Origin of the sequence: Actinoplanes oryzae, assembly GCF_030757795.1 — a bacterium.
GTDB lineage: Bacteria > Actinomycetota > Actinomycetes > Mycobacteriales > Micromonosporaceae > Actinoplanes.
Map to the genome: position 1 here is coordinate 1 of NZ_JAUQWH010000033.1, position 56,827 is coordinate 56,827.

The following is a 56,827-nucleotide window of genomic DNA, read 5'->3' on the forward strand; positions in this document are numbered from 1 at the left end:
GTCGAGGCCGCCAGCGCCCCGATGGGCAGCATCGACAAGCTGACCGTCATCTCGACCGACGGCGCCTCAAACCTCACCAAGTCGGTCGCCAACAACGTGACCCAGGGCCTGCAGCTGGGCACCGACCTGACCGGCATCGACCTGCCCGCCCTGCTGGCCCGGCTGACGGCGGGCAGCAGCGTGGTCAACGGCCACGAAGCCTAGGGTTTGACGCAGCCCGGGGGAGGGATATCGAGGTCATGGAATATCGCAGACTCGGTGGTACGGGCACGATCGTGTCGTCGATGTGCCTGGGCACGATGACGTTCGGCAACGAGAGCAGCGAGGAGGTGTCGCATGCCCAGCTCGACCGGTTCGTCGAGGCGGGCGGCAACTTCGTCGACACCGCCAACGTCTACTCGCAGGGCGCGTCGGAGGAGGTCATCGGGCGGTGGCTCGCGGCGCGGCCGGGCGTACGGGACCGGCTCGTCATCGCCACCAAGGGCCGCTTCCCCATGGGCGACGACCCGAACGCCGCCGGCCTGACCCGCGTCAACCTCTCCCGGGCGCTCGACGCCAGCCTGCGCCGGCTGGGCGTGGAGACGATCGATCTCTACCAGGCGCACGCGTGGGACCCGCTGACCCCGCTCGAGGAGACGCTCGGCTTCTTCGACGACGCCGTGCGCGCCGGCAAGATCCGCTACGTGGGCGTCAGCAACTTCCTCGGCTGGCAGCTGCAGAAGGCGGCGCTGCTCACCCAGTTCCGCGGGCTCGCGCCGATCGTCACCCTGCAGCCGCAGTACAACCTGCTCGTCCGCGAGATCGAGTTCGAGCTCGTCGACGTGTGCCGCAACGAGAACATCGGCATCCTGCCCTGGTCCCCGCTCGGCGGCGGCTGGCTCACCGGCAAGTACCAGCGCGACAACGCTCCCACCGGCGCCACCCGCCTCGGCGAGGACCCGGGCCGCGGCATGGAGGCGTACGGCCCGCGCAACTCCGACACCCGTACCTGGCGCATCCTCGACGCCGTCCGCGGCGTGGCCGAGGAGCGCGGCGTGTCGATGTCCCAGGTGTCCCTCGCCTGGCTCGCCGCCCGCCCCGCGGTCACCTCGGTCATCCTCGGCGCGCGCACCGTCGAGCAGCTCGACGACAACCTCGGCGCCGCGGACCTGCGCCTGTCCGAGAAGGAGACCGAGCTGCTCACCGAGGCGAGCACGCCGGTCGTCGGCGAGTACCCGTACGGGCCGCAGGGAGTGGCGCAGCGCGACCGCAAGATCAAAATCTAGAAGCAGATGTCGTAGCGGGGTGGGGCGTACAGACCGTCGCTCACGCCGAGGGCTCGCACGGCCGGGGCCAGGGGCGCTGGGCGCCCCTGAGCGGCCCCGGCCGCGCGGCTACGTCCGTGCGTGGTTGCGCCCGGAAACCCCTCAGCTGCACGCGGTGCCGTTGAGCTTGAAGCCGGTCGGGGCGGCCGCGTTGCCGGTGTGGCTCGCCTGGTAGCCGATGGTGGCCGAGCCGCCCGGCGCCAGGGTGGCGTTGTAGCCGGCGTCGGCCGCGGTCACGGTCGCGCCGGCCGGGGTGAAGGCGGCGCTCCAGCCGGAGACGAAGGTCTGCCCGGCGGCCAGGGTGAAGACCAGGGTCCAGCCGGTGACGGCGGCGGTGCCGGTGTTGGTGATCGTGACGCTGTTGGTCAGGCCGGTGTTCCAGGCGCTGACCGCGCTGGTGACCCGGCAGGTGCCGGCCGGGGCCGGGGTGCTGGGCGGCGGGGTGGTGGGCTGGGCGCCGCCGGCCGCGCTCATGATCGCGTCGATGATGCCCTGCTGCGTCACCGTCGCCGAGCTCCGGTCGAACAGGCCGAACCCGTGCTGCCCGTTCCAGCCGTTGTCCCAGTAGGCGGTCGCCGCGCCGTACTTCCTGGCCGCGGCCACCACGGCCCGCGCGTAGTCCGCACGGTAGCGGTTGCTCGCGGAGTCGTACGTCGTCTTGTCGATCGAGCCGTACTCGCCGACGAAGACCGGGTAGCCGCGCGTGACGAACCGGTCGTACATCTTCTTCAGCTGGCCGTCCAGGTAGTCCTCCTGGCCCCAGACCGACTTCTTCGCCGGGTTCGTCGCGCCGGCGCCCCACTGCGTGATGGTGGCGTCCTCCTGGCCCGTGAAGTCCCACGGGTCGTAGTAGTGCACCGAGATCATGATGCGCTGCTCGCCGGCCGGGACGGACGGTGACCGGTTCTGATCGGTGGGCAGCACGAAGCCGCTGCCCACGGTGTGGTCGATGTTGGTGTTCCAGCCGGGCACGAGCAGCCAGCGGGAGGCGTTGTTGCCGCCGGTGCGGCGCACGGTGTCGACGAAGATCTGGTTGTACGCGTTGATGTTCGAGTAGCACGGCTCGGTCGGGTTGCCGTACTGGCCGTCGAAGTTCTCGTTCATCGACTCGAGGATCAGGCGGTCGTCGTAGCCGGCGAACCGGGTGGCGATCTGCTGCCACACCTTCTGGTACTTGTCCCTGATCGTCGCCTGGTCGGCCGCGTCGCAGATCAGCCAGGACCCGGTGACGGTCTTGTAGCCGTCGCCGTGCATGTTGATCAGCACGTACAGGCCGCGGCGGTGGGCGTAGTCGACGACCTCCTGGATCCGGTTCAGCCACGCCGCGCTGACCGGGTAGTTCGGCCCGGCGCCGATGGTGCCCAGGTAGGAGACCGGGATCCGGATCGTCTTGAAACCGGCGGCCTGCACCCGGTCGATGAGCGCCTGCGTCACGACCGGGTTGCCCCAGGCCGTCTCGCCCGGGATGCCGTTGGTGCTGGCCTCGAGGCTGTTCCCGAGGTTCCAGCCGGCGCCCATGGCGGCGACCAGCTGGGTGGCGTTCAGCTGGGCCGTGACGTCGGCCGCGGCGGCCCTGGTGACGCCGTGCACCGCCCCGGCGAAGGCCAGGGCTGCCGCGAGGGAGGCGAGCCCGGCCTTTCTGATCCTCGACCTCATGTAAGTCCCCTTTCCCGACGTGGTGGGAGCGCTCCCGGCATCGTAAACCATCGATGTCTTGCCGGTGTCCGGGGTGTTTCCGCGACCGGTGCCGGCCGGTGCGGACGATGGACGGGGATCACAGAACCCTTGCGGTAATCCTATTTCGGCTATAGGAAATAGATATGCCAGCTCCGGTGCTCCTCGTCCGGCGGCTCAGCATCGACCTGTGCCGCCGTGCCGGTGCGTCCTGTCGCCGCTGACAGCACGCCTTCCCCGTCGCCGGCGGCCCCGATGCCGCCGGCGGCACGCCCTGCCCGTCGCCGGGGCCTCGATGCCGAGGTCGCCGACCACACGCCCCCGCCGCCGGGGCGTCGATGCGTCGCCGGCGACCGCACGCTCCCCGCCGCCGGGGCCTCGATGCCGAGGTCGCCGCCGGCGACCTCCCGCGACGGGACACCTCGCCTTCCCTGCATGGACAGCGACAGGAGTTTCCTCCGTGCGCCGACTCGCCGTAGCCGTCACCGCCCTCGCGCTCGCCCTCACCGCCTGCTCCGCCTCCCCGCAGACCACCGCCGACGCCGGGCAACCGGTCAGCGGCGGCTCGCTGACCTGGGGCATCGAGACCGAGCCGATCACCTTCAACCCGCACCTGTACGCGCAGGCCAAGGCGCGCCTCCTGGTCTGGAACACGTTCGAGGCGCTGCTCACGCACGACGAGCGGGGCGGCTACCGGCCCTGGCTGGCCACCGGCTACGAGGCGGCCGCGGACGGCAAGGCGTACACGGTCAAGCTGCGCACCGGCATCACCTTCAGCGACGGGACGCCCTTCGACGCGGCGGCGGTCAAGGCCAACATCGATCAACTGCGCAGCCCCGGGTACGCCCCGCAGGTCGCCGCCGTGCAGCTGCGCAACCTCGGCGCGGTCACCACGCCCGCCCCGGACACGGTCGTGTTCCGGCTGACCCGGCCCGACGTGCTGTTCCTCGACTTCCTCTCCTCGCCGCAGGGCGCCGTGGTCAGCCCGAAGTCGCTCAAGGAGGCCAAGGACCTCAAGGCCGGCGGCCCCGAGCTCAAGGGCACCGGCCCGTTCGTCCTCGACCGGTACGTCCCCGGGCAGGAGGTCCACTTCGCCCGCAACCCGGCGTACGGGGGCTCGCGGCCGGCCTATCTGGACGAGGTCACGTACCGGTTCCTCAAGGAGCCGTCGGTCCGCGTCGGGGCGCTGAGCTCCGGCCAGGTGCAGGTCATCGAGGGCGTGCCGGCCACCGACCAGGCGCTGATCACCTCGAACCCGGACCTCGCGTTCAGCAAGGGTCTCAACTCCGGATCGGCGTACTCGTACTACTTCAACATCGCGCACGCGCCGTTCGACGACGTCCGGGTGCGGCAGGCGTTCCGGGAGGCGGTGGATGTGCCGACCGTGCTCGACGCGGTCTATCGGGGGACCGCCACCCGGGCGTGGAGCGTGGTGAGCCCGACCAGCCCGCTGTACGACAAGAGCCTCGAGAACACGTACTCCGGCGACCCGGCCGAGGCGAACCGCTTGCTCGACGAGGCCGGCTGGGCCACCCGCGACGCGGAGGGGTTCCGGACGAGGAACGGCAGGCGCCTGACCGTACGTCTGGTGCAGTCGGCGCCCTTCGTCCGGGACCGCCGCGAGATCCTCGCCCAGACCGTGCAGGCCGCCGTCAAGCAGAGCGCCGGGATCGACCTGCAGGTGTCCGTGGTGGACCAGGGCACCGCGACCAAGGCCCTCGCGGACGGCGAGTACGAGGTCTTCGACAACTCCCGGGCCGACACCGACGCCGGCGCGGCCCTGGACCTGCTGCTCCACTCGGGCGGGGCGATCAACCGCACCGGCTTCGAGGACCCCGGCCTGGACGCGCTCCTGGCCGAGGGCGTCGCCACCGCGGACCCGGACAAGCGCCGCGCCACCTACGCGAAGATCCAGCAGAAGGTGATCACCGAGCAGGCGCTGATCCTGCCGCTCTACGCCCCGGCCGACCAGCTCGCCGCCAGCCGCTCCGTCGGAGGCCTGGGCTTCGAACCAACCGCCGGCGTCCCCGCCGGCGCCGCCGCCATCTGGCTCGCCAAATGACCCCCACCCGCCACCCTGTCGCATGGCTGGCTGGGGTGGGCCGCCATGGATCCGCCGCTGGATTGCCCCGCGCTGTGGGGCTGGGTGGTGTGCAGTGAGCGCTGTCGTCCGGCGGGTGGTGTCGGGTCTGGTGGTTCTGTGGGTTGCCGCGACGGCGGCCTATCTGGCGCTGCTGGCGGCGCCCGGGAGCACCGTGGACACCATCGTCGGTGATGGGGCCGATACTCCGGAGATCCGGGCCCGGATCATCGAGGAGTGGGGGCTGGACCGGCCGGAGATCGTGCAGTACGTCAGCTATCTCGGGCGGGTCGCCCATGGGGATCTCGGGCGGTCGTATCTGTTGCAGCGTTCGGTGAGCGATGTCATCGGAGCGCAGCTGGGGCCGACGGTACGGCTGGCGACCGCCGCGGCCGTGCTCGGGGTTGGCTGTGCGCTGGTGCTGGCGCTGACCACCCGGCGGCCGTGGGCGCGGCGGGTCAGCTCGTCGGCGGAGCTCGTGCTGGTGTCCACCCCGCCGTTCCTGATCGGGATCGTGGTGCTGAGCGTGTTCTCGTTCCGGCTCGGGTGGTTCCCGGTCTCGGGTGACAAGGGCATCTCGGCGCTCGTCCTGCCGGCGCTCACGCTGGCGCTGCCGGTGGCCGGGGTGCTCACGCAGGTTCTGCGCGACGGGTTGGACCGGGCGCTCGACGAGCCGTTCGCGGTCACCGCCCGGTCGCGCGGGCTGAGGGAGAGCGCGGTGCTCGTCCGGCATGCGCTGCGGCACGCTCTGCTGCCGGCGATCGCGCTGGTGGGATGGCTGTTCGGGGTGCTGCTGGGCGGCGCGGTGATCATCGAGTCGGTGTTCGGGCGGCCCGGGCTCGGCTCGGTCACCCTGCTCGCCGTGACCAGCAAGGACATGCCCGTGGTGCTGGCCGTCGTGGTGCTGTCGGCCGCCGTGTACGTGGTGCTGAACACCGTGGCCGACCTCGCCTACCTGATCGTCGACCCACGCCTGCGGAGGAGTTGACATGGTCATCCGGCGACAAGCTGACACCGTCACCCAGCGACAAGCTGACACCGTCACCCAGCGGCGTGCTGACGATGTCGCCTCATCGCGGGCTGACGGGGTCATCCAGCTGGGGGATGACGGCGTCACCCGGGCGCAAGCCGAGGGCGTGTCCCGGGGAGGCCGGGGAGACGCGGGCAGCGCAGTCGGGCGGCGACGTCGTGGGGGCGGACGGGCCGGTGTCATCTGCGCCGCGGCGTTTCTTGTTGTCGCGGCGGTGGCTGTGGTGTGGCCGTCACTGCTCGGGGGTGATCCGCTGCGCGCCGACCCGCTGCACGTGTTGCAGGCGCCCAGCGCAACGCACTGGTTCGGGACCGACCAGCTGGGGCGCGACGTGTTCGATCGGGTCGTGCACGGCGCCCGGCATTCGCTGGCGATCGGAGCGGCCGCGACCCTGCTCGCGGTCGCTGCCGGAGTGGTGGTGGGGGTCGTGGCCGGGCTTTCGCACCGGTACGCGGACGAGGCGCTCAGCCGGGGAATCGACGCGCTGTCGGCGTTCCCGCTGATTCTGCTGGCGCTGCTGTTCATCGCGATCGCCGGCCCGGGGACCACGAGCCTGATCGTCGCCATCGGGGTCGCCACGCTGCCGCATTACGCGCGGGTGGTGCGGGCGCAGACGTTCGTGGTGCGGCGGGCGGGCTATGTGACGCAGGCGGTGGCGTTCGGGGACAGCCGGCTCCGGCTCGTGATGCGGCATGTGCTGCCGAATGTGCTCGGTCCCGTCCCGGTGCTGGCGACGATCGGGCTGGGGGAGGCGGTGCTGGTCGCCGCCGGGCTCAGCTTTCTCGGCATGGGGCCGCAGCCGCCCTCGCCGGAGTGGGGGGCGATGCTCTCCGACGGCCGGGGCTACCTGCGGATCGCCTGGTGGGCCTCGGTCCTGCCCGGGCTGGTCGTCACCCTCACCGTCGTCTCGCTCACCGTCGCCGGCCGGCACTGGCAGCGTCGCTTCGAGGGGCGGGAGGCGCGATGACGACGCTGGTGGCGGTCCGGGACCTGCATGTCACCTTCGGCGAGGTACGGGCCGTGCGCGGGGTGTCCTTCTCGATCGAGGCCGGCGAGTGCGTGGCGATCGTCGGGGAGTCCGGGTCGGGCAAGAGTGTCACCGCGCGGGCCCTCGTCGGGCTGGCCGGCCCCGGTGCGACGGTGACCGCGGCCGAGCTGACGATCGACGGCCGGGACGCGCGGGTGTACGGGGAAAGGGACTGGCGGCGCGTGCGCGGCGGCTTCGCCGGTCTGGTTCTGCAGGACGCGCTCGTGTCGCTCGATCCGTTGCGGACCGTCGGGGCGGAGATCGGCGAGGTGCTGCGCGTCCACCGGCGCCAAACACGCCCCGCCTTCCGGCAGGAGCCCGGCCAGATACGCCCCGCCGCCCGGCAGGAGCCCGGCCGGGACGATGCCCGGGTGCGCCGGGCCGGCGGGGACACTCCGGAGACCTTGCTGGCCGAGGTGCACGTGCCCGAGCCGGAACGGCGGGCGCGGCAGTACCCGCATCAGCTGTCGGGCGGGCTGCGGCAGCGGGCGCTCATCGCCTCCGCCATCGCCGCGCGGCCGCCGCTGCTGATCGCCGACGAGCCGACGACCGCGCTCGACGTGACCGTGCAGGCGCAGATTCTCGGGCTGCTGGCCGAGCGGCGGGCGGCCGGCGAGACGCTGCTGCTCATCAGCCACGACCTCGCCGTCGTGGCGCGGCTCGCCGACCGGGTGCTCGTGCTGAAGGACGGCGTGGTCGTGGAGGAGGGGCCGACGGCGTCGCTGCTGGCGGGCGCCCGGCACCCGTACACCAGGAAGCTGGTCGCGGCAGCGGCACTCAGCCCGCGCCGGGCGGCGGCACCCCGGGCGGGGGTGGTGCTGCGGGCGGCGGGACTGCGGAAGACGTACGGGAAACAGACCGTGGTGGACGACGTCAGCGTGACCGTCGGCCGGGGTGAGGTCGTAGGCGTGGTCGGCGAGTCCGGCTCGGGCAAGACGACCGTCGCGCAGATCCTCTTCGGGCTCGTCGCGCCGGACGGCGGCGAGGTCACCTTCGGGGACGCGCCGTGGTCGGGCGTCCCCGAGCGCCGCCGCCGGCCGTCGCGCCGCCGGATGCAGTTCATCTCACAGGATCCGCTGTCGTCCTTCGATCCGCGCTGGACCGTCGGCCGGATCGTCGCCGAGGCCGCGCCCCGGGGTGAGGTCCTGCCGCTGCTGGAGCGCGTGGGGCTCGGCGAGAGCCACCTGGGCCGTTATCCGCGGCAGCTGTCCGGCGGGCAGCGGCAGCGGGTGGCGATCGCCCGGGCCCTCGCGCCGCGGCCGAGTCTGATCATCTGCGACGAGCCGGTCTCCGCCCTCGACGTGTCCGTGCAGAAGCAGGTGCTCGACCTGCTCGCGGACGTGCGCGAGCGGGACGGGACCGCGCTGCTCCTCATCTCGCACGACCTCGGCGTCGTGCACCACCTGGCCGATCGCGTGCTGGTCATGCGCGGCGGGCGGGTGGTCGAGCACGGCACCGCCGCCGAGGTCTTCACCACGCCCGCCCATGAGTACACCCGCGCGCTGCTGGCGGCCGTACCGACCCTGGAGGTCTCGTCATGACGTCCCCGTTCCCGCTCGCCGTCGCCCTCGACGGGCTCGGCTGGCACCCCGCCGCGTGGCGGACCTCACCGCTGGACCCGGCGGCCGTCTTCACCCCCGGGCACTGGGTGCGCCTGGTGCGGGAGGCCGAGGCCGGACTGCTCGACTTCGTGACGTTCGAGGACACGTTCGGGCCGCCGTCCGCCGCGGCGACCGAGATCAACGGGCGCCTGGAGGCCGTGCTCGTCGCGTCGCGGGTGGCGCCGGTGACGCGGCACATCGGGCTGGTGCCGGTGGCCACGACCACGCACACCGAGCCGTTCCACCTGGCGTCGGCGCTGGCCACGCTCGACTACGTGAGCGGGGGCCGGGGCGGCTGGCAGGCCCGGGTGTCGGCGCGGCCCGGCGAGGACAGGCTGCTCGGGCGGCGGGAGGTGGACCTGTCCGGGGAGGGCGTCTGGGACCTGTTCGACGAGGCGTCCGACGCGGTGGAGGTGGTGCGGCGGCTCTGGGACAGCTGGGAGGACGACGCGATCATCCGCGACGCCACCACGGGACGGTTCGTCGACCGGGACAAGCTGCACTACATCGACTTCGCGGGGAAGTGGTTCTCGGTCAAGGGGCCGGCCATCGTGCCCCGGCCGCCGCAGGGCCAGCCGGTCGTGACCGCGCTCGCGCACGCCACCGTCCCGTACGAGTTCGCCGCGCGCAGCGCCGATGTGGTCTTCGTGACGCCGTCGTCCGCCGAGGAGGCCGCCGGCATCGTCCGGGCCCTGGACCCGTCGCTGAAGGTCCTGGCCGACCTGGTGGTCTTCCTGGACGACCACGCGGCGGGGGCGGTGGCGCGGCGCGCGCGGCTGGACGAGCTGACGCCGTGGCAGTCGGACGCGCTCATCTTCGCCGGCTCGCCCGAGCAGCTGGCCGACCTGCTGATCAGCTGGCGCGCCGCGGGTGTCGACGGCTTCCGGCTGCGGCCCGGCGCCCTGCCCTTCGACCTCGAGGCGATCACCCGCCTGCTGGTGCCGGTGCTGCAGGACCGCGGCGTCTTCCGTACCTCCTACGAGCCCGGGGACCTGCGCACCCGCCTCGGGCTCCCGGTCGCCGTCAACCGCTACTCGCCGGAGGGGATCTCCGTTGCCTAAGCAGATCATTCTCGCCGCCCACTTCCCCGGCGTGAACAACACGACCGTCTGGAGCGACCCCGCCGCGGGCAGCCAGATCGCGTTCGACTCGTTCGTGCACCTCGCGCGGACGGCCGAGCGGGGCAAGTTCGACTTCTTCTTCCTCGCCGAGGGCCTGCGGCTGCGCGAGCAGCGGGGACTCATCCACGACCTGGACGTGGTCGGCCGCCCGGACACGCTGACCGTGCTGTCGGCGCTCGCCGCGGTGACCACGCATCTGGGGCTGGCGGGGACGCTCAACGCGACGTTCCACGAGCCGTACGAGCTGGCCCGGCAACTGGCCACCCTCGACCACCTCTCCGGCGGGCGGGCGGCGTGGAACGTCGTCACCTCCTCGGGCGCGTTCTTCGGGGAGAACTTCCGGCGCGGCGGCTTCCTCGACTACGCCGACAGGTACACGCGGGCCGGCGAGTTCATCGACGCCGCGCGGGTGCTGTGGGACTCCTGGAACAAGCTGGAACCGGTCCGGGACACCGGATTCTTCGCCGACACCGGGCACTTCACCGTACGCAGCCCGCAGTTCGACATCGGCGGCAGGTTCTCCGTGCCGCGCAGCCCGCAGGGGCATCCCGTCGTGCTGCAGGCGGGCGACTCCGACGGCGGCCGGGAGCTCGCGGCCTCGCGCGCCGACGCGATCTTCTCCCGGCACCACGAGCTCGAGGACGGCCGGGAGTTCTACCGGGACGTGAAGGCGCGGCTCGCCCGCTACGGCCGGTCGCCGGACTCGCTCAAGATCATCCCCGGGGTGTCGTACGTGCTGGGGGAGACCGAGGCGGACGCGCAGGAGAAGGCGCACCACATCCGCCGCCAGCAGGTCAGCCCGCAGACCGCGATCCTGCTGCTGGAACAGGTCTGGAACCGGGACCTGTCCGCGTACGACGCCGACGGCCCCCTGCCCGAGGTGGACCCGCTGGACGACGAGAACACGATCATCCAGGGGCGTACCGCCCAGACGCACGACCGGCACCGGACCGCGGCCGAGTGGCGGGCCCGCGCCGAGGCCAAGAACCTGTCCATCCGCGAGCTGATCATCGAGGTGACCGGGCGGCAGTCGTTCATCGGCACGCCGGCCTCGGTCGCGGCCTCCCTCGACGAGTACGTGCAGACCGGCGCCTGCGACGGCTTCATCCTCGTCCCGCACCTCACGCCCGGCGGCCTGGACGAGTTCGTCGACACCGTGGTGCCGCTGCTGCAGGAGCGCGGCGTGTTCCGCACCGAGTACACGGCGGACACCCTGCGCGGCCACCTGGGGCTCGCATGAAGTTCCTGCTCATCACGCTGATCAGCCAGCCGGACCAGGACAACGGGAGCCGCGCCCGCTTCCGGGAGGTGGTGGACAACGCGCTGCTGGCCGAGGAGCTGGGCTTCGACGGCTTCGGGGTGGGCGAGCGCCACGAGCGGCCCTTCGTCTCCTCGTCGCCGCCCGTGGTGCTCAGCCACATCGCGGCGCTGACCTCACGGATCCGGCTCTTCACCGCGGTCACCACGCTGAGCCTGCTCGACCCGGTCCGCGCCTATGAGGACTACGCCACCCTCGACAACCTCTCCGGTGGGCGCCTCGAGCTCATCATCGGCAAGGGCAACGGCGCGGCGCAGGCCAGGCTGTTCCACGTCACCGCCGAGGACCAGTGGGACCGCAACCGCGAGTCCTACGAGCTGTTCCGGACGCTCTGGCGGCACAACAAAGTCACGTGGTCGGGCCGTTTCCGGCCCCCGCTGGTCGACGCCGAGGTGTGGCCCCGGCCCCTGCAGCAGCCGATCCGGGTCTGGCACGGCAGCGCCACCAGCCAGGCGTCGGCCGACCTGGCCGCCCGCTACGGCGACCCGCTGTTCTCGGCCAACGTCACCAACCCCATCCAGCCGTACGCCGACCTGATCGCCCACTACCGCGAACGCTGGGCCCACTACGGCCACGATCCGGCCCGCGCGCTGGTCGGCGCCGGCTCGGCGGGCTACTACGCGGCGAGGACGTCGCAGGAAGCCATTGCCGTCTACCGGCCCATCTATGAGCGGCGGCAGGCGCTGTTCCCCCACCGCGTCTTCACGTCGCTGGAGGACGCCATCGAGCGCAGTTCGATCCTGGTGGGCAGCCCGCAGCAGATCGTCGAGAAGGTGCTGCGCTACCACTCGGTCTTCGGCCACGAGGTGATGCACCTGCACGCCGACGCCGACGGCCTGACCGACAAGCAGCACCGGGAAACGCTGGAGCTGTTCCAGAGCGAGATCGCGCCGCAGCTGCGCCGATCCGTGCCGAGCCGGCCGCTGGGAGGCGCGCTGTGACCGTACCGCTGTCTGTTCTGGACCTGTCCCCGCTCGTGGCCGGCGGCGGTGCGGGGGACGCCCTGCGCCGCACGCTCGATCTGGCCCGCCATGCCGAGCAGGCCGGCTACGCCCGCTACTGGGTGGCCGAGCATCACCTGACCGCGGGCGTGGCCAGTTCGCAGCCCGCGCTGCTGCTCGGGCAGATCGCCGCGGCGACCTCGCACATCCGGCTCGGCTCGGGCGCCGTGCAGACCGGCTATCTGACGCCGCTCGCCATCGTGGAGCAGTTCGGGCTGCTGGACGCGCTGTATCCCGGGCGGTTCGATCTGGGGCTGGGCCGGTCGGCGCAGAAGCGTACTGAAACGCCACGGGAACCGGTTCCCGTCGCCGGGGCACACGTGGTCGACGGGCTGCTCATCCCGGAACCGTTCTCGTTCGCGCCGCTGCTGGCGTCCGCGCGGAGCAAGCTGTTCGCGTCGCTGCTGGGCGGGGCGGGAACCGGTTTCCGCGAGGTGCTGGACCAGATCCAGGCGTTGCTGGCGGGCCCGATCCGCGACGCCGAGGGCAACGAGGCGCACGCCGTGCCGGGCGAGGGCGCCGACCTGCAGATCTGGTTGCTGGGCAGCAGCGGCGGCGAGAGCGCGCAGATCGCCGGTGCCCGCGGGCTGCCCTTCGCCGCCAACTACCACGTGGCGCCGGCAAGCGTCCTGGAAGCGGTTTCCGCGTACCGGAACGCGTTCCAGCCCGGCGTGCTGCCGGCCCCGCGGGTCATGGTGTCGGCCGACGTCGTGGTGGCAGCCGACGACGAGACCGCCCGGCAGCTCGCCTCCCCCTACGCCGCCTGGGTGCACAGCATCCGCACCGGCCGCGGCGCGATCCCCTTCCCGGCGCCGGCCGAGGATCTCTACGAGTCGTGGACCGACGACGACCGGGCGCTCGTGGCGGACCGCACGGCGACCCAGTTCGTGGGCTCACCCGCGACCGTCGCCGCCAAGCTGCGCACGCTGCAGCGCGTGACCGGGGCCGACGAACTGCTGATCACGACCATCACGTACGACCACGCGGACCGGGTGCGGTCCTACGAGCTGCTCGCGAAAAAGTGGTACGGGTAGAGCCCGCGTCAGGCAGTCGGCGATCAGGGCCAGGCACAGGGCCCGCTGCTCGGGCACGGTGTTGTGCCCGGCCGCGTCGAGCACGGCGAACGTCGCCCGGGAGTAGTGCGCGGCGCGGCGCCAGGCGTCGGAGTAGCCGGCGACGTCGTCCTGCCGGCCCGAGCGCCGGCCCGAGCGCCAGCCCGGGCGCCGGCCCGAGCGCCGGCCCGAGCAGCGGCACGATCCGCGGCTCGTGGCGGAGCACCGTGCGGGCAGGACGTCGCGCGCGGGGCGACGGAGAGGCCGGCGACGGGGGCGAGCCCGAGCGCCTGCGGGCGCAGCGCGTGGGCGACGTGCCGGGCGATCATCTTGCCGGAGGAGTTGCCCAGCACGGCGATCGGATCTCCGGCCGGCTGACATCTGGAGAAATCGGTTGCAGGGCGTTCCAGGCAGGCGGTAGACCTGCTGCGACACATCCGGACCATGCGGAAGGAGGTTGAGCGATGTCCCGCACGTTTCTCACTCCTGGAGTTGGCTGTGACCCTCGACCTGCGCCCGATCAGCGGGCCGGATGAGATCGATCTCTTCAACGCTTTCCCGTACGTCCTCAACCGCGAAGTGGCCGGCGACCTCGCCGCCGGCCGGCGTCACCACCACTGGCTGTGGCTCGCCCTCGACGGTGACCGGCCGCTGGCCCGGGTGGGCTTCTGGTCGCGCCCGCACGACCCCGAGCCGTTCTGCCTCGACATCTTCGACCTGACCGACCTCGGCGCCGGGGTGTCCCTGCTGGAGAAGGCGCTCGCCACGGTCGGCCGGCCCGCGGAGTACCTGCGCTTCGTGCCGCCGGACTGGCACGACGACCCCGGCGTCCGGCGCGAGACCGAGCTGCGCCTCGGGGCGATGGCGCACACCGGCGCCGAGCTGCTCGTCGAGCGCCTGCGCCTGCAGTGGGAGCCCGGCACGCCGATCGCGCCGCCGTCGCCGCGGCTGCTGTTCCGCGGGCCGGCGAGCGACGACGAGCTGCTCGGCCTGATGGTGCGGGTGCTCGACGGCACGCTCGACGCGCACAGCCGGGACGAGCTGACCCGCATGACGCCGCACGAGCAGGCCCGCACCCAGTACGACGAGGAGCTGACCCGCTACACCGGCCCGCGCGACTGGTGGCGCGTGGCCACCCTGCCGGACGGCACGCCGGCCGGGTTCGTGATCCCGTCGCACAACGGCTACAACCACGTGCTCGCGTACATCGGGGTGGTGCCGGAGCTGCGCGGCCGTGGCCTGGTGGACGACATCCTGGCCGAGGGCACCCGGATCCTCGCCGCCCAGGACCCGCCGCGGATCCGGGCGTCGACGGACGTCGGGAACGTGCCGATGGCGAGGGCGTTCGCCCGCAACGGCTACCGGGTGCACGAACGCCAGCTCGACATGGTCTGGCCCGGCTAGCGAGCCACCCCGGCGAAGGGCGCGCTAGCCGCGCCAGCTCGGCGAAGGGCCCGCTCGCCGCGCCGGCTCGACATGGTCCGGCCCGGCCAGTGGGCCACCCCGGCGAAGGGCCCGCTCGCCGCGTCAGCCCGGCATGGTCTGGCTAGCGGGCCACCCCGGCGAAGGGCACGCTCGCCGCCGCGGTCCCGGCGTCACCTGCCGGGTGGCGCCACAGGCCGCGGCGGCGCAGCTCGGGGAGGACGCCTTCGCCGAACCAGTACGCCTCCTCGAGGTGCGGGTAGCCCGACAGGATGAACTCGGTGATGCCCAGGGCCGCGTACTCCTCGATGCGGTCCGCGATCTCCACGTGGCTGCCCACCAGGGCCGTGCCGGCGCCGCCGCGGACGAGGCCGACGCCCGCCCACAGGTTCGGGCTCACGACCAGGCCGTCGCGGTTGCCGCCGTGCAGGTCGATCATGCGCCGCTGCCCCTCGGACTCGCTGCGGCGCAGCCCCTCCTGCACCTTGGCGATGTCGGCCGGGGAGATGCCGCGCAGCAGCCGCTCGGACTCGGCCCACGCGGCCTCGCTGGTGTCGCGGGCGATGACGTGCAGGCGGATGCCGAAGCGCAGGCCCGGGTTCAGCGACCGGATCCACTCCAGCTTCTCCTTGACCTGCGCGGGCGGCTCGCCCCAGGTCAGGTAGACGTCGGCGTGGTCCGCGGCGACCGGGCCCGCGGCCTTCGACGAGCCGCCGAAGTAGACCTCGGGGATCGGGTCGGGCACCCGGCTCAGCTTCGCGCCCTCGACGCGCAGGTGCTCGCCCTCGTGGTCGACGGTCTCGCCGCGCCACAGCGCCTTCACGATGCTCAGGAACTCCGCCGTACGGGCGTAGCGCGCGTCCTTGTCGAGGAAGTCCCCGTACGACCTCTGCTCGTGCGACTCCCCGCCGGTCACCACGTTGAGCAGCAACCGGTCGCCGCTGAGCCGCTGGAAGGTCGACGCCATCTGCGCCGCGAGCGTGGGGGAGATCAGCCCGGGGCGGAACGCCACCAGGAACTTGAGCCGCTCGGTCACCTCGCTCAGCATCGCCGTGGTCAGCCACGCGTCCTCGCACCAGGCGCCGGTCGGCGTCAGCGCGCCCACGAAGCCCAGCTGCTCGGCGCTGCGCGCGATCTGCCCCAGGTAACCGATGGTCAGCGGCCGGATCCCGCCGGCGGACCCGACCGGCGTCCCGTGCCCGCCGCCGACGATGTCACGGCTGTCGCCGTTGGTGGGCAGGAACCAGTGGAAGACAAGCTCAGACATGCGCCGAGACTATCCCCTTCTCCTATCGATTCGATAGGGTGCGTGCACGAACAAATCGGTTGCCCCGGAGGCCCGGCGGCCGTAGCTTCCGCGGGGTGGACCTCTCTCGTCTGGGCGTGCCGGCCGGTCCGATGGTCCGGGTCCACGGCGGCTTCGCCAACCGGATGTTCCGGCTGGACACCGATCAGGGCTCGTTCGCGGTGAAGGAGCTGACCGTCCAGGGCCGCCGCGTGCCCTACCGCGCCGCGGACGTGTTCCGCTTCGAGCGGGCGGCCTTCGCGGCCGGCATCCCGATGCCGGAGCCGATCGCCGCGAGCGAGCACATGCTCGTGCACCGCTGGGTGCGGGGCGAGCCGGTGCCCGAGGAGCCGGTGCCCCCGGCGTACGCGTTCGAGGTCGGGCAGATCCTCGCGCGCCTGCACGCCCTCGACGTCGCCTGGAGCGGCCCGGCGGCCGGCGAGCCCGTGTCCCGCGACTGGCCCGAGCTGGCCGCGCGGGCGACGGCGACCGGGCAGCCGTGGGCCGGCGAGCTCGCCGCCCGGGTGGAGACGTTCCTCGCGATCGCCGAGTTCGCCGCCACCTGCGAGCGGCCGGGCCCGATCGTGCTCACCCACCGCGACATCCAGCCGTGGAACCTGCTCGCCCGCGCGGGCCGGCCCGTGGTGCTCGACTGGGAGCTGTCGGGGCTGCTCGACCTGTCCGGCGAGCTCGGGTCGACCGCGCTGGGCATCGCCAAGGGGCCCGGGTTCGACGACGTCCGGCCCGCCGTCTTCCGGGCGGTCCTCGACGGTTACGCCGCGGGCGGCGGGACGCTGCCGCCGCCGGGGCCGGGCTGGTTCGCGTACCTGATCGGGGGGTGGCTGGGGCACACGAGGTGGCACGTCCTGCGCTGCCTGACCGGCGCGGAGGCCGCCACCGGCCCCGAGCCGGCGCTGTCGCACGAGTCCGTCCGCGCCGGCCTGCGCGGCCTGCCCGAGCTGTACGGCCGGCTGCCCGACCTGCAGGACCTCCTGCGCCGGTGAGCGGGCCCGCGGCGCCTGCCCGGCTCAGGACGGGAAGACCTTGCCCGGGTTGAGGATGCCGCGCGGGTCGAAGAGATCCTTCAGCCCGCGTTGCAGGGCGTGCTGCACCGGTCCCAGCTCCGCCGCCAGCCACTCCCGCTTCAGCGTGCCCACCCCGTGCTCGCCGGTGATCGTGCCGCCCAGCTTCAGGGCCAGCTCGAAGATGGCGTCGGCGGCGGCCGCGGCGGCCGGCGGGATGCCCGGCTCCGCGGGGTCGGTGACGATGATGGGGTGGACGTTGCCGTCGCCGGCGTGGGCGAGGGTGCAGATGCGCACGCCGTGGGCCTCGGCGATCGCCGTGATGCCGGTGATCGCCTCGGCGACGCGGGAGCGGGGGACCGCGATGTCCTCGATGAGCGGGCGGCCGAGGCGCTCGATCGCGGGCAGGGCCTGGCGGCGGGCGGCGAGCAGGTCGGTGCCGGTCGTGCTGACCTCGACGGAGGTGGCGGCGGGCGCCAGGGCGGCGGCCACCAGCTCGCCCTCGCCGGCGCCGTCGGTCTGGACGATGAGCAGCGCGCCGCCGCGGGCCGCCAGGGTGGCACCGGTGGCGGCGTCGATGGCGGCGATCGTGGCGGCGTCGAGCAGCTCGGCCAGCACGGGCTGGACGGGCAGCGTGGCGCACGCCGCGGCGGCCGCCCCGGCGTCCGGGAAGGAGGCGGCGACGGTGGCCCGGGCGGGCGGGATCACGCGCAGGCGCAGCGTCGCCCCGACGATCACGCCGAGGGTGCCCTCGCTGCCGACGAACAGGCCGGTCAGGTCGTAGCCCGCGACGCCCTTGACGGTGGCCGTGCCCGTGCTGATCCGGCGCCCGTCGGCGAGGACCACGTCGAGGCCGAGGACGGAGTCGCGGGTGACGCCGTACTTGGCGCAGCGCAGCCCGCCCGCGTTCGTCGCGATGTTGCCGCCGATGGTGGAGATCTCGAAGCTCGCGGGGTCGGGGGCGTAGCCGAGGCCGTGCTCCGCCGCCGCCCGGTCCAGGTCGGCGGTGATCACGCCGGGCTCGGCGACCGCGACGCCGTCGACCGGGTCGATCGCGAGGATGCGGTTCATCCGGGACAGGTCGAGCACGACGGTGCCGGCGCCCGCGGTGGCCGCGCCGGTCATGCTCGTCCCGGCGCCGCGGGGCACGACGGGCGTACCCGCCGCGTGGGCCGCACCCAGGACGGCCTGGACCTCCGCGGGGCCCGCCGGGAAGACGACCGCCGCCGGCTCGCCGGGGGGAGACCAGCCGGACCGGTCGGTACGCCGCGACGCCCGCACGTCCGCGTCCACGCTGAACGCCACGCCGGTCCCCGCGAGCCACCCGGGCGCGGTCACGGTGTCACCGGCGAGCGGCGCACCAGGGGCAGCACGAACCGCTCGTGGTCGAACGCGTCGACGACCGGGTCGAACCCGCGCAGCACGATCAGCTCGCACCCCGCCTCGGCGTAGTCGCGCAGGGCCGCCGCGACGGTCGCGTACGAGCCGACCAGCGCGGGCGGCTCGGCGGCGTTCGTGGCGGTGATGATCGGCGTCCACAGCGCCCGGTCGTGGTGCTCGCCGCGGGCGGCCAGGTCGAGCAGCCGCCGGGCCTCCGGGTCGGCGGGCGGCGGCTCGTCCCCGGCGTCGGCCTGCAGGTCGGCCAGGATGCGGTAGGCCTTGTCCCACGCGAGCTCGTCCGTGGCCGCGACGATCAGGTGCACCACCAGCGAGGGGCGGGCGTCGGCCGGCACGGGCTCGTCGGCCTTGATGAACGTGACGGTCACGGCGTCGTCTCCACCGGGCGCGCCGGGTCCGAGCTCCACGCCGACCACGAGCCGGGATAGAGCGCCGCGTCGATGCCCGCCACGGCCAGCGCGGCGATCTCGTGCGCGGCGGTCACCCCGGAGCCGCAGTAGACGCCGACGCGCTGCCCGGCCAGGTCCGCGAAGCGCTCGGGCAGGTCCGGCCGGAACACGGGTACGTCCCCCGCCGCCAGGTTCTCGCCGGTGGGCCGGCTCACCGCGCCCGGGATGTGCCCGGCCCGCGGATCGATCGGTTCCACCTCGCCGCGGTAGCGCTCACCGGCCCGCGCGTCGAGCAGCACCCCGGTCGCCGGCAGCGCCGCGGCCTCGTCGGCGGTCAGCGTCGGCAGGTGCCCGCCGGTCAGGGTGATCCGGCTCGGGGGCTGCGCCGCGGCCGCGCCGGTGGCCTGCGCGTAGCCCTCGGCCGCCCAGGCCGCGAGGCCGCCGTCGAGGATGCGGACGTCGTCCACCCCGGCCCAGCGCAGCAGCCACCAGGCCCGGGCGGCGGCGAGCCCGCCGCTGTTGTCGTAGACGACGACGCCCCGGCTGCGGGTGACGCCCCACCGGCGGGCGTGCGTCTGCAGATCGGCGACGGCCGGCAGCGGGTGCCGGCCGGCGCCGGGCGCGTGCGGGCCGGCCAGCTCGGTGTCGAGGTCCACGTAGACGGCGCCCGGCAGGTGCCCGTCGCGGTAGTGCTGCTCGCCGTGCGGGTCGCCGAGCGCCCACCGGACGTCGAGCAGCACCGGCGGCTGCGGTCCGGCCAGGCGCTGGTACAGCTCGGCGGCCGTCACCAGCACCCCGGCGCGGCGGCCGGCGAGCGCCGGGAGGGTGGCGAGCAGGTCGGCGTCGTCCAGGGATCCGGCGGCGGTCCCGTCCGCGTACGCCCGCTGCACCCGGGCCTGGATCGCCGCGTTCAGCGGCGCCCGGGCCCCGGAGAGGCGCGCCAGCAGCACGACCTCCCCGTGCAGGTAGTCGGTCTCCGGGGCGGCGCCGCGGGCGAGGCTCTGCCACGTGGAGTTGTGCCCGCGCGGGTGGCCGGGCAGCTCGGCGACGTGGAAGTCGCCGGTGTCCGGGGTCTGGACGGCGACTCCCGCTGCGGCGAACGCCTCCCGGGCCTCCCTGCGCAGCTCGGCGAGGGCCCGCCGGCGCAGCTCGGTGTCGCCGTAGAGGGCGTCGAGGCCGTTGTAGAGGTTCCCGAGGAGCTTGCCCGCCTTGTACGGGCCGATGTCGGCGACCTCCCGCACGTCGAACCCGCCGGCCCGCAGCTCGGCCGCGGCGACGGCGCTGCGGGCGGTCGTGCCGAGCCAGAGGACGGCCGGCACGGGCGCGCCGGGGGACAGGACCGTGCCGGCCTCGGTGAACTGGGCGGGGATCCAGATCACGGTGCCGATCACCTCGGCGAACCAGCGCAGGGCGGTGCGCTCGTTGGCGAGGCCGTTCTGGACCGTCAGGAGCGGCAGGTCGGTGGCGGCCAGGCCGGTGCTGCCGTCGGTGCGCTTGACCGGGCGCCAGGCCCACGCGCGTACGGCGGCCTCGGTGTCCTGGCTCTTGACCGCGAGCACCAGGACGTCGCCCTCGCGCAGCTCGACGTCGCCGGGGCCGGCCGCCACGGGGATGTGCACGTGGCGGGGGCCGTCGGGGCGTACGTAGGTCAGGGGCCGGGCGCGCAGGGCCGCGAGCTGGGCGCCACGCGCGACCAGCAGCACGTCGCGGCCCGCGGTGTGCAGCTCGGCGGCGAGCGACGCGCCGACCGCCCCCGCCCCGATGACGATCAGGCGGGTCATGCGGCCACCGCGATCGCGGGCAGGTCCGTACCCAGTCGCAAGCGTTCCAGGAACTGGACGACCAGGGCGGCGACGGTGCGGTGCGTGACGTCGTTGAGGATGTCGTGGCGGCCGCCCTCGATGACGGTCAGCGCGGCGACCGGGCCGGCGGGGTAGTGGCCGCGGGCCCGGCCGAGCGGGCTGATCAGGTCGGCGCTGCCGTGCAGGCCGAGGACCGGCAGGGCGACCGGACCCACATTTCCCGTCAGTTCGGTAGGAATTGGGGCCGACGAGAGGGCGCCGGCGCCGCTCAGCACCCGCTGGTGGTTGGGGCAGGCGGTGCGGGCCTCGATGTCGGCCTCGGACCAGGCCTGCGGGCTCGCCTCGTGGCCGCCGAGGTCGATGCCGAGCGCGGGCGCCTGCCGCGGCACCGGCAGCCCCGCCAGCACCAGGCCGTCGAGCCCCGGCGTGCCCCGGGCGGCGAGCGCCAGCGCGAACAGCGCACCCGTGTCGGAGCCCACGACGACGTGCGGGGCCTCCTCGCTCAGCAGCAGCTTCTCCGCCGCCGCGACGCTCGCCGCCAGGTCGCTCGTGACGTCCGGCAGCACCCGGACGCGGTAGGCGTCGGCGGCGAGGCGACGGCCGAACCGCGCGTACACCTCCGGGGTCTCGCCGCGCCCCGCCGCGACGACGACGGTGCCGCGCGGGTTGATCCCCTCGGGCTCGTTCCACTGGTCGCTCATGGTCAGATCCTGACCTTCCGGACCCGCCCGCGTCCAACTACGATCCCGAATCGTCATCGACAACAGTCTGTTATCAATCGGTTGCTAGCGTCCCGGGCATGGGACCTGTACTCGACATCGTGGCCCTGCGCAGCCTCGTCGGCGTCGCCGACTGCGGCGGCTTCCACCGCGCCGCCGAGGCGCTGTGCCTGAGCCAGCCGGCCGTCAGCCAGCACGTCCGCCGCCTCGAGAGGGCCGTGGGTCACCCGCTTGTCGAGCGCCGCGGCCGCGGCACCGCCTTCACCGCCGAGGGCCACCTGCTGCTCGCCGACGCCCGCCGCATCCTCGCCGCCCACGACGACGCCGTCCGCCGCCTGGTCCGCCCGGCCGTGACCACGGTGACCGTCGGCACGACCGAGCACGCCGCCGACCTCATCCTGCCCATCGTCACGGCGGCGCTGGACGGGCTCGAGGTGCGCTTCCGGGTCGACCGCACGGCCCGGCTCGACGAGGCCGTCGACCGCGGCACCCTGGACCTGGCCGTGGCGATGTCCGAGGTGTCCGGCGCGGTCACCGAGCCGGTCGGGTCGCTGCCCCTGACCTGGTACGCCGCCCCGACCTTCAAGCAACCGGCCCCCGGCGCTCCCTGGCCGGTCGTCGCCATCGAGCAGCCCTGCCTGCTCCGCAAGCGGGCCCTCGAGGCGCTGACCGGGCAGGGCCTGAACCCGTACGTGGTCTGCGACGCGGGCTACTCCGCGGGCGTGACCAACGCCGCCCGGGCCGGCCTCGGCGTGGCCCTGCTGGCCGACTCCGGCGACGCGCCCGAGGGCCTCACCGCCCGCCCGGACCTGCCGCCCGTGCAGCCCGCCGCCCTGGGCTTCCGCACGCGGCAGGGCGCGGACCCGGAGCTGGCCGCCACCGTGCGCGGGGCCCTGCGCGCCGCCCTCGCCGCCTGAGCGCCGTCAGCCCAGCGAGCGGAGGAAGGACGTCAGGGCCTGCCTGTACGGCGCCACGGTGGCCAGGTCGGCGTACTCCTCGGGGCCGTGCAGGCCGTCCCCGCCGGGGCCGAAGATGACCGCGTCCGTGCCCGCCGCGTAGTAGAAGCGGCCGTCCGCCGCGCCGTGCTTGCGCAGCAGGTCGCCGCTGTAGCCGGCCTCACGCGCGGCCGCCTGCAGCAGGGCCACGTCGCCGGAGTGCGGGTCGGCCCAGTGCGGCGCGCCCAGGTTGTCGACGGTCACCCGCACCCCGCACAGACCTTCCAGGTACGCGGTCAGCTCGGCGGCCGTCTTCCCGGTGAGCTCGCTGTCCTGGGGCGGGAACCGGATGTCCAGCCACGCGGTGGCCACCCCGGGCACCTGGTTGACGGCGCTGTCCGGGGTCTCGATGCGCGCCACGTTGACCGTGGTGACCCACTCCTCCGCGGCCGGCACCGGATGGCGCTCGAGCAGCCGCCCGATCGCCGCCTGCAGGGTGAGCAGGGCGTTGTCGCCGTTCCACAGGTACGCGGCGTGGGCGGTGCGGCCGGTCGCGTGCAGCCGGATCTGCAGGATGCCCTTGCTCTCGTTGACGACCCGCAGCGCGCTCTGCTCCCCGATGACCACGAAGGCGGCCTCGACCCCCTCGGCGATCTGGTGCGCCGTCCCGTGGAAGCCGCCGACCTCCTCGTCGGTGACCAGCTGCAGCCCCAGGGGGTACGGGACCTCGCGCGCCAGCTCGCGGAAGACGTCGGTCAGGACGAGGGTGGCCAGCTTCATGTCGTGCGCGCCCCGGCCGTACAGGCGACCGGCGTCGATCCGGGGCCGGAACTGCTCGCCGGTGCCCGGGACGACGTCGACGTGCCCGTTGAGGAGCACCCGGAACCGCGGCCGTGGCCCGCCCGTCCACAGCAGCGCGCTGGGCTTGCCGTGCGACTCGAACCACTCGACCTCAAAGCCCGGCCCGGCGTACGCCACCACGTGATCGAGCGCCCGCTTGAGCTCGGCGGGCCGGTCGGCGGTCGAAGGAATCGCGATGAGCTCCCGCGCGGCGGCCACGATCTCGTCCATCCGGCCATGATGTCACCCGGCCGCGCCGGGCACCGGTCAGAGCGCGTAGCGCGAGCGGAAGAGGCGGCCGGGGTCGGCTGCCGCGCGGATGCGCCGGAGCCGGTCGAGGTGCGGGCCGTGGTAGAGGGGCAGGGCTCGCGGGTCCGGCTCCAGGTAGTTGACGTAGCGGCCGGCCGACCAGGGGGCCATCGCGCGGTGGCCCGCGTCGATCCAGGCGTAGGCGTCGGCGGGCGGGGCGTCCTCGACCAGCCACTGCAGCATGGTGTTGGCGCCGCGCCAGGGGAAGGCGGTCGCGTCCGGGGCCACCCGGGCCACCGCGCCGGTCATGCGCTTGAGCTTCGCGACGCCCGGGCGGCGGGCGCGGGCGCGGCGCTCCACGGCGGACAGCAGGGCGGCGATGCCGGGGGCGGGCAGCGGGCGGCGGAAGATCTCGCTGCCCACGAGCTCGGTCGAGCGCACCGCGCAGGCGGCCGCCGTGGCGCAGCCCGCCCGGTCGTGGACCACGTCGAGGTACGGCCGGCGGGCCGTCACCGCCTTCGCGGGCGACCTTCCCACCGCGCGGACCAGGGCGGCGACCTCGGCGTCGGCGTCGCCGCCCAGGACGGTGCCGGAGACGCGTACGGACAACGCGCCGGTTGCCGACGAGCCGAACTGACACGCCGACCAGGCCTCGCCGGGCGCCGTGGCGAGCCGCGCCTGCCAGCCCGCGGCGACCCGGGCGGCGTCGGCCCACCGCCAGGTCAGGACGAAGGTGCCCGTCGCCGGGGCGGGGTGGGTGCGCAGGTGCCACGCGGTGACGACGCCGAACTGGCCGCCGCCTCCGCCGCGCAACGCCCAGAACAGGTCCGGGTCGCGCGCACTGTCCACTGTGCGGCGGCGCCCGTCGGCCGTGACGATCTCGGCGGCGCGGACGGCGTCGCACGTGAGCCCGTACGCGGAAGCCCCCAGGCCGATGCCCCCGCCCAGCGTGACGCCGCCGATGCCGACGGACCCGCACGACCCGGAGGGTACGGACACCCCGCGCGCGCCCAGCTCGTTGTAGACGGTCATCAGCGTGGCGCCGCCGCCCACCGTGGCCGTGCCCTGGTCGAGCGCGACCCCGTCGAGCCGGCGCAGGTCGAGCACCAGCGCGCTCGCCGATGTGGAGTCCCCCGTGTAGGAGTGGCCGCCGCCGCGAGTGACGATCGCCACCCCGGACCGGCGCGCGAACCGCACAGTCTCCGTGACGTCGCCGGTGTGGGCACATCGGACGACCGCGGGCGGCCGGATGCCGTCGAAGCGCGGGTCGACGAGCGTGCGGCTGCGCTCGTAGCCGGCCGTCCCGGGCAGGTCGAGCGTGCCGTCCAGCGCCCGGTCGAGCGCGGCCCAGTCCGGCCTCGGAGGTGTCAACGGCAGGGCGGCGGCGCCGAGGAGCAGGTGACGACGGGACAGCGGCATGCGCGCATTCTGCTACAAAACGGTCGTCCGGGGCGGCGGCGCGGCGGGCGGTCACCTGTGGAAAACCTTTCCTGGGAAGAACCTTTGAACTGTCGTGGAGATCGTCTCGTACTTGTGGCTGTCGACGACGCAGTGAGTTCCTCGGAGCGCGGCCGGTGCGGACCGCGCGGACGAAAGGCAGAGCATGAGTCGTGTTCGTTACGGCAGCCGGGCGGGCAGCAGCCTGTCGCGCCGCCGCGTTCTCACGATCGCCGCGGCTGTCGGGGTGGGGGCCTCGGCCGCGGGTGTCGCGGGGCTGAGCCTCGCCGGCGAGAACGACAGCGCGGGTGCCGGCGGCGGCGAGTCGCTGGTGCTGTCCCTGCGCGACGCGAAGAAGGGCACGTTCGACCTGTTCTCCGGCGAGTCCAAGGTGACCATCACCGACAAGGACCTGCTGAAGACCCTGCTCAAGGCCGCGAAGAAGGAGAGCTGATGTCCTCGCACCGCGAAGCGCCGGAGATCAGCAAGGACCCGGTCGCCGACAGCTCCGACCTGTACGCGTTCGTCAGCCCCGACCACCCCGACACGGTGACGCTGATCGCGAACTACGTGCCGCTGCAGCTGCCCGCGAGCGGCCCCAACTTCTTCGAGTTCGGCGACGACGTGCTCTACGAGATCCACGTCGACTCGAACGGCGACGGGCGGCCCGATCTCACGTACCAGTTCCGCTTCCGCACCGAACTGCGCAACGACCGGACCTTCCTCTACAACACCGGGCCGATCGAGTCGCTGGACAGCGAGAACTGGAACCGCCGGCAGTTCTACTCGGTGACGAAGGTCGACTCGCACGGCAAGCACACCGTGCTCGCCGAGAAGCTGCCGTGCCCGCCGTGCAACGTGGGCCCGCTGTCCATCCCGGACTACGACAAGCTCGCCGAGGACGCGGTCCACAAGCTCAAGACCGGCGAGAAGGTCTTCGCGGGCCAGCGCGCCGACGCCTTCTTCGTGGATCTCGGGGCGATCTTCGACCTGGGCACCCTGCGCCCGTTCCAGGACAAGCACCTCATCGGTCAGAACCTCTTCAAGGGCGCCGGTACGGCCGTCAATGCGACCGACCGGATGAACGTGCACAGCATCGCCATCCAGGTCCCGCTGCACATGGTCCGCAAGGACGGCAAGAAGAAGGTCCGCGGCCGCGACCCGGGCGCCGTCATCGGCGTCTGGACCTCCGCCAGCCGCCGCCAGGTGCAGGTGCGCAACAGCAAGGACGACAGCGACGTGTTCGTCGGCCCGCAGGTGCAGGTGTCGCGCCTGGGCAACCCGCTGTTCAACGAGGTCATCGTGCCGATGGCGCAGAAGGACCTGTGGAACAGCCTGCCGCCCTCGGAGGACAAGCGCTTCGCCGAGTTCGTCGAGCAGCCCGAACTGGGAGCGCTGCTGCCGGTGCTGTATCCCGGGCTCTTCGACAACCTCGCCGAGCTCAACGAGGCGAAGACCGCCCGCGCCGACCTGGTCGCCATCCTGCTCACCGGCATCCCGGACGGCCTGATCGACGACTTCCAGAACAACACCGGCGACACGCAGGCCGACATGCTGCGGCTCAACACGGTGATCCCGCCCGCCAAGGAGGAGAACGGGTTCGGCATCCTCGGCGGCGACCTGGCCGGCTTCCCCAACGGCCGCCGGCCCGCCGACGACGTGGTGTCGATCTCGCTGCGGGCCATCGCCGGGGCGACCTTCCCCCTGGTGGACGAGAAGTTCACCCCCGACGACGCCGCGGCGCTGGTCGAGCAGGGGCTGTCCGCCAAGGACGTCAGCTCCAAGCTGCTGAAGAAGTTCCCCTATCTCGGCGTGCCCTTCGACGGCTTCAACAACCCTCCGGGGAGTGACAAGTGAGCCACACGCATCACACTCTGGCTCCCTCGGGCCAAGGTACGGTCGTGCTCAACATCGGGCAGGGGATCGGCGCGCTGGTCGTGGACACGCCGGGCAGCCTGCACGGACACGAGATCGAGGTCAGCCCGGTCGAGGACTCGGCCGTGCGTACGCATGCGGCGGTCCGCGCCCGGTACGTGCGCGACGGCGTCCGCTTCAGCATGGTGATCGACAGCCTGCGCGAGGGCCGCTACGTGGTCTGGCGCGACCCGGTCACCCCGCTCGCCGAGGTCGACATCGCCGGGGGAACGGTCACGGAGTTCGCCTGGCCTTCGTAACTAACGGTATTCCGCTCGTCCGTCTAGGGTGAGCGGATGGACGTGCCCGACACCGACGACGCCGTCCGCGCGGTCCTGCGCACCACCGACGTGGAGCAGGCCCGCGCGTTCTGCCGCCGCATGTTCTACGGCCCCCTCGAGGTGAAACCGTCCGGCGCCCCGGACGGTTTCACCTTTGCGGGCGACGTCGTGCAGACCGGCCCGATCACCATCGGTGAGATCAGCTACGGCGTCGAGATGTGCGTCGAGATGGGCGACCTGCGCACGGCCTACCACGTCCTGGCCCCGCTCACCGGCTCGGTCCACGCCCGCCACCGCGGCGCCGCCGTCACCGCCGACCCGGGCCGCGCCGCCGTCTTCCAGCCCACCGGCGACATCACCACCCGCTGGTCCGCCGACTGCCGCCTGATCAGCGTCAAGGTCGAGCGCCTCGCCTTCGAGCGCGAGCTGTCCACCCCGGACGTCCCCGGCGGCCGCCCCCGCCTGAGCACCGCCTTCGGCCTGGCCGGCGGCCCCGGCCGCAGCTGGCTGGGCCTCGCCCGCCTCCTGCACCGTGAGCTGCGCGAACCCGACGGCCTCTCCCGCCTGCCGGCCCTGCTGCACCGCTGGCGCGACCTCGCCATCAGCGGCCTGGCCTGCGCCGTCGAGCACCCCACCGGCGACAGCACCCCCGACCTGCCCACCGCCCGCCGCCCCCGCACGGTCAAACGCGCCCTCGACGCCATGCACGCCGAACCCGGCCGCCCCTTCACCGCCCGGGAGCTGGCCGCCATCTCCGGCGTCGGCGTCCGCGTCCTGCAGGAGTCCTTCCGCCGCCACGTCGGCGTCCCGCCCCTGACCTACCTGCGCCGCCTGCGCCTGGAGGGCGTCCACGCCGACCTGACCCGCGCCGGCAAGGGCGAGGTGAGCGTGAGCGAGGTCGCCCACCGCTGGGGCTTCACCCACCTGGGCCGCTTCGCCGGCGCCTACCGCGACCGCTACGGCACGACCCCCTCCGAAACCCTCCGCGACCGCTCCTGAGCGCTCCTGAGCGCGAGGATTGCCCAGCTGGTGTGCGCCATCGCCAGCATCGCGGACGCAGCGGCGACTGTTCGGCCGTTCGGTGCTGTCGAGGAGGCCCGACGGCGGGGCGCCCTCGGCTGCACCAACTCGCCGCAGGAGCTGATCCAGATGGTGACCCGGGCCCTGCGGACCACCCGCATCGGGTGATCGGTCGCCAATGTCCCGGGGAGTCGTTTGGGGTCACGCCCGGTCGGACGGCTCAACCCCGGCCCGCCGGCCGGCTGGGCCGGGGGGCCGGGGTTCTCCCGGACGCTCGGGTCAGGGCTCGACCTTCTGCCCCTTGCCGATGACCACGATGCCGCCGTCCGAGACGGTCCAGCGCTTGCGGTCGGCCTCCAGGTCGACGCCGATCTGGGCGCCCTCGGGGATGATGATGTTCTTGTCGATGATGGCGTTGCGGATGACCGCGTTGCGGCCGACCTGCACGCCCTCCATCAGCACCGAGTTGGAGACGGTGGCCCACGAGTTGATGCGGACGTTCGGGGAGATGACCGAGCGCTCGACCAGGGAGCCGGAGACGACCACCCCGGGGCTGATCATCGACTCGACCGCGCGGCCCTGGCGGTCCTCGTAGCCGTGGACGAACTTCGCCGGCGGCCAGGAGCCGTAGTTGGTGAAGATCGGCCACTCGTGGTTGTAGAGGTTGAAGATCGGGACCGTGGCGATCAGGTCCATGTGCGCCTCGTAGAACGAGTCGAGCGTGCCCACGTCGCGCCAGTAGCCGCGGTCGCGCTCGGTGCTGCCGGGCACGTCGTTGTCGCGGAAGTCGTAGACGTTCGCCTCGCCCTTCTCCACGAGCATGGGGATGATGTTGCCGCCCATGTCGTGCTTGCTGTCCGGGTTCTGCGCGTCGAGCGACACGGCCTCGCACAGCGCGCCGGTGCTGAAGACGTAGTTGCCCATCGACGCGTAGATCTCGTCGGGGGAGTCGGGCAGCCCGTCGACCTCCTTGGGCTTCTCGCGGAAGGCGCGGATCCGCTTGCCGTCCTCCGCCACGTCGATGACGCCGAACTGGTCGGACATCGACTTGGGCTGGCGGATGCCGGCCACCGTCACCGACGCGCCCGAGGCGATGTGGTCGTTGACCATCTGCTTCGGGTCCATGCGGTAGATGTGGTCGGCGCCGAACACGATGACGTAGTCCGGCTTCTCGTCGTTGATGAGGTTGAGGGACTGGTAGATGGCGTCCGCCGAGCCGGCGAACCAGCGCGGGCCGAGCCGCTGCTGCGCCGGGACGGGCGTGACGTAGTTGCCCAGCAGGGTCGACATCCGCCACGTCTTGGTGATGTGGCGGTCGAGGGAGTGCGACTTGTACTGGGTGAGGACGACGATCTTGAGATAGCCGCCGTTGGCGAGATTCGACAGGACGAAGTCGATCATGCGGTAGATGCCGCCGAACGGGACACCGGGCTTGGCCCGGTCCGCGGTGAGGGGCATCAGGCGCTTGCCTTCGCCACCTGCCAGAACGATTGCGAGCACCTTGGGAGCCATGCCCGTGAACCTATAATTCCGCGCCCTCTTCCGCCAGCCGGACGCACTATTGTGCGTGACGTGACCGACTCGCGCTCGAAATTTGACCTCCGCGTCGACCTGATCACCCGGGAGTATCCCCCGGAGGTCTACGGCGGCGCCGGGGTGCACCTCGAATACCTGACCCGTGACCTGCGCGCGCTCGCCGACGTCCGGGTGCACTGCTTCGGCGCCCCGCGCACCGAGCCGGGCGTCACCGCGTACCCGGTGCCGGAGACCCTGGCCGACGCCAACGCCGCCCTGCAGACCATGGGCGTCGACCTGGCGATCGCCGCCGGCGCGGCGGGCACGGACCTGGTGCACAGCCACACCTGGTACGCCAACTTCGCCGGCCACACGGCCAAGCTCCTGCACGGCGTGCCGCACGTGGTGACGACCCACAGCCTCGAGCCGCTGCGCCCGTGGAAGGCGGAACAGCTCGGCGGCGGCTACGCCCTGTCGAGCTTCTGTGAGCGCACGGCCATCGAGAACGCCGACGCCGTCATCGCCGTGTCCGGTGGCATGCGCCGGGACGTGCTGCGGGCCTACCCCTCGGTGGACCCCGGCAAGATCCACGTGGTCTACAACGGCATCGACACCGAGCAGTACGCCCCCAACCGCGGCACCGACGTCGTCGAGCGCCTCGGCATCGACCTGAACCGGCCGAGCGTGGTCTTCGTCGGGCGCATCACCCGGCAGAAGGGCCTGCCCTACCTGATGCGCGCCTGCCAGGACCTGCCCAAGGACGTGCAGATCGTGCTCCTCGCCGGCGCCCCCGACACCAAGGAGATCGCCGCCGAGGTCGAGGGGCTCGCCACCCAGCTGCGCGGCGCCCGCGACCCCGAGGGCGTGATCTGGGTGCAGGAGATGCTGCCCAAGCACGAGGTCGTGCAGGTCCTGACGCACGCGACGGTCTTCGTGTGCCCGTCGATCTACGAGCCGATGGGCATCGTCAACCTCGAGGCCATGGCCTGCGAGACCGCCGTCGTGGCCACCGCCACCGGCGGCATCCCCGAGGTCGTCGCCGACGGCGAGACCGGCCTGCTGGTGCCGATCGCCCAGGCCGAGGACGGCACGGGCACCCCGCTCGACCCGGACCGCTTCGTCGCCGACCTCGCCGCGGCCATCACCACCCTGGTCCAGGACCCCGGCCGCGCCCGGGAGATGGGCCTCGCCGGCCGCCGCCGGGCCGTCGAGAAGTTCTCCTGGTCGACGATCGCCCGCGACACCCTCGAGGTCTACCGCACGGTGCTCTGAGCTGGCCGGGCTGGGCGGCGCGCGGCTGGTCGCTCCGCCCTTGTCCGCGCGGTGCTCACGGCGGCTTGGTTCTCCGGCTTACCGCGCGGCGGCTCTCGTGGTCAGCGCGCGGTGTGCCTCGTGCTCACCGCATGGTGGTTCTCGCTCCCCGCATGGTGGTCCTCGTGGTCACCCCGCGGTGGACTGGGCCGCCAGGATCGCCTGGGCGACCGCGCGTCCGGACAGCCAGGCCGTCTGGACGCGCGGCTTGCCGAAGGCGTCGCCGGCCAGCCAGACCCGCCCGTCGGTCACGAACGGCCGCGTCTCCCCGGCGGCCGGCTGCGCGAATGTCCACCGGTGCGTGGCGACCTCCGGCTCCTCCTTGATGCCGAGCAGCTCCCCGGCCGCCGCCGCGAGCAGCGGCCCGGCCTGCGCCGGATCGTCCAGGTGCCGCCGGGCCAGCTCCGCCGTCGAATGCGCCACCAGCACCGGGGCGCCGTCCCCGCGCCGATCGCCGTCGTTACAGACGGTCGCGAGCACGGGATGGTCGTTCACGAACGCGCCGTGCAGCTCGCCCCACACCCGCTCCGGATACGTGAGCACGGCCGCGATCACCGGCTCCCAGCGCTGGGCCCGCGCCGCCTCCGCCACCGCACCGGGCGGGTCCAGGCGCAGCGCCTGGGGCCCCGGCATGGCGAGCACCACGGCGTCCGCGTCCGCCGGGATCGCGCTCAGCGTCGTCTCCAGCCGCACGTCGAGCCCCGAGGCCAGGTCCTCGGCGAGGGAACGCAGCCCCTTGCCCGCCGCCCACCGCTCCGTGCCCCGGGCGGGCTCCCCGGGGAAGACCTGGAACGTGTCGGTCCACGGCCGGGCCAGCCCCCGGGCCCGCCAGCCCTCCGCCACCGCGCGGAAGTCCGGGTCGTCCGCGACGAAGTAGGCCGCGCCGATGTCCGCGTACCTGTGGCCGTACCTCTTGCTGGCAAGCCTGCCCCCGACCACCCGGCCGCGCTCCACCACCTGGACCCGCACACCGGCCGCGCCGAGCTCTCGCGCACAACTCAGCCCGGCGACTCCCGCACCCACCACGACGACGTTCATGCCGACGAGCCTAGGCCGGTCCGCGCCGGGCGCCCGGAGTTATCCACAGCCGCGGGTTGTCCACAGGGCGCCTTGCCTCGCCGGGCAGGACCGCCCAGCATCAGCACCGCCACCACTGCCGCGACCGAGAGACCGAGGGGGAGGAATGAGTCGCTTTCGCCGGGCCGTGCAGACTGGGGGGATGCGCCGACCCCCCGTCCGCCTGACCCTTGTCGTTGCCGCCGTGGTGCTCGCGGCGGTCGTGCTCGGCATCGGCCTGGTGCGCGCGGCGACCTACGAGGAGCCCGGGGTGACGCCGATCGCGCGGCCGGGGCAGCAGCAGGTCGTCCCGGCGCAGGGGACCGTCGGCACGTGCGCGGGCAAGCCGGTAAAGGCCACGCGCGAGCTGCGGGGGATGTGGCTCACCACGGTGCTCAACATCGACTTCCCGAGCAAGCCGGGCCTGTCGCCGGCGCAGGTTCAGGCCGAGTACCAGAGGTGGCTCGACCTGGCCGTCTCCCGGCGGCACAACGCGATCTTCGTGCACGTGCGGCCGTCCGGGGACGCGTTCTGGCCTTCCGCGTACGCCCCCTGGTCCGAGTGGCTCACCGGCAAGCGCGACGGCAGGTCGCCGGGGTGGGACCCGATGGCGTACATGGTCGCCGAGGCGCACAAGCGCAACCTCGAGTTCCACGCGTGGTTCAACCCGTACCGGGGGACGCAGCCGGGACCGTCCGGGCCAGGCGCCGACTTCGCGAAGCTGGCGCCGAACCATCCGCTGCTCAAGCACCGTGACTGGGCGATCGCCTACCCGAAGGGCAAGAAGACCGCGCGACTCTACTTCGACCCGGGCAACCCCGCGGCGCGCAAGTTCGTCGAGGACTCCATGCTCGAGGCGGTGCAAAAGTACGACATCGACGGCGTGCACTTCGACGACTTCTTCTACCCCTATCCGGAGGGCGGCGGCAACGAGTTCGGCGACGATGCGTCCTTCGCGAAGCGGGCGGACAAGGGGCAGTCGCGCGCCGATTGGCGGCGGCAGAACGTCAACACCCTGGTGCACGAGATGAGCACGCGCATCAAGGAGCTGAAGCCGTGGGTGAAGTTCGGCATCAGCCCGTTCGGCATCTGGCGCAACAAGTCCTCGGACCCGGCCGGCTCCGACTCCGCGGGCCTGGAGAGCTACTCCGCCATCTACGCCGACACCCGCACCTGGGTACGCAACGGATGGCTGGACTACGTCGTCCCGCAGCTGTACTGGACCATCGGGTTCGACAAGGCCGACTACGGCAAGGTGCTGCCCTGGTGGTCGGCGCTCGTCAAGGGCACCAAGGTCCAGCTGTACGTGGGTCAGGCCGACTATCGCGTCGGCGAGGACGGCGCGTGGAGCAAGCCCGACCAGCTCGACCGGCAACTCACGCTCAATGACAAGTACGGGGTCCAGGGCAGCGTTCATTACAGCGCCAAGCAGGTACGGGCCGACCGGCTGGGTGCCGTGTCGAAGTACGCGGCCGACCACTACGCCGCCCCGGCCCTGCTCCCGACGATGCAGCAGCTGCCGCTCGCCGCGCCTGCCACGCCCCGCCTCAACCTGGCCCGGCGCGCGGGGAGCACCGTGACCGTCGAGTGGGCTCGGGGCGAGGGTGCCGACCCGGTGTCCTGGGCCCTCTACCGCGTCGACGGCGCCGCGGCGAACCTGGTCGCCACGGGCCGCGTCGGTGCCCAGGACATCGCCGACCCGGCCGCGCCCGCCGCCGGCGCCACCTACTGCCTGAGCATGCTCGACCGTTCCGGCAATGAGAGCCCGTTGAGCGCCCCAGTGAGCATCAGCTCCTGACGCCGCCTCCCGGCGCGTGGCTTGTGACGCGTGCGCTCGTGCGTCCCGCCCGCCGCGTGCTCGTGGCGCGTGCTCGTGCGTTCGGGCCGTAGCCGTGGCCGTGGCGCGCTCGTGCGTTCGTCACGCTCCTGTGGCTCGCTTGTGCGTTCGCTGCGCTCGTGCGTTCGTCGCGCTTCTCTGCCGCGCTCGTGCGTTTGTCGCGTTTCCGTGCCGCGGCGCTCGGGTCAGCCCGTGACGCGGCCGTCGGCGACCTCGAGGTGGCGGGTCGTGTGGACGGCCTCCAGCATGCGGCGGTCGTGGGTCACCAGCAGCAGGGTGCCTGGATAGGTGGCGAGGGCCGACTCGAGCTGCTCGATCGCGGGCAGGTCGAGGTGGTTGGTCGGCTCGTCGAGCACCAGCAAGTTGACGCCGCGCGCCTGAAGCAGGGCGAGGGCCGCGCGCGTCCGCTCGCCGGGGGAGAGGGTGACCGCCGGGCGCATGACGTGGGCCGCCTTGAGCCCGAACTTCGCCAGCAGCGTCCGCACGTCCGCGTCGGTCATGTCCGGCACCGCCGTCCCGAACGCCGTCAGCAGCGGCTCGTCACCCAGGAACAGCCCCCGTGCCTGGTCCACCTCGCCCACCACGACGCCCGAGCCCAGGTGCGCCGAGCCGCTGTCCGGCGTGATCCGCCCGAGCAGGGCCGCGAGCAGCGTCGACTTGCCCGCGCCGTTCGCGCCCGTGATCGCGACCCGGTCCGCCCAGTCGATCTGCAGCGTGACCGGCCCGAGCGTGAAGCCGCCCCGCCGCACGACCGCGTCGCGCAGCGTCGCCACCACGGACCCCGACCGCGGCGCCGCGGCGATCTCCATGCGCAGCTCCCACTCCTTGCGCGGCTCCTCCACCACCTCCAGACGCTCGATCATCCGCTGCGTCTGGCGGGCCTTCGCGGCCTGCTTCTCGGTTGACTCGGCCCGCATCGCCCGGCCGATCTTGTCGTTGTCCTTGGACTTGCGCCGCGCGTTGCGGACGCCCGTCTCCATCCAGTTGCGCTGCATCCGGGCGCGGTCCTCGAGCGAGGCACGCTTGTCCGCATACTCCTCGTAGTCCTCGCGCGCGTGCCGCCGGGCCCGCTCGCGCTCCTCCAGGTACGCCTCGTAGCCGCCGCCGTACAGGTTCACCTGCTGCTGCGCCAGGTCCAGCTCCAGCACCGCGGTCACCGTCCGGGCCAGGAACTCCCGATCGTGGCTCACCAGCAGCGCCCCTGCCCGCAGCCCGCCCACGAACTCCTCGAGCCGCCGCAGCCCGTCGAGGTCCAGGTCGTTGGTCGGCTCATCGAGCAGGAACACGTCGTACCGGCTGAGCAGCAGCGACGCCATCTGCGCCCGCGCCGCCTGCCCGCCCGACAGGGCCGTCATCGGATGGTCCAGCGCGACCCCGAGCCCCAGGTCGGCGGCCACCTCGCCGGCCCGCTCGTCCAGGTCGGCGCCGCCCAGGTCGAGCCACCGCTCGAGCGCCGTCGCATAGGTCTCGTCCGCCCCGGCCGCCCCCGCGGCCAGCGCCTCCGCCGCCGCGTCCATCGCCGCCTGCGCGGGCCCGACCCCGGTGCGCCGGGCGAGGAAGTCGCGCACGGTCTCCCCGGCCCGCCGCTCCCGCTCCTGCGGCAGATAGCCGACCGTCGCGGTGGGCGGGCTGAGCGACACGCTGCCCGCCTCGACCGGCACGATCCCGGCCAGGGTACGCAGCAGCGTCGTCTTGCCCGCCCCGTTCACCCCCACGAGCCCCACGACATCGCCGGGCGCCACCACCAGGTCGAGCGAACGGAACAACACACGGTCGCCGTGCCCGGCGGCCAGATCACGGGCAATCAAGGTGGCACTCATCGGCTCACGACTCTATCGGCCCGCCCGCCCCGCCCCTGGCCCGCCCGCCCTGCTCGGCTCGCCCGGCCCCCGCCGCTCCGCCTCCCGGTGTGCTCGTCCCCCCAAGCCTCGCCTCCCGGCCCGCTCGTCCTGTGCCGTCCCACCTCCGGCGGGCCCGTCGTCCTGGACCTCCCCGCCTCCCGGCGCGCCCAATCCGTGCCGCCCCGCTCCTGGCGTGCCCGTCGGCCTGGACCCTCCGCCTCCCAGCGCGCCCGTCCCCTGCCGGCCCGCCCCCAGCCCAGCGCGCCCGTTGCTCGGCGCGCGCCGGCTGCGAGCCGCCCGTGAGGCCGTCCGCCGGTCATCAGGCCGTCATGGGCACCGCCGTCCCCGACACGCGGACGCCCGCCTCGCCCGGCACCAGCGTCACGGTCAGGTGACCGGGACGACCCATGTCGGCGCCCTGCGCCAGCTCGATCACTGCATCGTCCGGGACCAGCCCGAGCGCCCGCAGGTAACCGCCGAAGGCGGCCGCCGCGGCGCCCGTGGCCGGGTCCTCGTAGACCCCGCCGACCGGGAACGGGTCGCGCACGTCGAACGCGGCCGGCCCGGTCCGGTGCACGAGCTGCACGGTGGTCCAGCCCCGCGCCTCCATCAGCCGCTTGAGGGCGGGCACGTCGTAGTCGAGTTCGGCCAGCCGCTGCCGGGTGGCCGCGGCGAGCACCGGATGATGGGCGCCCGCGTACGCCACCCGGGGCGGCAACGCCGGATCCAGGTCGCCGGCGGCCCATCCGAGCGCGGCCAGCAACGCCGCGAGATCCTCGCCGGGCAGCTCGGACACCGTGGCGGCGACACTGGTCAGGGTGGCCCGGCCCGCGTCGTCCACCTCCACCGGCACCGCGCCGGCGTTGGTGACGAACTCGTAGCGCCCGGCGCCGCCCCGTCCGGCCAGTGCCACGGCCGTCGCGACCGTGGCGTGCCCGCAGAACGGCACCTCGGCCAGGGGACTGAAATACCGCACGCGGAACGTCCGGCCGCCGTGGTCCTCGGTGAGGAAGGCTGTCTCCGAATAGCCGACCGCGGCCGCGATCGCGAGCATCTCGGCGTCGCTCAGGCGGGCGGCGTCGAGCACGACGCCGGCCGGGTTGCCGCCGGTGGGAACAGCGCTGAAGGCGGCGTACCGCTGGATGTCGATGTCGGTCATGGCGATCAGCTTGCCCGGCCGCGCCCGGCGTGACCACCCTCTTTGGTAGCCATGCCCACCCTCCAAGGAGGGTGCAAGATCGCGAGATCGGGTACCAAAGAGGCTTGGTCGATGGGGTACGGCGCGGAGTAGCGTTCCCGGCGTGACAGAGGCTTCCCCACTGGTCCCGACCCCACCTGCCGACCTACCGCGCACCCTCGGTGAGCTCCGCGCCGCCGGGCACGAGTTCCGCACCGTCAAGGAGGAGCTGCGCGACAACCTGCTCGACCGCCTGCGGCGCGGCGCGCCCCGGTTCCCCGGCATCGTCGGATATGACGACACCGTGCTGCCGGAGGTCGAGCGGGCGCTGCTCGCCGGCCACGACATGGTCCTGCTCGGCGAGCGCGGCCAGGGCAAGACGCGGCTCATCCGGGGCCTGATCGACCTGCTCGACGAGTGGACCCCGTTCATCACCGGTTCCGAGCTGCGCGAGCACCCCTACCAGCCCCTGACTCCGGCGACCCGGCGGCTGGCCGAGGAGGCCGGCGACCTGCTCCCGGTGTCCTGGCTGCACCGCTCCGAGCGCTACGGCGAGAAGCTGGCGACGCCGGACACCAGCGTCGGCGACCTCATCGGCGACGTCGACCCCATCAAGGTGGCCGAGGGCCGCGCGCTCGGCGACCCGGAGACGATTCACTTCGGGCTCGTGCCGCGCACCAACCGCGGCATCTTCGCGGTCAACGAGCTGCCCGACCTCGCCGAGCGCATCCAGGTGTCGCTGCTCAACGTGCTGGAGGAGCGCGACATCCAGGTTCGCGGCTACCAGCTGCGCCTGCCGCTCGACCTGCTGCTCGTCGCCTCGGCCAACCCGGAGGACTACACCAACCGGGGCCGCATCATCACCCCGCTCAAGGACCGCTTCGGCGCCGAGATCCGCACGCACTACCCCCTCGAGGTGGAGCTGGAGGAGAGCCTCATCCGGCAGGAGGCGGCGCTGGCGGCCGCCGTGCCCGACCACCTCATCGAGGTCATCGCCCGCTACACCCGCGCGGTGCGCGAGTCCCCGGCCGTCGACCAGCGGTCCGGCATTTCGGCGCGGTTCGCGATCGCGGCCGCCGAGACGGTCGCCGCGTCCGCGCTGCGCCGCGCCGGGCTGCGCAACGAGCGCGAGGCCGTCGCCCGCATCGGCGACACCGCCTCGGTGACCAGCACCCTGCGCGGCAAGGTCGAGTTCGACAGCGGCGAGGAGGGGCGCGAGGTCGAGGTGCTGGCCCACCTGCTTCGGGTGGCCACCGCGGAGACGTTCCGGGCCCGGCTGGGCGGGCTCGACCTGTCCGGCTTCACCGACCTGGTCGCCGAGGGCGCGATCATCGAGACCAGCGACCTCACTTCGGCCGAGGAGCTGCTCGGCCAGCTCGGCACCGTGCCCGGCCTGGCCAAGGTGCTCGACCGGCTCGGCCTCGGCGACGCCCCGAGCCCGGGGCAGGCTGCGGCGGGCGTGGAGTTCGTGCTCGAGGGCCTGCACCTCACCCGCCGGCTGGCCAAGGAGCTGACCGACGACGGACGCACCCTCTACGGGAGCTGAGATGAGCGGCACGACGACCGTGCGAGGCGGCAGTCCCGCGCCGCGCCATGCGTCCGCACGAGCAGTCACGGAGGGGAGGTAGGCGATGGCCGGAAACCGCTTCCGGTACGGGGCCTGGAACGACGGGCCCGACCCGCTCGCACCCCCGTACGACGTGCGGGCCGCCGTGGACGAGGTCGGCGAGCGGGTCCTCGCCGGCGACAACCTGCGCGACGCGCTGCGCGACCTGCTGCGCCAAGGGCCCCGCGAGGGGAGGGGCCTCGACGACCTGCGCTCCCGGGCCCAGCGGCTGCGCCGGGAGGCCCTGCGGCGCGGCAACCTCGACGGCGCGGTGACCCGGGCGCGGCAGCAGCTCGACCAGGCCCTCGCCGCCGAGCGCGACGAGCTGCGCGGCCGCGACGACCTGGACGCCCGGTTCAACGAGGCGGTGCTCGACAACCTGCCCCGGTCGACGTCGCGGGCGATCGAAGAGCTGCGCGACTACGACTGGCAGAGTGCCGAGGCCCGGCAGACGTACGAGCAGATCCTCGACGGGCTGCGCCGGGAGGTCGTTGAGCAGCGGTTCGCCGGCATGCGCGACGCCTTGCAGAACGGTGACCTGGCCACCGATCAGCGGCTCTCCGAGATGCTCGGCGACCTCAACGACCTGCTGGGCAGGCACGCCCGGGGGGAGGACACCGGCGACGCCTTCCAGCAGTTCATGGAGAAGCACGGCGAGTTCTTCCCGGAGAAGCCGGAGAACGTCGAGGAGCTCATCGACTCCCTGGCCCGGCGGGCGGCGGCGGCCGAGCGGCTGATGCGGTCGCTCAGCCCGCAGCAGCAGGAGGAGCTGTCCCGGCTGATGGACCAGGCGCTCGGGGACGGGCCCCTGCGCGGTCAGCTCGGCGAGCTCACCGACAACCTGCGCGCCCTGCGGCCCCAGCTCAACTGGGGCCGGGGCGAGCGGATGCGCGGCCGGGAGGAGCTGGGCTACGGCGACGCCACCGCCGCCCTCGAGGACCTCGCCGAGCTCGACGACCTGCTCGACCAGCTCGACGACGGGCGGCCCGGGGCCACCCTCGACGACGTCGATGTGGAGGCGGTCGAGCGGCAGCTCGGGCGTGGGGCGGCCGACGACGTCCGGCGGCTGCGGGAGCTCGAGCGGGAGCTACGCCGGCAGGGCTGGGTCACCCGCGACGGTGACGGCCTCACCCTGTCGCCGAAGGCGCTGCGCCGGCTGGGCCGCACGGCGCTGGCGCAGATCTTCAAGGACCTCACCGGCAAGCAGCGCGGCGAGCACGACCTGCGGGACGCCGGGGCGGCCGGCGACCTGATCGGATCGTCGCGGCGCTGGCAGTTCGGCGACGAGCAGCCGCTCGACGTCGTCCGCACGATCGGCAACGCGGTCCGCCGCCGCGCCGGGGGAGGCACGGGCACGCTCCCGGTGCGGCTGCTGCCGGAGGACTTCGAGGTCGCCGAGACGGAACGGCGCGCGTCGGCGGTGGTGGCGCTGTGCGTCGACCTGTCGTACTCGATGTTCGCCGACGAGCGCTGGGGCCCGATGAAGCAGACGGCGCTCGCGCTGTCGCACCTGGTCGCCACCCAGTTCCCGCAGGACTCGCTGCAGATCATCGGCTTCAACAAGTACGCCATGCCGCTCACCCAGGGCGAGCTGGCGGCCATCGAGCCGGACATGGTCAAGGGCACCAACCTCCAGCACGCGCTCAAGCTCGCGGGCCGGCACCTGCGCCGCCACCCGGGCGCCGAGCCGGTGGTCCTGGTCGTCACCGACGGCGAGCCGACCGCGCACCTGGAGGACGACGGCACGGCCTGGTTCAACTGGCCGACCCTGCCGGAGACGGTGGAGGCGACCGTGCGCGAGGTCGACCAGCTGACCCGCTACGGCGCGACGCTCAACCTCTTCATGCTCGGCGAGGACCCGGGCCTGCGCCGCTTCGTCGACGCCGTCGCCCGGCGCAGCGGGGGCCGGGTGTTCAGCCCGGAGGCCGAGGAGCTCGGCCGCTACGTCGTGGACGACTATGTGCGGAGCCGGCGCGGCAAACGCTGACCTTCACCCACGCACGACGGACGAGGCGCCGCGCCCCCGGCGAGGAGCGGCGCCTCACCGTCGCTGCCGAGAACCATGCCGGGAAGCCACTTCCGGGAGCCACGCAGGCAAGCCACGCCCGGAAGCCACGCCCGGGAAGCCACGTAGACAAGCCACGCCGGGGAGCCACGCCGGGCGACGTGATCGTCGGCGACGGCCTCGTGCACGTGCGGTGGCCGTCGACGGGGCGAGCCCGGCACGGTGGCCCCGGGCATGGGTGACGCGGAGGGCGGGCGTCAGCTGCGCGGGGCGTACATGATCAAGCCCACACCGGCGAGACAGAGCAGGACGCCGGCGATGTCCCAGCGGTCGGGGCGGTAGCCGTCCGCGATCATGCCCCAGGCCAGGGAGCCGGCCACGAAGACACCGCCGTAGGCGGCGAGGATGCGGCCGAAGGCGGCGTCCGGCTGGAGAGTGGCGACGAAGCCGTAGAGGCCCAGCGCGATGACACCCGCGCCGATCCACGTCCAGCCGCGGTGCTCGCGCACACCCTGCCAGACGAGCCAGGCGCCGCCGATCTCGGCGACCGCTGCCAGCAGGAACAGCACGATGGAGCGAAAGACGACCACCCCCGCACCCTATCAACCTATCCTCCTAGGATGCCGTACACAGTGTGCTGTGGGTAACAAGCGGGGAACGGCGCGGCACGGGTGACGGGTGCGAGGGACGCGGCTGGATATAGTGGCCCGGCGAGTGACCGGCCCGGTGCGCGCTCCGGTTCGCCTTCCAGGGGGGAGGGCGTCCCGCGCGGCGTGATCAGGCCCGCGGGCGGGGCCCGGGCCGGCTGTGGGGGAGAGGGGGCGCCGTGACGCAGCACGCTGCGCCGGTGCAGGCCGCCAACCGGATCTGGACCATTCCCAACGTGATCAGCTTCGTGCGCCTGCTGGGCGTGCCGCTCTTCCTCTATCTTCTGCTCGGCCCGCACCACGACGTCGCGGCGGTGATCGTGCTGGCGCTCGGCGGCACGACCGACTGGGTCGACGGCTACGTCGCCCGCCGCATGAACTCGGTCAGCCGCCTCGGCGAGCTGCTCGACCCCTTCGCGGACCGGCTCTACATCCTGGCGACGCTGGTCGGCTTCACGATGCGCGAGGTCGTGCCGTGGTGGCTGACCGGGGCGCTGCTGCTGCGCGAGGCGGTGCTCGGTGTGGCGCTGCTGATCCTGCGCCGCCACGGTTACGGTCCGCCGCCCGTGCACTATGTCGGCAAGACCGGCACGTTCGTGCTGCTGGCGGCCTTCCCGGTGATGCTGCTCGCCGAGGCCGTGCCGTCGATCGACCCGTGGGCGCTGCCGATCGGGTGGGGGCTGGCGTGGTGGGCGCTCGGTCTCTACTGGGCGGCGGCGGTCCTCTACCTGGCGCAGGCGAGCGCCCTGCTGCGCGCCGACCGCGCGGCCGTCGCCCGATGACCGAGCCCGTCGGCGGCGCCCCCGGCAGTGCCCCGCAGGAACCGAAGCGGACCTTCACCCCCGACTTTCTGACCGAGTTGTTCCGCAATCCGCTCGATCCCGGCTATGCGGAGGCGGCGGCGCGCAAGGCCCGGGGCGAGGGTCCCACCGGCACCCGCAAGAAGGTGCTCAGTGGCGTCACCGCGCTGACGCTGGTGGCGCTCGGTTTCCTGCTCGTGCTGGCCTATCAGCAGACCGTCGCCGACGAGCCGGCGCGGGCGAAGGCGCGGGCGACGCTGGTCGACCAGGTGCAGCAGCGCCGGGTGACGATGGCGCAGCTGCAGGACCAGGCGGAGCAGCTGCGCGCCGAGGTGGCGGATCTGCGGGAACGGCAGCTGGGTGGTGCGGCCGTCGCCCGGCTGCGGCTGCTGGAGGCCCAGACCGGTCTTGCTGCCGTACGCGGTGACGGCACCCGCGTCACGGTCGGCGACGGTCCCACGCCGATCGATCCGGCGACCGGGGAGCGCAGCACCGATTCCCGGGTACGCGACACCGACCTGCAACGGGCGGCGAACGGTCTCTGGGCGGCGGGCGCCGAGGCGATCGCGATCAACGGTCAGCGGCTCACCGCCACGTCGACGATCCGGCAGGCCGGCGAGGCGATTCTCGTGGACTTCCATCCGGTCAGCACCCCGTACCAGGTGATCGCGATCGGGCCCGGTGACCTGGCCGACGACTTCGGTGACGGGGCGGCCGGGCAGTTCTTCCAGGCGCTCAAGAGCCGGTACGGGATGTCCTACGACGTCGCGGAGATCGGCGAGGTGACCCTGGAGGCGGCCACCGAGCCGATTCTGCGCCAGGCCACGCCCGCCGCGTCCGCCAGTAGTGCGAAGAACGCCACCACAGCCCCGGGCGGCCCGTCGCCCGCCGTGTCCCCCACACCGTCGGAAGGCGGCAGATGATTCCCGTAGTCGCCCTGATCGCCGGGGTCGCCCTCGGCATCGTGTTCCACCCCAGCGTCCCGCCGGCGCTCGAGCCGTACCTGCCGATCGCGGTGGTCGCGGCGCTCGACGCCGTGTTCGGCGGGGTACGGGCGAAGCTCGACGGCATCTTCGACGACAAGCAGTTCGTCGTGTCGTTCATCGCCAACGTGGTGGTGGCCGCGCTGATCGTCTACCTGGGTGACCAGCTCGGCGTCGGCACGCAGTTGTCCACCGGCGTCGTGGTGGTGCTCGGGGTCCGCATCTTCGGCAACGTGGCGGCGATCCGGCGCCACCTGTTCCGGGCATAGTCATGACGAATGACACCCCGCGCCCTGTCTCCCCGGACGAGGAGGAGACGGTGCCGATGCGCAATCCGCTGCGCGACAAGCCGGAGGCGGAGCGCGACGCTCCGGCCGTACCGGAGAAGGAGCCGGAACCGGCCGCGGTGGCCGCGCCGGAGTCATCCGACCCGGTGACCTCGCCGGAAACGGCACACCCGGAGCAGGCGAAGCCGGAGGCCGCGCAGCCGGGCAAGGTCACTCCGGAGGCCGCGCTGCCGGACAGGGTCACTCCGGAGGACGTGCAGCCGGGCGAGGCCGCTCCGAAGGACGCGGAACCGGGGGAGGCGGCGCCGGAGGAGGGGCAGCCGGAGAAGACGCTGCCGGCCAAGGCGCGCAAGCTGTCGTCGGCCGGGCTGCTGATCGGGCTGCTGCTGGCGTTGTTCGGCTTCACGCTGGTGGTGCAGTTGCGCAGCAATGACGACGACTCGCAGCTGGCGTCGATGCGGCAGGACGACCTGGTCCGGATCCTGTCCGATCTCGAGGCGCGTGACCAGCGCCTGCAGCAGGAGATCGCGGCGCTGGACGACAGTCGCCGGCAGCTGACGTCGGACGTCGGCGGGCGGGAGGAGGCCCTCGCGGAGGCGGGCAAGCGCGCCGACGAGCTCGGCCTGCTGTCCGGTACGGTCCCCGCGAGCGGCCCCGGCCTGGTGATCAAGATCGCTCCGGATGCCCAGGCGGTCAAGGCGTCGGCGGTGCTGAACGCGGTGCAGGAGCTGCGCGGCGCCGGTGGCGAGGTGATGCAGCTGGTCGGCGACAACGGCGTCGCGGTCCGGGTGGTCGCTTCGTCCTATTTTGTCGACGCGGCCGGTGGCGACATCATCGCGGACGGTCAGCAGTTGACGGGGCCCTACACGCTGACGGTGATCGGCGTGCCCAGCACCATGCAGACGGCGCTGCAGATCCCCGGTGGGGTGGTGGCGTCGGTGACCCAGGCCGGCGGTAACGTGACCATGGAGCAGCGCGCCACGGTCGAGGTGACCGCGGTGCGTCAGCCTGCCAGCCTGCAGTATGCGCGTCCGGTCTCCTGAGCGGGCGCGCTTGTCGACGGAGGAACGAGTGATTCCCGAGGATCTTCGGTACACGGCCGAGCACGAGTGGGTGTCCGGCGACGGCACCGGTCCCGTGCGCGTGGGCATCACCCACTTCGCGCAGGACGCGCTCGGCGACATCGTCTACGTGGAGCTGCCCGAGGAGGGTGCCACGGTGCAGGCGGGCGAGCAGTTCGGCGAGATCGAGTCGACCAAGAGCGTCTCGGAGATCTACGCCCCCGTGTCCGGCACGGTGGTGGCGCGCAACGGCTCGCTCGCCGACGAGCCGGAGCTGATCAACGCCGAGCCCTACGCGGCCGGCTGGCTCGTCGAGATCGCCCCGGACGACCCGGCGGCCGTCGCGGCGCTGCTGGACGCCGCGGCCTACCAGGCGCTGACCGAAGGCTGATCGACAGCCTTCCGCTTCTCCCGTGTGTCCGGTTGCCCGGTATTTCGGTGCTGACTAGGCTCGCGGAGCACCAGTACGAATGTAGTCACTCGAAACCGATAGTCGTGCGTCCGGGCCTCCGGGCAGCGGCGGCGGGGGCGCTGCGGGGCCCGGGCCTTCAGGCCCGGTCATCGCTCACCCTCCGTCGTCGGGCGGCGACCGAAATGATCCGTGAGGTGGTCCATGACGCGCCCAGACGACGAGTTCCCCCCACTCGACGTCACGTCCACGCTGAACCTCGGAGCGCTCGACGAGGTGCTCGAGGGGCCGGAGACCGACGTGGTACCGAGCCGGATGTCCGGCTCGCTGCCGCCCGGCATGGCGCTGCTGGTCGTGCGCCGCGGCCCGAACGCGGGCGCCCGGTTCCTGCTGGACCATGACGTGACCACCAGCGGCCGGCACCCCGACAGCGACATCTTCCTCGACGACGTGACGGTCTCGCGCCGGCACGCCGAGTTCCACCGCGACGGCGGCATCTTCACGGTGCGCGACGTCGGCTCGCTCAACGGCACGTATGTGAACCGGGAGCGGGTCGAGTCGGCGACCCTGAGCAACGGTGACGAGGTGCAGATCGGCAAGTTCCGCCTCGTCTTCATCGCCGGCCCGAGGCCGGAGGGCGAGGGCGGCGGGGCGTGAACCCGGCGGGGGCGGCGGCACACGATCCGGGCGCGGCACGTCCGGGTCGTGACGCTGCGCTGATGAGCATCGGGGAGGTCCTCGCTCAGCTGCGCACGGAGTTCCCCGACACGACCATCTCGAAGCTCCGGTTCCTGGAGGCGGAGGGGCTGGTCGATCCCCAGCGCACCGCCTCCGGCTACCGGAAGTACTCGTGGAACGACGTCGCCCGCCTGCGCTTCGTGCTCACCGCGCAGCGCGACCAGTACCTTCCGCTGCGCGTGATCCGCGAGCAGCTGGAGGCGCTGGAGCGGGGCGACGAGCCCCTGGTGCGGCAGCGCCCGTCGCTGGTGGCGGTCGGGTCCGACACCGACGTGGCCGCGGACCCGGTCGACAGCCGGGTCTCGCGCGCCGACCTGGTCGAGCGGACGGGCGTCGAGGACAGGCTGCTCGCCGAGCTGGAGCAGATCGGCCTGGTCACCTCCCGGCCGCCGGGGTGGTACGACGGCGACGCGGTGGTCATCGTCGAGGCGGTCGTGGGTCTGGCCCGGCACGGCCTCGAGGTGCGGCACCTGCGGGCGTTCCGGACCGGCGCCGATCGGGAGCTGGGGCTGTTCACGCAGCTGCTGGCCCCGCTGGTGCGGCAGCAGGACCCGGCGGCGCGGGCCCGGGCGGCGGAGACGGCGCGGGAGCTGCAGACGCTGTCGCAACGGCTGCACGCGGCGCTGGTGCGGGCGGGGCTGCGGGACACGCTCGGCCGCTGATCGACCTGTTTTCCCTTACGAGGCCCGGTTCCGCCGGGCCTTTGTCGTACCGTCCGGGCGGTTCTGCCGGGCCTTCGCCGGCTCGTGCGGGCGGTTACGCCGAGCGCTGAACTGCGCGGACGCGGCCCGCGGGAGTGACGCGCGCCGCAGCCCGTGCCGGGGGTGCTCCGGGAAAGTGGCACTGACCAGGCGCGTTCCGGCGGTTGGCGCGGCCGGGAGGGGGTAAGCCCGGCTGGAACGGACACGGCACACGTGTGGCGCTCGTACCCGGGCACCCGTGTACCGTGCAGGATAGGGCGGGAAACAGCCTGAAGATCGTCGTTCGCGATGATCGACAGGGCCAATGGCTGTTCCGTCGAGGACAGCCGGCTGTTCTGCTGGACAGCGACGACGTGCGACACGGAGGCGGGCGGTGCGCGAGCTGAGCGTGGTCGGAGTTCGGGTGGAGCTGCCCAGCAACCAGCCGATCGTCCTGCTCAGGGAGGTCGACGGGGACAGATACCTGCCGATCTGGATCGGTGCGGTGGAGGCGACCGCCATCGCCTACGAGCAGCAGGGGGTCAAGCCGGCCCGGCCGCTCACCCACGACCTGTTGCGGGACATCCTGACGGCGCTCAAGGCGCCGCTGGAGGCGGTCGAGATCACCGAGCTCAAGGAGAACGTCTTCTACGCCGACCTGCTGATCGGCGACGGCGTGCGGGTCTCGGCCCGCCCGAGCGACTCGATCGCCCTGGCGCTGCGGGTGGGCGCGCCCATCCGGTGCGCCGACGAGGTGCTGACCGAGGCGGGCATCGTCATCCCCGACGAGCAGGAGGACGAGGTCGAGAAGTTCCGCGAGTTCCTCGACCAGGTCCGGCCCGAGGACTTCGCGGGCTGACGAGCAGAGCTTTCCGGACGCCCGTTGCCGGTCGGCGGCGGGCGTCCGTGTTTTCCGGCGAGGCGGGACCGGACCAGCCCGCGCTCGTGGACGCCGCGCCAGGTGGCCTGGTCGGGGGCAAGCGCGGTCGAGCGCGGTCGGGGGTCCGCAGGCCAAGACGGCTCCGGTGGCCCGGTCGGGGGTCCGAGAGGCGGGACGGCTCCGGTGGCCCGGGTGGGCCTGACGGGCCCGGCGCGGGGCGTCGCCGGTGGCCCGGCGGGGGCGGCAGAAGCGGTCAGCCGGGGCGCGGTGCCGGGTGGCGGGCCGTGCTCATGGGGCCGCCGAGCTGATCCGGGGCGGTCCCCGGCGTGGCGGCTGTCGTCCGTATGCGGCGTGTCGCGGCATTACCTCCCGGTGTGCGGGCACCCTGAGTTATAGGCTCGTCGGGTCAAGGTGAAGCGGCACCGCGCAGCGGGGAGGTAGTCGCGTGCACGACTCAGATCCTCAGGAGGGTCCTCTCGTCGGGGAGAACGGCGAGGTCGGGTATCGCGGGGTCACCGCGTGCCAGGCGGTCGGCATCAGTTACCGCCAGCTCGACTACTGGGCGCGGACGACGCTCGTGGTGCCGAGCATCCGGGACGCGTCCGGGTCGGGGACCCAGCGGCTCTACTCGTTCCGTGACCTGGTGGTGCTCAAGGTCGTCAAGCGGCTGCTCGACGCGGGCGTGTCGTTGCAGAACATCCGCAAGGCCATCGAGACGCTGCGCTCGCGCGGGGTCGAGGACCTGGCCGGCATCACGCTGATCTCCGACGGCACGACGGTGTACGAGTGCCGGTCGCCGGAGGAGGTCGTCGACCTGCTCCAGGGCGGTCAGGGCGTGTTCGGCATCGCGATCGGCGGCGCCTTCAAGGAGATTCAGGGCTCGTTGTCGCACCTGCCCGCGGAGCCCGCCGTGCCGCAGCCGGTGGGTCTGCCCGCCGAGCCCGCCGCCGGGGACGAGCTGGCCGCCCGCCGCGCCCGCCGCCGCGCCGGCTGACCTTCTTTTTGCCATAGTGGCAAAGAAGGTGCCGGGTGAGGCGCCGCGGCGATCATGCTGAGCGGCATGGACAGACAGGGTTTCTGGGACGACAAGTACGCCGCGTCGGAGCGCATCTGGAGCGGCGAGCCGAACAGGGCGCTGGTGGGTCAGGTCGCCGCCCTGGCCCCGGGCACCGCGCTCGATCTGGGCTGCGGCGAGGGCGCGGACGCGGTGTGGCTGGCGCGGCAGGGCTGGACGGTCACGGGCGTCGACATCTCGCCGATCGCGCTGGGCCGGGCCGCCCGGCACGCCGAGGAGGCCGGCGTGAAGGTCGACCTGCAGCGTCACGACCTCACCCGGACGTTCCCGCAGGGACAGTTCGATCTGGTGAGCGCGCAGTTCCTGCACGACTACGGCGACTTCCCGCGCACGGAGATCCTGCGCCGGGCGGCCGGGGCGGTGGCGCCGGGCGGGGTGCTGCTGATCGAGAGCCACCAGAGCCACGGCCCGCACCCGCATCCCGACGACGGCGAGGTGCGCTTCCTGTCGCCGGGCGAGCTGGTGGCGGAACTCGCGCTGGCGCCGGGGGAGTGGGACCTCGAGGTCAGCGAGGAACACGACCGCATCCAGCAGGGCCCCGACGGCACGCCCACGCATCGCACGGACAGCACGCTGCGGCTGACCCGCCGGGCGTGAGTCCTGCCGTGCTCCGATGATCGGCGGGGGTTAGATTCGGCGGGTGACCGAACCGTTCGCCGCCGCCGGCTCGCTGCTGGACGCGTACCGGCGGGTGGACTGGGGTGCGACGGCGGTGGGCGAGGCGCGGACCTGGAGTCCCGCCCTGCGTGGCGCCCTGGATCTGGTGCTCGGCACCCGCACCCCCGCGACCCTGCTGTGGGGTCCCGAGATGGTGCTGCTCTACAACGAGGCGTACGCACCGATTCTGGGCGACAAGCATCCGGCCGCGCTCGGTTCCCCGTGCGCGGAGGTCTTCCCGGAGATCTGGGACACCATCGGGCCGATGCTCGAGCGGGTGTACCTCGAGGGCAGCACCACGTTCTTCGAGGATCTGCGGCTGCTGCTGGTGCGGCACGGGTTCGCGGAGGAGACCTACTTCACCTTCTCCTACTCGCCGGTGCGCGGAACGGACGGCGCCGTCGAGGGTGTCATCGACATCGTGTGGGAGACCACCCGGCAGGTGCTGGCACATCGCCGGCTGGCGCTGCTGAGCCGGCTCAACGACAGCCTGGCCGCCGCCGGGGACGTGAGCGGGCTGCTGGAGCACGCCCCGCCGGCCCTGCGCTCCGAGGATCTGCCCGCGGTGAGCATCGAGCTGGGCGCGTGCGGGCTGCCCGAGCGGGAGGTGGCGCTGGAGCGGACGTCCGAGGGCACCTTCGCCCGGATGCGCCTGGGCGGCGCGGAGGCGGTGCTGGTCATCCGGCTCAGCCCGCACCTGCCGGTCGACGGGGCGTACCTGGGCTTCGTCCGGCTCATCGGCACCGCGCTGGCGCAGGGCCTCACCCGGGCGCGGGCCCGGGAGGCGGAGCGGCGGGCGGCGGCCCTGCAGCGCGAGCTGGCCGAGGCGCTGCAGCGCAGCCTGCTCGAGCCGCCGGCCCAGCCCGACCACCTGCAGGTCGCGGTCCGCTACCAGCCGGCGGCCGAGGGCGCCGAGGTCGGCGGCGACTGGTACGACTCGTTCCTGCTGCCCGACGGCCGGCTCGCCGTGGTCATCGGCGACGTCACGGGGCACGACCGGCGCGCCGCCGCCGCGATGAGCCAGATCCGCAACCTGCTGCGCGGCATCTCGTACACGGTGGTGCGGCCGCCCTCGGAGATCCTGGCCGCGCTGGACGAGGCGATGGCCGGCTTCGGGGTGCGGCAGTTCGCCACGGCGGTCGTCGCCGACATCGACGTCACGACCGAGGGCAGCCACCTGGTCCGCTGGTCCAACGCCGGGCATCTGGCGCCCGTCCTGCTCGCCCCGGACGGCACGCCGCGGCTGCTGCTGACCAAGGGCGAGACCTTGCTGGGCACCCGGGCGCCCGTCGCCCGTACGGACCACAGCGTCCTGCTCGAGCCGGGCGCCGCGCTCGTCCTCTACACCGACGGGCTGATCGAGCGCCGCACCGGCTCGCTCGACGACGGCTACCGGGACCTGCTCGGCCACCTCGACGGCCAGGCCGGCCGGAGCGCCGAGGAGCTCGCCGACCACATCCTGGGGCACTTCGCGGCCGGCACCGAGGACGACGTCGCGCTGGCCGTCGTCCGCCTGCGACCGTCGTCACCGCGGCACGAGCAGGTCGAGGGTTGAGCAGGCGCAGGCCGGCGGCGCGGGGACACGGACCGGGCTGACGGCCGTGCGGCGGCTCGCGAGTGCGTCGTCGCTCGGGTGTCGCGTCCGCGTCGTCGTGCTTGATCAACGACGTGAGTCAGGCCTCCTGTCCGGAGGGGCCGGAGGGGCCGGAGGGGCCGGAGGGGCCGGAGGGGCCGGAGGGGCCGGAGCGGTCGGAGGGGCCGGAGCGGATGCGGTCGAGCAGGGCGGGCACCCAATGATCGCCGTAGCGTTGCTGCAGGTCCGGCCGCGCCCAGTCGGCGCCGGTGACAATCCCGCGGCAGGACGACGTCCCGCATCGGCACGGCATGGTGAAGGCGGGCTCGCCCGTGCTGGTCGCGTAGTCGTTCGTCAGCTCCTCGCCGGCCGCGATCGGGCGGCGCGTCGCGAGCGTGTAGGGCCCGGCCCACCAGAGTCCGGGGTCGCAGCTGTGGTTGCCCTTGCCGGCGGGCCGGTCCGGCGGCAGCACCAGGTGCACCCCGCTCGCCACGGTGATGGTGTCCACGTACGCGGTGGCCCCGGCGAGCAGGCGGCGCAGCTCGGAGGTGGTCACCAGCCGGCCGCCGAGGCGGGACACCGGCGCCCCGGCCGGCAGGTCGGTGGTGGCGACGAGCCCGACCCCCGCGATCGCGGACGGGCGGACCTTGACGGAGGGCAGCAGCCAGCAGTCGGGAGCCGGCGGTGGCCAGGCAGTCATGACGGCCACTGTAGACACGGGCTCAGGGTGCGTGCTGCCGGACGTGCTCGGCGAAGGGTCCTCTCACCACGCGGAACCGGCGCTCACCCGGCGACGGGCTCGGGGACGGGACCGGCCATACTGGACTCTACGGGTGCGGGACGGCGCTCCGCGCGGGCGGCACCGATGCCCGCGGCGACGACGCAGGCCACGCCCGCGGCGGCGGGCCAGCCGGGGTGCTGGCCCAGCACGAGGACGCCGATGACCAGGGCATAGACCGGCTCGAGGGCCATCAGGACGCCGAAGGCCGCGGTCGGCAGGTGGCGCAGGGCCACGAACTCCAGCAGGAACGGGACGATCGGCAGCAGCACCGCCACGCCGAGCGCGGTGAGGATCAGCGGCCCGGTCAGCCGGGGAGCGGCCGCCGGCCCCGCGACCACGGTGGCCACCAGGGCGGCCACGGGCAGGGAGACGGCGATGCCGGCCAGCCCCGGGACCTGGTCGCCGACCCGCTGGGTGAGCAGGATGTACGCCGCCCAGCACAGCCCCGCCGCCAGCGCGAAGGCCACGCCCACCGGGTCGATCTCCCCGCGCCACGGCGAGGTCAGCAGCACCACGCCGCCCGCGGCGACCACGGCCCACCCCTTGGCCGTGCGCCCGCCGCGCCACACCGCCACGCCCAGCGGGCCCAGGAACTCCAGCGCACTGGCCGTGCCCAGCGGCAGGCGGGCGACCGCGCCCATGAACGTCATCGTGATGCCCGCGGTGACCACGCCGAGCGTGACCGTGCTCAGCAGGCCCGCGCGGGTGAAGCGGGACAGCCGCGGGCGCACGAGCGCGAGCACGATCAGCCCCGCCCAGCACAGCCGCACCCACGCCGCGCCCGCCGGGCCGAGGTCGTCGATCAGCCCGGCCGACAGGGCGAGGCCGAGCTGGGCGAACAGCATCGAGATCAGAGCCAGGGGGACACCACGCATGCCGACCAGTAGACGCCGGCAACATTGTTCACGTCCACGTGCAAACCATGGACATACCGTTCGGCAATCCTGAACGATGACGGGATGGAGACCCGCCGCCTGCGGCTACTGCTCGAACTGTCCCGCCTCGGGTCGATGCGGGCGGTCGCCGATGCGATGCACGTCACCACCTCCACGGTGTCCCAGCAGCTCGCGGTGCTCGCCAAGGAGGCCGGTGCCACGCTCGTCGAGCCGGAGGGGCGGCGGGTCCGGCTCACCCCGGCGGGCCGGCGCCTGGCCGCCCACGCGGTGGACATCCTCGCCGCCGTCGACGCCGCGCGGCTCGACCTCGACCCGGCGGCCGAGCCGGCGGGCACCCTGCGCGTCGCCTCCTTCGCCGCCGCGATCCGGCGGGCGCTGGTCCCGGCGATCGGCACGCTCGCCCGCGACCACCCCCGCGTACGCCTGCAGCTGCGCGAGCACGAACCGGCGGAGGCCCTCGCCCTGCTCGCCGCCGACGAGGTCGACCTCGCCCTGACCTACGACTACAACCTCGCACCGGCGGCGTTCGACCCCGCGTTCGCCGTCTCCCGGCTGTGGAGCATCCCGTGGGCGCTCGGGGTGCCGGGCGAGGGCGGCCCGGCGAGCTTCGCCGGCGCGCGCGACCTCGACTGGATCGTCAACTCGCGCAACACCGCCGATGACGACGTCATCCGTACGGTGGCCGCCCTCGAGGGGTTCGAGCCGCGCATCGTGCACCGGGCGGACAGCCTCGGCCTCGTGCAGGTGCTCATCGTCGCGGGGCTGGGCGTGGGGCTTCTGCCCGCCGACATGCCCGTGGCCTCCGGCGTGCGGCTGGTGGCGCTGACCGGGCCCGAGGTGCACCTGAGGGCGTACGCCGTCACCCGCCGCGGCCGCGCCGCCTGGCCCGCGCTCGGCCTGCTCCTGACGATGTTGCAGAACTAGGCAACCATCCGTACGGCAGCGGTGTGTTCCTCGATGTGAAAAGACAACCGACATGACGGGTACCGACAGCGCGGCCTTCGACGCCTTCTACGGCGCGACGGTCCGGCGGGTCGTGCTCTACCTCTACGCCGCCTGCGGCGACCGGGCCGAGGCGCAGGACCTGGCCCAGGAGGCCTTCGCCCGCGCCTGGCAGCACTGGCCCCGCATCGCACGCTACGAGGACCCGGAGGCCTGGGTCCGCACGGTGGCCTGGCGGCTGCTCGCCAACCGCTGGCGCAGCCTGCGCCGCCGGCTGACCGCCCTGGCGCGCCTGGGCCCGCCGCCCCACCCGGCCGGGCCCTCCCCGGACCGGGTCGCCGTCGTCGACGCGCTGCAACGGCTGCCCCAGGCCCAGCGGCAGGTGGTCGCGCTGCACTACCTGCTGGACATGTCGATCGCCGACATCGCCACCGGCACCGGCGTGCCCGCCGGAACCGTCAAAGCCCGCCTCTCCCGCGCCCGCACCGCCCTCGCCGGGCTGCTCGGCGACCACGAACTGGAGACCAGCGATGTCCCTCTCTGACCAGCTCCGCGCGCTGGAGGACGACGTGGCGCAGCTGCCGGTCGCCCCGGCCGCCGACATCCGCGCCCGCGGCCGCCGCCGGGGCCGCACCCAGCTGACCGCCACGGTCGTCGCCGTCGCCGCCGCGGCCACCACCGCCGGAGTCGTGGCGACCCTGCACGGTCCCGCGCCGCAACCGGCCGCCGCGCCACCCTCGCGCGCCGCCGTTCCGATCGAGTGCGTCGTCACCCTGCCGACGAGCCCGGACCAGGTACGGGTCCGGGTGTCCGACACCGGAGCGGCCACCGCCCTGCGGGAGCGCGGCTTCACCGTCCTGAGCGGGCCGGGGGACACCGGGCCGGCCGTCCTGCGCTACGGGCCCGAGGCGATCGGCGACGCGGCCCTGCTGCGCGCCTACCTGCCCGGCGTCACCCCGGTGTACGACCCGGGGCGGGCCGGCGACACGATGGACCTGACGGTGGGCCCGGCGTTCACCGGGCTGGCCACTACGACCGAGGTCAACCAGGCGCTGGTCGAGGCGGGCGCGCCCACCCCTCCGCCGGGCTGCTGAACCCGGGCGGCGCTCACCCGGCCACGGTGAGCGTCGCCGTCCAGGGCTGCCGGATCGGCACGCCGGCCGCCCCGGTGCTGCTGACCTGGGCCACGGTCACCGGGTACGCGCCCGGGGCGAGCGGCGCGGCCGGCGTCCACAGCAGCGTGCCCGGGGCGGGCTCGGTGACCGTACCGGCGAGGGGGCCGGACGGGCCGGTGACCGTGACCGAGCCGCTGTAGTCAGCGCCCGTGGGCTGCACGTCGCGCTGGAAGCGGACCGTGACCGCGGTGGGCGTGGCAGCGGCGGAGACCACGAGTGGGTCGCGCCAGTACTGGATCGCCAGGTGCGTGTCGGGCACATCCGGGTCGTCCCAGGCGGTCGCCGTGTCGTCGACCAGCATCGTGCGGGTGATGCCGCCGTCCACGGTGACGCTGCGGTTGTTGGTGCCGGTGATCGTGCCCCACTCCTCGACGGTCTCCCAGCTGCCGCGGGTGTACTTGTACTGGATGTCGGTGCCGTCCGGAACCGTGATCGTGGCCTCCCAGACGCCGGCGCCCCGGGGTGTCATGGCGAGCTTGCCGGGATCCCACGGGCCCAGCTCGGCGATGTTGCCGGGCACGTAGAGGGTCGCGTCCGGCGGGGTGCCCGGCGGCGCGAGCACGCGGAACGTCACGTCGACCGGGCGCACGGGCACGGTCAGCGCGGCGGGCAGCGACGTGACGGTGTCGTCCGGATTGCGGTAGGCGAGGTGGCCGACCACGTCCGCGGTGCGCGGGGACGGGCCGGCCGGGGTGACGTCGTACGTGACGCTGAAGCTCGCCCCCGCCGCGAGCGACGCCACGGTGGCCGGGGTACGCGCCGCGATCCGCCAGCCGTCCGGGGCGGTCACCGTGGCGGCCAGGTCGCGGATCGTGCCCGGCCCGTCGTTGCGGGCGGTCGCCACCAGCCGGCTCGTGGCGCCGGACTGCAGGCCGTCGGGGGCCGTGAGCGTGAAGTCGACGGCCGGCTGCTGCGCCACCGTCAGCGGGCGCCCGTCGTGCCGCACCGTGACCCGCCCGGCCGTCGTGACCTGCACGACGATCGACTTCCCGGCGTACGAGAAGCGCGCCGGCCGCCCGTCGACGGTGACCGTACGCGGCCGCGAGACGCCGGTGAACTCGACCGTGTAGTGCCGCCGCGGGCCCGCGCCGATGGTCAGCTCGCCGGGCGCCGACCGCAGGCCGGTGCGCGTGTACTGGCCGGTGCGGTAGGCGAGCCCGTCGCCGGCGTCGTCGTACAGTTCACTGGTCGTGGAGCCGTGCGGGTAGACGGCGACGCGCACCTCGTCGCGGGGCTGGTGCGCCACGTTGACGGTGTCGTCCGGGGCGCGGGTGACGATGCCGCCCCCGCGGACGTACACGGGCATGCGCTCGGGCGTGGCGGCGACCGTGCGGGTGGCGGGGCCCCGGAAGGTCGTACCGGTGAAGAAGTCGGTCCAGACGCCCGGCGGGAACCAGACCTCGGCCGTGGTGCTCAGCCCGGGCTTCGTGACCGGGGCCACGAGCAGGGAATCGCCGAGCAGGTACTCGGTGTCGTGCTCGTACGCCTCGGCCCGCCCGGGATACGCCAGGTACAGCGCACGGGCCATCGGAAGTCCGGTGTCGTACGTCTGCCGCGCGGCCGTGTAGAGATAGGGCACCAGCGACTCGCGCAGGCGCAGGAAGCCGGCGGCCGGCCCGGCGACCGCGGACGAGTACTCCCACGGCAGCCGGTCGCCGTGGTCGGAGTGCAGCCGCAGGATCGGCTGGAACGCCCCGAGCTGCACCCAGCGCAGGTAGAGGTCGCCGGGCAGGTGCGTGCCCGCGAAGCTGCCGATGTCGTGACTGACCAGCGACATCCCCGCGGCGGCCTCGGCCGGGGTCATGGCGGCGGCCGCGGCCAGCGTCGCCCAGTCCGGCCGGGTGTCGCCGGTGAAGTGCACGGTGCTGCGGTGCTCGGCCCACGGACCCGAAGGACCGATCTGCGAGTACGCCGGGAAGGCCCCGCCGATGCGCGCCAGCGAGAAGCCCCGCAGCCCCCGCGCGTCCCCGGCGCGGCGGTACAGCTCGTTGACCCAGCTGTCCGCGGTCAGCCCCGGCGTGCCGACGACGCTGTCGTCGCAGCAGTAGTCGAGCCACCACTGGCGTACGCCCTGCTCCTCGAACGGCCGGTGCAGCTGCGCGTAGGCGGCGGCCTGGTCGCGGTCGGACCAGTCGAACCGGTACGGGTTCGGCGCGAAGCTGCTCGTCGCCGGGGTCAGCTTGCCCTTCGCCGTCGCCTGCGCGCCCGCGAACCGCGGATCGTCGCCGGAGATCGCGGCGTGCACGTTGAGCGTCGTCGCGATGCCCTGCGTCTTCAGCGCCGCCAGGAACTTCTCCGGATCGGGGAACAGCGTGGGGTTCCAGTTCCAGCCGGCCCACTGGTTCGGCGCCTTCCAGTCCGTGTCGACGACGAGCGAGTCCAGGGGGACGCCGTGCTCCCGGAAGGCGGGCAGCACCTCGTTCTCGTAGTCGGCGGTGCTGTACGCCTGGTACTTCGAGAACCAGGTGCCGAACGCCCACTTCGGCGGGAGCAGGGAGGGCCCGGTGAGCGTGCGCAGGTCGGCGAGCCCGGTCCGGTAGTCCTGGCCGTACGCGAAGAGGTACCCGTCCTGGTACGCGCCGGAACGCTGCGGCCGCGGCGTGACCCAGCCGTCCGCCGTGGTCAGCGCGGTGACGGTGTCATCCAGCAGGTACCAGCCGTCGCGGTGCAGCATCCCGGCGTGCAACCGCAGCTGCTCGACCGGGCCCGCCTGCCCGTCGTAGTAGTCCAGCCCCCGGTACCAGCCGCCGAGCGCATCGTCGCGCGCCGGCGCCCCGAACGCCGGGTGCACGCTGCGGCCGTTCACCACGAGCGTGGTGGTGGCCGGGGAGACGGGCCCGCTGCCGAGCTCGTAGCGCAGGATCGCCTTCCGCGTCCGGAGCACCAGCTCCCCGGCGCGGCTCTCGGCCCGGAACCACGTCCGCGCCGGATCGCGCGCCACGGCGTTGAAACTGGGCCGGTCCTCGAACCGGTC

At 73.5% G+C, this 56,827-nt stretch carries 51 protein-coding genes and 2 pseudogenes (1 of these 53 cut by a window edge); 36 read left to right on the plus strand and 17 right to left on the minus strand.

Annotated features, from left to right (window positions below; genetic code table 11):
- Window positions 1–204, plus strand: a pseudogene (locus RBH18_RS13775) (flotillin family protein); the annotation flags it as partial.
- A 35-nt stretch (window positions 205–239) separates the two neighbouring features.
- A complete protein-coding gene (locus tag RBH18_RS13780) occupies window positions 240–1,265 on the plus strand; it encodes an aldo/keto reductase (RefSeq protein WP_306207578.1) in 1,026 nt (341 codons plus the stop codon).
- Window positions 1,266–1,406: 141 nt separating this feature from the next.
- Here RBH18_RS13780 and RBH18_RS13785 read toward each other — a convergent pair whose 3' ends face one another.
- Window positions 1,407–2,960, minus strand: coding sequence for a cellulase family glycosylhydrolase (locus RBH18_RS13785; protein ID WP_306207580.1), 1,554 nt, complete (start codon window positions 2,958–2,960; stop codon window positions 1,407–1,409).
- A 478-nt stretch (window positions 2,961–3,438) separates the two neighbouring features.
- Between RBH18_RS13785 and RBH18_RS13790 the strand changes: the two genes are divergently transcribed.
- The 9 genes from RBH18_RS13790 (at window position 3,439) to RBH18_RS13830 (ending at window position 14,612) form a co-directional block, all read left to right on the plus strand.
- Window positions 3,439–5,040, plus strand: a complete 1,602-nt coding sequence (locus RBH18_RS13790; RefSeq protein WP_306207582.1) for an ABC transporter substrate-binding protein — start codon at window positions 3,439–3,441, stop codon at window positions 5,038–5,040.
- 94 nt (window positions 5,041–5,134) lie between these two features.
- Entirely contained in the window at window positions 5,135–6,046 is a 912-nt protein-coding gene (locus tag RBH18_RS13795) for an ABC transporter permease (protein ID WP_306207584.1), read from the plus strand.
- Window positions 6,047–6,302: 256 nt separating this feature from the next.
- Entirely contained in the window at window positions 6,303–7,055 is a 753-nt protein-coding gene (locus tag RBH18_RS13800) for an ABC transporter permease (protein WP_306207586.1), read from the plus strand.
- Complete coding sequence (locus RBH18_RS13805) at window positions 7,052–8,656, plus strand: ATP-binding cassette domain-containing protein (protein WP_306207589.1); 1,605 nt, start codon at window positions 7,052–7,054, stop codon at window positions 8,654–8,656. The genes RBH18_RS13800 and RBH18_RS13805 overlap by 4 nt, the downstream gene beginning before the upstream one ends.
- The gene (locus tag RBH18_RS13810; protein ID WP_306207591.1) at window positions 8,653–9,777 is read left to right on the plus strand and encodes an LLM class flavin-dependent oxidoreductase; all 1,125 of its coding nucleotides are present in this window, start codon (window positions 8,653–8,655) and stop codon (window positions 9,775–9,777) included. The genes RBH18_RS13805 and RBH18_RS13810 overlap by 4 nt, the downstream gene beginning before the upstream one ends.
- On the plus strand, window positions 9,770–11,077 hold the full coding sequence (locus RBH18_RS13815; RefSeq protein WP_306207593.1) for an NtaA/DmoA family FMN-dependent monooxygenase: 1,308 nt from the start codon (window positions 9,770–9,772) through the stop codon (window positions 11,075–11,077). Before RBH18_RS13810 ends, RBH18_RS13815 begins: the two co-directional genes overlap by 8 nt.
- Complete coding sequence (locus RBH18_RS13820; RefSeq protein ID WP_306207595.1) at window positions 11,074–12,096, plus strand: LLM class flavin-dependent oxidoreductase; 1,023 nt, start codon at window positions 11,074–11,076, stop codon at window positions 12,094–12,096. Before RBH18_RS13815 ends, RBH18_RS13820 begins: the two co-directional genes overlap by 4 nt.
- A complete protein-coding gene (locus tag RBH18_RS13825) occupies window positions 12,093–13,190 on the plus strand; it encodes an LLM class flavin-dependent oxidoreductase (protein ID WP_306207597.1) in 1,098 nt (365 codons plus the stop codon). Before RBH18_RS13820 ends, RBH18_RS13825 begins: the two co-directional genes overlap by 4 nt.
- Window positions 13,191–13,706: 516 nt before the next feature.
- Entirely contained in the window at window positions 13,707–14,612 is a 906-nt protein-coding gene (locus tag RBH18_RS13830; protein ID WP_306207599.1) for a GNAT family protein, read from the plus strand.
- A gap of 142 nt (window positions 14,613–14,754) precedes the next feature.
- Here the strand turns inward: RBH18_RS13830 and RBH18_RS13835 are convergent, their stop codons facing one another.
- Window positions 14,755–15,897, minus strand: coding sequence for an LLM class flavin-dependent oxidoreductase (locus RBH18_RS13835; protein ID WP_306207601.1), 1,143 nt, complete (start codon window positions 15,895–15,897; stop codon window positions 14,755–14,757).
- A 95-nt stretch (window positions 15,898–15,992) separates the two neighbouring features.
- Here RBH18_RS13835 and RBH18_RS13840 point away from each other — a divergent pair, with 95 nt between their 5' ends.
- Complete coding sequence (locus tag RBH18_RS13840; protein ID WP_306207603.1) at window positions 15,993–16,919, plus strand: phosphotransferase family protein; 927 nt, start codon at window positions 15,993–15,995, stop codon at window positions 16,917–16,919.
- Window positions 16,920–16,943: 24 nt separating this feature from the next.
- Here the strand turns inward: RBH18_RS13840 and RBH18_RS13845 are convergent, their stop codons facing one another.
- From RBH18_RS13845 to RBH18_RS13860, 5 genes and pseudogenes are all read right to left on the minus strand, one after another.
- On the minus strand, window positions 16,944–18,275 hold the full coding sequence (locus RBH18_RS13845; protein ID WP_306207605.1) for an FAD-binding oxidoreductase: 1,332 nt from the start codon (window positions 18,273–18,275) through the stop codon (window positions 16,944–16,946).
- Complete coding sequence (locus RBH18_RS13850; protein WP_306207607.1) at window positions 18,272–18,703, minus strand: LLM class flavin-dependent oxidoreductase; 432 nt, start codon at window positions 18,701–18,703, stop codon at window positions 18,272–18,274. The genes RBH18_RS13845 and RBH18_RS13850 overlap by 4 nt, the downstream gene beginning before the upstream one ends.
- Window positions 18,700–19,518 carry a sulfurtransferase gene (locus RBH18_RS44110; RefSeq protein WP_372338912.1) on the minus strand — a complete coding sequence of 273 codons (819 nt, stop codon included), beginning with the start codon at window positions 19,516–19,518 and terminating at the stop codon, window positions 18,700–18,702. Before RBH18_RS44110 ends, RBH18_RS13850 begins: the two co-directional genes overlap by 4 nt.
- Window positions 19,519–19,620: 102 nt before the next feature.
- A pseudogene (locus tag RBH18_RS44115) lies at window positions 19,621–20,505 on the minus strand (ketopantoate reductase family protein); the annotation flags it as partial.
- A complete protein-coding gene (locus tag RBH18_RS13860) occupies window positions 20,502–21,227 on the minus strand; it encodes an alpha/beta hydrolase (protein WP_306207611.1) in 726 nt (241 codons plus the stop codon). The gene RBH18_RS13860 and the pseudogene RBH18_RS44115, both read right to left, overlap by 4 nt.
- 98 nt (window positions 21,228–21,325) lie before the next feature.
- On the opposite strand from RBH18_RS13860, the gene RBH18_RS13865 reads away from it, so the two are divergent.
- Window positions 21,326–22,162 carry a LysR family transcriptional regulator gene (locus RBH18_RS13865; RefSeq protein WP_306207613.1) on the plus strand — a complete coding sequence of 279 codons (837 nt, stop codon included), beginning with the start codon at window positions 21,326–21,328 and terminating at the stop codon, window positions 22,160–22,162.
- A 6-nt stretch (window positions 22,163–22,168) separates the two neighbouring features.
- Here the strand turns inward: RBH18_RS13865 and RBH18_RS13870 are convergent, their stop codons facing one another.
- The gene (locus RBH18_RS13870; RefSeq protein ID WP_306207615.1) at window positions 22,169–23,251 is read right to left on the minus strand and encodes a M20 family metallopeptidase; all 1,083 of its coding nucleotides are present in this window, start codon (window positions 23,249–23,251) and stop codon (window positions 22,169–22,171) included.
- Between the two features lie 36 nt (window positions 23,252–23,287).
- Window positions 23,288–24,688, minus strand: coding sequence for an FAD-binding oxidoreductase (locus RBH18_RS13875; protein ID WP_306207617.1), 1,401 nt, complete (start codon window positions 24,686–24,688; stop codon window positions 23,288–23,290).
- A gap of 184 nt (window positions 24,689–24,872) precedes the next feature.
- Between RBH18_RS13875 and RBH18_RS13880 the strand changes: the two genes are divergently transcribed.
- Genes RBH18_RS13880 through RBH18_RS13900 form a run of 5 tightly spaced genes read left to right on the plus strand, consistent with a single transcriptional unit; the run spans window position 24,873 to window position 28,089 of the window.
- On the plus strand, window positions 24,873–25,160 hold the full coding sequence (locus RBH18_RS13880) for a hypothetical protein (protein WP_306207619.1): 288 nt from the start codon (window positions 24,873–24,875) through the stop codon (window positions 25,158–25,160).
- Window positions 25,160–26,563 carry a DUF4331 domain-containing protein gene (locus tag RBH18_RS13885; protein WP_306207621.1) on the plus strand — a complete coding sequence of 468 codons (1,404 nt, stop codon included), beginning with the start codon at window positions 25,160–25,162 and terminating at the stop codon, window positions 26,561–26,563. Before RBH18_RS13880 ends, RBH18_RS13885 begins: the two co-directional genes overlap by 1 nt.
- Before the next feature lie 44 nt (window positions 26,564–26,607).
- Window positions 26,608–26,880, plus strand: coding sequence for a phospholipase (locus RBH18_RS13890; RefSeq protein WP_306207623.1), 273 nt, complete (start codon window positions 26,608–26,610; stop codon window positions 26,878–26,880).
- 36 nt (window positions 26,881–26,916) lie between these two features.
- The gene (locus RBH18_RS13895) at window positions 26,917–27,900 is read left to right on the plus strand and encodes an AraC family transcriptional regulator (protein ID WP_306207626.1); all 984 of its coding nucleotides are present in this window, start codon (window positions 26,917–26,919) and stop codon (window positions 27,898–27,900) included.
- A 30-nt stretch (window positions 27,901–27,930) separates the two neighbouring features.
- Window positions 27,931–28,089 carry a hypothetical protein gene (locus RBH18_RS13900; protein ID WP_306207628.1) on the plus strand — a complete coding sequence of 53 codons (159 nt, stop codon included), beginning with the start codon at window positions 27,931–27,933 and terminating at the stop codon, window positions 28,087–28,089.
- Window positions 28,090–28,200: 111 nt separating this feature from the next.
- Here the strand turns inward: RBH18_RS13900 and glgC are convergent, their stop codons facing one another.
- The gene (gene glgC, locus RBH18_RS13905; protein ID WP_306207630.1) at window positions 28,201–29,433 is read right to left on the minus strand and encodes a glucose-1-phosphate adenylyltransferase; all 1,233 of its coding nucleotides are present in this window, start codon (window positions 29,431–29,433) and stop codon (window positions 28,201–28,203) included.
- Between the two features lie 60 nt (window positions 29,434–29,493).
- On the opposite strand from glgC, the gene glgA reads away from it, so the two are divergent.
- Window positions 29,494–30,708 carry a glycogen synthase gene (gene glgA / locus RBH18_RS13910; protein WP_306207633.1) on the plus strand — a complete coding sequence of 405 codons (1,215 nt, stop codon included), beginning with the start codon at window positions 29,494–29,496 and terminating at the stop codon, window positions 30,706–30,708.
- 168 nt (window positions 30,709–30,876) lie between these two features.
- Here the strand turns inward: glgA and RBH18_RS13915 are convergent, their stop codons facing one another.
- Entirely contained in the window at window positions 30,877–31,785 is a 909-nt protein-coding gene (locus RBH18_RS13915; RefSeq protein ID WP_306207635.1) for an NAD(P)/FAD-dependent oxidoreductase, read from the minus strand.
- 181 nt (window positions 31,786–31,966) lie between these two features.
- Between RBH18_RS13915 and RBH18_RS13920 the strand changes: the two genes are divergently transcribed.
- On the plus strand, window positions 31,967–33,601 hold the full coding sequence (locus RBH18_RS13920; RefSeq protein ID WP_306207637.1) for a glycoside hydrolase family 10 protein: 1,635 nt from the start codon (window positions 31,967–31,969) through the stop codon (window positions 33,599–33,601).
- Between the two features lie 224 nt (window positions 33,602–33,825).
- Here the strand turns inward: RBH18_RS13920 and RBH18_RS13925 are convergent, their stop codons facing one another.
- Window positions 33,826–35,460 carry an ABC-F family ATP-binding cassette domain-containing protein gene (locus tag RBH18_RS13925; protein WP_306207639.1) on the minus strand — a complete coding sequence of 545 codons (1,635 nt, stop codon included), beginning with the start codon at window positions 35,458–35,460 and terminating at the stop codon, window positions 33,826–33,828.
- 340 nt (window positions 35,461–35,800) lie between these two features.
- Window positions 35,801–36,631: a PhzF family phenazine biosynthesis protein gene (locus RBH18_RS13930; protein WP_306207694.1), complete on the minus strand. Its 831-nt coding sequence runs from the start codon at window positions 36,629–36,631 to the stop codon at window positions 35,801–35,803.
- Window positions 36,632–36,782: 151 nt separating this feature from the next.
- Between RBH18_RS13930 and RBH18_RS13935 the strand changes: the two genes are divergently transcribed.
- On the plus strand, window positions 36,783–38,204 hold the full coding sequence (locus RBH18_RS13935; protein WP_306207641.1) for a sigma 54-interacting transcriptional regulator: 1,422 nt from the start codon (window positions 36,783–36,785) through the stop codon (window positions 38,202–38,204).
- Window positions 38,205–38,289: 85 nt separating this feature from the next.
- A complete protein-coding gene (locus RBH18_RS13940) occupies window positions 38,290–40,251 on the plus strand; it encodes a vWA domain-containing protein (RefSeq protein WP_306207643.1) in 1,962 nt (653 codons plus the stop codon).
- A gap of 275 nt (window positions 40,252–40,526) precedes the next feature.
- On the opposite strand, the gene RBH18_RS13945 is transcribed toward RBH18_RS13940, so the two are convergent.
- The gene (locus RBH18_RS13945; protein ID WP_306207645.1) at window positions 40,527–40,859 is read right to left on the minus strand and encodes a YnfA family protein; all 333 of its coding nucleotides are present in this window, start codon (window positions 40,857–40,859) and stop codon (window positions 40,527–40,529) included.
- A gap of 236 nt (window positions 40,860–41,095) precedes the next feature.
- Between RBH18_RS13945 and RBH18_RS13950 the strand changes: the two genes are divergently transcribed.
- From RBH18_RS13950 to RBH18_RS14000, 11 genes are all read left to right on the plus strand, one after another.
- Window positions 41,096–41,698 (plus strand): CDP-alcohol phosphatidyltransferase family protein, encoded by a 603-nt coding sequence (locus RBH18_RS13950; RefSeq protein WP_306207647.1) that lies wholly within the window; start codon window positions 41,096–41,098, stop codon window positions 41,696–41,698.
- Entirely contained in the window at window positions 41,695–42,639 is a 945-nt protein-coding gene (locus tag RBH18_RS13955; RefSeq protein ID WP_306207649.1) for a DUF881 domain-containing protein, read from the plus strand. Before RBH18_RS13950 ends, RBH18_RS13955 begins: the two co-directional genes overlap by 4 nt.
- Window positions 42,636–42,968, plus strand: a complete 333-nt coding sequence (locus RBH18_RS13960) for a small basic family protein (RefSeq protein WP_306207651.1) — start codon at window positions 42,636–42,638, stop codon at window positions 42,966–42,968. Before RBH18_RS13955 ends, RBH18_RS13960 begins: the two co-directional genes overlap by 4 nt.
- A gap of 2 nt (window positions 42,969–42,970) precedes the next feature.
- Window positions 42,971–44,029: a DUF881 domain-containing protein gene (locus tag RBH18_RS13965; protein ID WP_306207653.1), complete on the plus strand. Its 1,059-nt coding sequence runs from the start codon at window positions 42,971–42,973 to the stop codon at window positions 44,027–44,029.
- 28 nt (window positions 44,030–44,057) lie between these two features.
- Window positions 44,058–44,438 (plus strand): glycine cleavage system protein GcvH, encoded by a 381-nt coding sequence (gene gcvH, locus RBH18_RS13970; RefSeq protein ID WP_305783236.1) that lies wholly within the window; start codon window positions 44,058–44,060, stop codon window positions 44,436–44,438.
- 222 nt (window positions 44,439–44,660) lie between these two features.
- The gene (odhI, locus tag RBH18_RS13975) at window positions 44,661–45,113 is read left to right on the plus strand and encodes an oxoglutarate dehydrogenase inhibitor Odhl (RefSeq protein WP_306207656.1); all 453 of its coding nucleotides are present in this window, start codon (window positions 44,661–44,663) and stop codon (window positions 45,111–45,113) included.
- Between the two features lie 62 nt (window positions 45,114–45,175).
- Complete coding sequence (gene ftsR / locus RBH18_RS13980; protein WP_306207658.1) at window positions 45,176–45,856, plus strand: transcriptional regulator FtsR; 681 nt, start codon at window positions 45,176–45,178, stop codon at window positions 45,854–45,856.
- 412 nt (window positions 45,857–46,268) lie between these two features.
- Entirely contained in the window at window positions 46,269–46,733 is a 465-nt protein-coding gene (locus tag RBH18_RS13985) for a bifunctional nuclease family protein (protein WP_306207660.1), read from the plus strand.
- Between the two features lie 466 nt (window positions 46,734–47,199).
- On the plus strand, window positions 47,200–47,748 hold the full coding sequence (locus RBH18_RS13990) for a MerR family transcriptional regulator (protein ID WP_306207662.1): 549 nt from the start codon (window positions 47,200–47,202) through the stop codon (window positions 47,746–47,748).
- A 66-nt stretch (window positions 47,749–47,814) separates the two neighbouring features.
- Window positions 47,815–48,426 (plus strand): class I SAM-dependent methyltransferase, encoded by a 612-nt coding sequence (locus RBH18_RS13995; protein WP_306207665.1) that lies wholly within the window; start codon window positions 47,815–47,817, stop codon window positions 48,424–48,426.
- A 43-nt stretch (window positions 48,427–48,469) separates the two neighbouring features.
- Window positions 48,470–50,041 (plus strand): SpoIIE family protein phosphatase, encoded by a 1,572-nt coding sequence (locus tag RBH18_RS14000; RefSeq protein WP_306207667.1) that lies wholly within the window; start codon window positions 48,470–48,472, stop codon window positions 50,039–50,041.
- Between the two features lie 118 nt (window positions 50,042–50,159).
- Here RBH18_RS14000 and RBH18_RS14005 read toward each other — a convergent pair whose 3' ends face one another.
- Both RBH18_RS14005 and RBH18_RS14010 read right to left on the minus strand, forming a co-directional pair.
- The gene (locus RBH18_RS14005) at window positions 50,160–50,759 is read right to left on the minus strand and encodes an SET domain-containing protein (protein ID WP_306207669.1); all 600 of its coding nucleotides are present in this window, start codon (window positions 50,757–50,759) and stop codon (window positions 50,160–50,162) included.
- An 83-nt stretch (window positions 50,760–50,842) separates the two neighbouring features.
- Window positions 50,843–51,715 (minus strand): EamA family transporter, encoded by an 873-nt coding sequence (locus RBH18_RS14010; RefSeq protein ID WP_306207671.1) that lies wholly within the window; start codon window positions 51,713–51,715, stop codon window positions 50,843–50,845.
- A gap of 84 nt (window positions 51,716–51,799) precedes the next feature.
- On the opposite strand from RBH18_RS14010, the gene RBH18_RS14015 reads away from it, so the two are divergent.
- The 3 genes from RBH18_RS14015 to RBH18_RS14025 are packed head-to-tail and all read left to right on the plus strand — an operon-like array spanning window position 51,800 to window position 53,772.
- Window positions 51,800–52,660 carry a LysR family transcriptional regulator gene (locus RBH18_RS14015; protein ID WP_306207673.1) on the plus strand — a complete coding sequence of 287 codons (861 nt, stop codon included), beginning with the start codon at window positions 51,800–51,802 and terminating at the stop codon, window positions 52,658–52,660.
- A gap of 52 nt (window positions 52,661–52,712) precedes the next feature.
- A complete protein-coding gene (locus tag RBH18_RS14020; RefSeq protein ID WP_306207675.1) occupies window positions 52,713–53,222 on the plus strand; it encodes an RNA polymerase sigma factor in 510 nt (169 codons plus the stop codon).
- Entirely contained in the window at window positions 53,209–53,772 is a 564-nt protein-coding gene (locus RBH18_RS14025) for a LytR C-terminal domain-containing protein (RefSeq protein ID WP_306207677.1), read from the plus strand. The genes RBH18_RS14020 and RBH18_RS14025 overlap by 14 nt, the downstream gene beginning before the upstream one ends.
- 13 nt (window positions 53,773–53,785) lie before the next feature.
- Here the strand turns inward: RBH18_RS14025 and RBH18_RS14030 are convergent, their stop codons facing one another.
- Window positions 53,786–56,827, minus strand: partial view of a TIM-barrel domain-containing protein gene (locus tag RBH18_RS14030; RefSeq protein ID WP_306207679.1) — the 3' portion only. The gene runs 186 nt beyond the window's last position; 3,042 of the gene's 3,228 nt are visible here — the last part of the coding sequence; the start codon falls outside the window, past its right edge — the gene reads right to left on this strand; the stop codon is at window positions 53,786–53,788.

Excerpts from the sequence above, each read along its gene's own strand:
- RBH18_RS14020 (WP_306207675.1), top strand. The coding sequence starts at position 52,713 with ATGACGGGTACCGACAGCGCGGCCTTCGACGCCTTCTACGGCGCGACG.
- RBH18_RS13865 (WP_306207613.1), top strand. The coding sequence starts at position 21,326 with ATGGGACCTGTACTCGACATCGTGGCCCTGCGCAGCCTCGTCGGCGTC.
- RBH18_RS13875 (WP_306207617.1), bottom strand. The coding sequence starts at position 24,688 with ATGCCGCTGTCCCGTCGTCACCTGCTCCTCGGCGCCGCCGCCCTGCCG.
- RBH18_RS13895 (WP_306207626.1), top strand. The coding sequence starts at position 26,917 with ATGGACGTGCCCGACACCGACGACGCCGTCCGCGCGGTCCTGCGCACC.
- RBH18_RS13925 (WP_306207639.1), bottom strand. The coding sequence starts at position 35,460 with ATGAGTGCCACCTTGATTGCCCGTGATCTGGCCGCCGGGCACGGCGAC.
- RBH18_RS14010 (WP_306207671.1), bottom strand. The coding sequence starts at position 51,715 with ATGCGTGGTGTCCCCCTGGCTCTGATCTCGATGCTGTTCGCCCAGCTC.
- RBH18_RS13920 (WP_306207637.1), top strand. The coding sequence starts at position 31,967 with ATGCGCCGACCCCCCGTCCGCCTGACCCTTGTCGTTGCCGCCGTGGTG.
- RBH18_RS13955 (WP_306207649.1), top strand. The coding sequence starts at position 41,695 with ATGACCGAGCCCGTCGGCGGCGCCCCCGGCAGTGCCCCGCAGGAACCG.
- RBH18_RS13960 (WP_306207651.1), top strand. The coding sequence starts at position 42,636 with ATGATTCCCGTAGTCGCCCTGATCGCCGGGGTCGCCCTCGGCATCGTG.
- odhI (WP_306207656.1), top strand. The coding sequence starts at position 44,661 with ATGACGCGCCCAGACGACGAGTTCCCCCCACTCGACGTCACGTCCACG.
- ftsR (WP_306207658.1), top strand. The coding sequence starts at position 45,176 with ATGAGCATCGGGGAGGTCCTCGCTCAGCTGCGCACGGAGTTCCCCGAC.
- RBH18_RS13835 (WP_306207601.1), bottom strand. The coding sequence starts at position 15,897 with ATGTCTGAGCTTGTCTTCCACTGGTTCCTGCCCACCAACGGCGACAGC.
- RBH18_RS13885 (WP_306207621.1), top strand. The coding sequence starts at position 25,160 with ATGTCCTCGCACCGCGAAGCGCCGGAGATCAGCAAGGACCCGGTCGCC.
- RBH18_RS13915 (WP_306207635.1), bottom strand. The coding sequence starts at position 31,785 with ATGAACGTCGTCGTGGTGGGTGCGGGAGTCGCCGGGCTGAGTTGTGCG.
- RBH18_RS14025 (WP_306207677.1), top strand. The coding sequence starts at position 53,209 with ATGTCCCTCTCTGACCAGCTCCGCGCGCTGGAGGACGACGTGGCGCAG.
- RBH18_RS14015 (WP_306207673.1), top strand. The coding sequence starts at position 51,800 with ATGGAGACCCGCCGCCTGCGGCTACTGCTCGAACTGTCCCGCCTCGGG.
- RBH18_RS13880 (WP_306207619.1), top strand. The coding sequence starts at position 24,873 with ATGAGTCGTGTTCGTTACGGCAGCCGGGCGGGCAGCAGCCTGTCGCGC.
- RBH18_RS13860 (WP_306207611.1), bottom strand. The coding sequence starts at position 21,227 with ATGAGCGACCAGTGGAACGAGCCCGAGGGGATCAACCCGCGCGGCACC.
- RBH18_RS13805 (WP_306207589.1), top strand. The coding sequence starts at position 7,052 with ATGACGACGCTGGTGGCGGTCCGGGACCTGCATGTCACCTTCGGCGAG.
- RBH18_RS13995 (WP_306207665.1), top strand. The coding sequence starts at position 47,815 with ATGGACAGACAGGGTTTCTGGGACGACAAGTACGCCGCGTCGGAGCGC.
- RBH18_RS14005 (WP_306207669.1), bottom strand. The coding sequence starts at position 50,759 with ATGACTGCCTGGCCACCGCCGGCTCCCGACTGCTGGCTGCTGCCCTCC.
- RBH18_RS13820 (WP_306207595.1), top strand. The coding sequence starts at position 11,074 with ATGAAGTTCCTGCTCATCACGCTGATCAGCCAGCCGGACCAGGACAAC.
- RBH18_RS13965 (WP_306207653.1), top strand. The coding sequence starts at position 42,971 with ATGACGAATGACACCCCGCGCCCTGTCTCCCCGGACGAGGAGGAGACG.
- RBH18_RS13940 (WP_306207643.1), top strand. The coding sequence starts at position 38,290 with ATGGCCGGAAACCGCTTCCGGTACGGGGCCTGGAACGACGGGCCCGAC.
- RBH18_RS13810 (WP_306207591.1), top strand. The coding sequence starts at position 8,653 with ATGACGTCCCCGTTCCCGCTCGCCGTCGCCCTCGACGGGCTCGGCTGG.
- glgC (WP_306207630.1), bottom strand. The coding sequence starts at position 29,433 with ATGGCTCCCAAGGTGCTCGCAATCGTTCTGGCAGGTGGCGAAGGCAAG.
- RBH18_RS13780 (WP_306207578.1), top strand. The coding sequence starts at position 240 with ATGGAATATCGCAGACTCGGTGGTACGGGCACGATCGTGTCGTCGATG.
- RBH18_RS13870 (WP_306207615.1), bottom strand. The coding sequence starts at position 23,251 with ATGGACGAGATCGTGGCCGCCGCGCGGGAGCTCATCGCGATTCCTTCG.
- RBH18_RS13785 (WP_306207580.1), bottom strand. The coding sequence starts at position 2,960 with ATGAGGTCGAGGATCAGAAAGGCCGGGCTCGCCTCCCTCGCGGCAGCC.